At 42.0% G+C, this 57,671-nt stretch carries 55 protein-coding genes, 6 tRNA genes and 1 other RNA gene; 24 read left to right on the forward strand and 38 right to left on the reverse strand.

Features of this window, described 5'->3' with window-relative positions:
• The first annotated feature begins 136 nt into the window (after positions 1 to 136).
• Positions 137 to 508, forward strand: a complete 372-nt coding sequence (locus FTV52_RS05560) for a ComF family protein (RefSeq protein WP_179990196.1) — start codon at positions 137 to 139, stop codon at positions 506 to 508.
• Positions 505 to 1,257 carry a hypothetical protein gene (locus FTV52_RS05565; RefSeq protein ID WP_179990198.1) on the forward strand — a complete coding sequence of 251 codons (753 nt, stop codon included), beginning with the start codon at positions 505 to 507 and terminating at the stop codon, positions 1,255 to 1,257. Before FTV52_RS05560 ends, FTV52_RS05565 begins: the two co-directional genes overlap by 4 nt.
• Before the next feature lie 48 nt (positions 1,258 to 1,305).
• On the opposite strand, the gene FTV52_RS05570 is transcribed toward FTV52_RS05565, so the two are convergent.
• On the reverse strand, positions 1,306 to 4,200 hold the full coding sequence (locus FTV52_RS05570; RefSeq protein WP_154320986.1) for a valine--tRNA ligase: 2,895 nt from the start codon (positions 4,198 to 4,200) through the stop codon (positions 1,306 to 1,308).
• A gap of 251 nt (positions 4,201 to 4,451) precedes the next feature.
• Here FTV52_RS05570 and FTV52_RS05575 point away from each other — a divergent pair, with 251 nt between their 5' ends.
• From FTV52_RS05575 to FTV52_RS05585, 3 genes are all read left to right on the forward strand, one after another.
• Positions 4,452 to 5,120, forward strand: a complete 669-nt coding sequence (locus FTV52_RS05575) for a hypothetical protein (protein WP_004972289.1) — start codon at positions 4,452 to 4,454, stop codon at positions 5,118 to 5,120.
• 42 nt (positions 5,121 to 5,162) lie between these two features.
• A complete protein-coding gene (locus FTV52_RS05580) occupies positions 5,163 to 5,969 on the forward strand; it encodes an SDR family NAD(P)-dependent oxidoreductase (protein WP_004972288.1) in 807 nt (268 codons plus the stop codon).
• Between the two features lie 115 nt (positions 5,970 to 6,084).
• Positions 6,085 to 6,819: a hypothetical protein gene (locus tag FTV52_RS05585; RefSeq protein WP_179990199.1), complete on the forward strand. Its 735-nt coding sequence runs from the start codon at positions 6,085 to 6,087 to the stop codon at positions 6,817 to 6,819.
• A 27-nt stretch (positions 6,820 to 6,846) separates the two neighbouring features.
• On the opposite strand, the gene FTV52_RS05590 is transcribed toward FTV52_RS05585, so the two are convergent.
• The 8 genes from FTV52_RS05590 to sdsA form a co-directional block, all read right to left on the reverse strand.
• On the reverse strand, positions 6,847 to 7,308 hold the full coding sequence (locus FTV52_RS05590; protein ID WP_131260693.1) for a YbjQ family protein: 462 nt from the start codon (positions 7,306 to 7,308) through the stop codon (positions 6,847 to 6,849).
• 31 nt (positions 7,309 to 7,339) lie between these two features.
• The gene (locus FTV52_RS05595) at positions 7,340 to 7,696 is read right to left on the reverse strand and encodes a YbjQ family protein (protein WP_004972285.1); all 357 of its coding nucleotides are present in this window, start codon (positions 7,694 to 7,696) and stop codon (positions 7,340 to 7,342) included.
• A gap of 141 nt (positions 7,697 to 7,837) precedes the next feature.
• Positions 7,838 to 9,283 (reverse strand): multidrug efflux RND transporter AdeIJK outer membrane channel subunit AdeK, encoded by a 1,446-nt coding sequence (gene adeK / locus FTV52_RS05600; protein WP_179990251.1) that lies wholly within the window; start codon positions 9,281 to 9,283, stop codon positions 7,838 to 7,840.
• On the reverse strand, positions 9,283 to 12,462 hold the full coding sequence (locus FTV52_RS05605; RefSeq protein WP_004972283.1) for an efflux RND transporter permease subunit: 3,180 nt from the start codon (positions 12,460 to 12,462) through the stop codon (positions 9,283 to 9,285). Before FTV52_RS05605 ends, adeK begins: the two co-directional genes overlap by 1 nt.
• Positions 12,463 to 12,475: 13 nt before the next feature.
• Positions 12,476 to 13,744, reverse strand: coding sequence for an efflux RND transporter periplasmic adaptor subunit (locus FTV52_RS05610; protein ID WP_179990201.1), 1,269 nt, complete (start codon positions 13,742 to 13,744; stop codon positions 12,476 to 12,478).
• 21 nt (positions 13,745 to 13,765) lie between these two features.
• Positions 13,766 to 14,383 (reverse strand): phosphatase PAP2 family protein, encoded by a 618-nt coding sequence (locus FTV52_RS05615; protein ID WP_004972280.1) that lies wholly within the window; start codon positions 14,381 to 14,383, stop codon positions 13,766 to 13,768.
• 142 nt (positions 14,384 to 14,525) lie between these two features.
• The gene (locus FTV52_RS05620; protein WP_179990203.1) at positions 14,526 to 16,586 is read right to left on the reverse strand and encodes a site-specific recombinase; all 2,061 of its coding nucleotides are present in this window, start codon (positions 16,584 to 16,586) and stop codon (positions 14,526 to 14,528) included.
• A 12-nt stretch (positions 16,587 to 16,598) separates the two neighbouring features.
• Complete coding sequence (sdsA, locus tag FTV52_RS05625) at positions 16,599 to 17,576, reverse strand: All-trans-nonaprenyl-diphosphate synthase (RefSeq protein ID WP_104853134.1); 978 nt, start codon at positions 17,574 to 17,576, stop codon at positions 16,599 to 16,601.
• Positions 17,577 to 18,047: 471 nt separating this feature from the next.
• Between sdsA and rplU the strand changes: the two genes are divergently transcribed.
• The 7 genes from rplU to FTV52_RS05660 all read left to right on the forward strand — a co-directional run bounded on the left by rplU (position 18,048) and on the right by FTV52_RS05660 (position 24,213).
• On the forward strand, positions 18,048 to 18,359 hold the full coding sequence (rplU, locus tag FTV52_RS05630) for a 50S ribosomal protein L21 (protein WP_004972275.1): 312 nt from the start codon (positions 18,048 to 18,050) through the stop codon (positions 18,357 to 18,359).
• 19 nt (positions 18,360 to 18,378) lie between these two features.
• Entirely contained in the window at positions 18,379 to 18,633 is a 255-nt protein-coding gene (gene rpmA / locus FTV52_RS05635; RefSeq protein WP_004760935.1) for a 50S ribosomal protein L27, read from the forward strand.
• 230 nt (positions 18,634 to 18,863) lie between these two features.
• The gene (gene lolA, locus FTV52_RS05640) at positions 18,864 to 19,562 is read left to right on the forward strand and encodes an outer membrane lipoprotein chaperone LolA (protein ID WP_179990204.1); all 699 of its coding nucleotides are present in this window, start codon (positions 18,864 to 18,866) and stop codon (positions 19,560 to 19,562) included.
• A gap of 455 nt (positions 19,563 to 20,017) precedes the next feature.
• Positions 20,018 to 20,815: an RsiV family protein gene (locus tag FTV52_RS05645; protein WP_154320981.1), complete on the forward strand. Its 798-nt coding sequence runs from the start codon at positions 20,018 to 20,020 to the stop codon at positions 20,813 to 20,815.
• A 120-nt stretch (positions 20,816 to 20,935) separates the two neighbouring features.
• On the forward strand, positions 20,936 to 22,207 hold the full coding sequence (gene serS / locus FTV52_RS05650) for a serine--tRNA ligase (RefSeq protein ID WP_004972265.1): 1,272 nt from the start codon (positions 20,936 to 20,938) through the stop codon (positions 22,205 to 22,207).
• 63 nt (positions 22,208 to 22,270) lie between these two features.
• A complete protein-coding gene (gene cysG / locus FTV52_RS05655; protein WP_004972262.1) occupies positions 22,271 to 23,641 on the forward strand; it encodes a siroheme synthase CysG in 1,371 nt (456 codons plus the stop codon).
• 92 nt (positions 23,642 to 23,733) lie between these two features.
• Positions 23,734 to 24,213: a tRNA (cytidine(34)-2'-O)-methyltransferase gene (locus FTV52_RS05660; RefSeq protein WP_136144597.1), complete on the forward strand. Its 480-nt coding sequence runs from the start codon at positions 23,734 to 23,736 to the stop codon at positions 24,211 to 24,213.
• A 194-nt stretch (positions 24,214 to 24,407) separates the two neighbouring features.
• Here FTV52_RS05660 and FTV52_RS05665 read toward each other — a convergent pair whose 3' ends face one another.
• From FTV52_RS05665 to rpoD, 6 genes are all read right to left on the reverse strand, one after another.
• A complete protein-coding gene (locus tag FTV52_RS05665) occupies positions 24,408 to 25,802 on the reverse strand; it encodes an APC family permease (protein ID WP_178866175.1) in 1,395 nt (464 codons plus the stop codon).
• A gap of 267 nt (positions 25,803 to 26,069) precedes the next feature.
• Positions 26,070 to 27,254: an iron-containing alcohol dehydrogenase gene (locus FTV52_RS05670; RefSeq protein WP_179990206.1), complete on the reverse strand. Its 1,185-nt coding sequence runs from the start codon at positions 27,252 to 27,254 to the stop codon at positions 26,070 to 26,072.
• Position 27,255: 1 nt separating this feature from the next.
• Positions 27,256 to 27,789: a hypothetical protein gene (locus FTV52_RS05675; protein ID WP_026438100.1), complete on the reverse strand. Its 534-nt coding sequence runs from the start codon at positions 27,787 to 27,789 to the stop codon at positions 27,256 to 27,258.
• Positions 27,790 to 27,864: 75 nt separating this feature from the next.
• The gene (lipB, locus tag FTV52_RS05680) at positions 27,865 to 28,521 is read right to left on the reverse strand and encodes a lipoyl(octanoyl) transferase LipB (RefSeq protein ID WP_004972253.1); all 657 of its coding nucleotides are present in this window, start codon (positions 28,519 to 28,521) and stop codon (positions 27,865 to 27,867) included.
• 152 nt (positions 28,522 to 28,673) lie between these two features.
• Complete coding sequence (locus FTV52_RS05685; protein ID WP_019837061.1) at positions 28,674 to 28,967, reverse strand: YbeD family protein; 294 nt, start codon at positions 28,965 to 28,967, stop codon at positions 28,674 to 28,676.
• Between the two features lie 113 nt (positions 28,968 to 29,080).
• Positions 29,081 to 30,967: an RNA polymerase sigma factor RpoD gene (rpoD, locus tag FTV52_RS05690; protein WP_004972247.1), complete on the reverse strand. Its 1,887-nt coding sequence runs from the start codon at positions 30,965 to 30,967 to the stop codon at positions 29,081 to 29,083.
• A 373-nt stretch (positions 30,968 to 31,340) separates the two neighbouring features.
• Here rpoD and FTV52_RS05695 point away from each other — a divergent pair, with 373 nt between their 5' ends.
• Together FTV52_RS05695 and FTV52_RS05700 are read left to right on the forward strand one after the other, a co-directional pair.
• Positions 31,341 to 31,550, forward strand: a complete 210-nt coding sequence (locus tag FTV52_RS05695) for a PA3496 family putative envelope integrity protein (protein ID WP_004972246.1) — start codon at positions 31,341 to 31,343, stop codon at positions 31,548 to 31,550.
• Between the two features lie 68 nt (positions 31,551 to 31,618).
• Entirely contained in the window at positions 31,619 to 32,143 is a 525-nt protein-coding gene (locus FTV52_RS05700) for a YecA family protein (RefSeq protein ID WP_004972244.1), read from the forward strand.
• A 105-nt stretch (positions 32,144 to 32,248) separates the two neighbouring features.
• On the opposite strand, the gene FTV52_RS05705 is transcribed toward FTV52_RS05700, so the two are convergent.
• The 5 genes from FTV52_RS05705 to FTV52_RS05725 all read right to left on the reverse strand — a co-directional run bounded on the left by FTV52_RS05705 (position 32,249) and on the right by FTV52_RS05725 (position 35,734).
• On the reverse strand, positions 32,249 to 32,791 hold the full coding sequence (locus tag FTV52_RS05705) for a hypothetical protein (protein WP_096901027.1): 543 nt from the start codon (positions 32,789 to 32,791) through the stop codon (positions 32,249 to 32,251).
• 225 nt (positions 32,792 to 33,016) lie between these two features.
• Positions 33,017 to 33,433 carry an ABZJ_00895 family protein gene (locus FTV52_RS05710; RefSeq protein ID WP_004972241.1) on the reverse strand — a complete coding sequence of 139 codons (417 nt, stop codon included), beginning with the start codon at positions 33,431 to 33,433 and terminating at the stop codon, positions 33,017 to 33,019.
• A 48-nt stretch (positions 33,434 to 33,481) separates the two neighbouring features.
• Positions 33,482 to 34,096, reverse strand: coding sequence for a DedA family protein (locus FTV52_RS05715; RefSeq protein ID WP_179990208.1), 615 nt, complete (start codon positions 34,094 to 34,096; stop codon positions 33,482 to 33,484).
• 75 nt (positions 34,097 to 34,171) lie between these two features.
• Entirely contained in the window at positions 34,172 to 34,459 is a 288-nt protein-coding gene (locus FTV52_RS05720; protein WP_096901025.1) for a hypothetical protein, read from the reverse strand.
• 342 nt (positions 34,460 to 34,801) lie between these two features.
• The gene (locus FTV52_RS05725) at positions 34,802 to 35,734 is read right to left on the reverse strand and encodes a rhodanese-related sulfurtransferase (RefSeq protein ID WP_104853141.1); all 933 of its coding nucleotides are present in this window, start codon (positions 35,732 to 35,734) and stop codon (positions 34,802 to 34,804) included.
• Positions 35,735 to 35,951: 217 nt separating this feature from the next.
• Between FTV52_RS05725 and FTV52_RS05730 the strand changes: the two genes are divergently transcribed.
• A complete protein-coding gene (locus FTV52_RS05730) occupies positions 35,952 to 36,437 on the forward strand; it encodes a DUF1289 domain-containing protein (RefSeq protein WP_179989235.1) in 486 nt (161 codons plus the stop codon).
• Positions 36,438 to 36,534: 97 nt separating this feature from the next.
• Here FTV52_RS05730 and panD read toward each other — a convergent pair whose 3' ends face one another.
• From panD to FTV52_RS05785, 11 genes are all read right to left on the reverse strand, one after another.
• On the reverse strand, positions 36,535 to 36,915 hold the full coding sequence (panD, locus tag FTV52_RS05735; RefSeq protein ID WP_004972232.1) for an aspartate 1-decarboxylase: 381 nt from the start codon (positions 36,913 to 36,915) through the stop codon (positions 36,535 to 36,537).
• 146 nt (positions 36,916 to 37,061) lie between these two features.
• Complete coding sequence (gene pth, locus FTV52_RS05740; RefSeq protein WP_179990210.1) at positions 37,062 to 37,643, reverse strand: aminoacyl-tRNA hydrolase; 582 nt, start codon at positions 37,641 to 37,643, stop codon at positions 37,062 to 37,064.
• Between the two features lie 18 nt (positions 37,644 to 37,661).
• On the reverse strand, positions 37,662 to 37,958 hold the full coding sequence (rplY, locus tag FTV52_RS05745; protein WP_004972228.1) for a 50S ribosomal protein L25: 297 nt from the start codon (positions 37,956 to 37,958) through the stop codon (positions 37,662 to 37,664).
• 101 nt (positions 37,959 to 38,059) lie between these two features.
• Positions 38,060 to 39,013, reverse strand: coding sequence for a ribose-phosphate pyrophosphokinase (locus FTV52_RS05750; protein ID WP_004972226.1), 954 nt, complete (start codon positions 39,011 to 39,013; stop codon positions 38,060 to 38,062).
• A gap of 36 nt (positions 39,014 to 39,049) precedes the next feature.
• Positions 39,050 to 39,124 (reverse strand) — tRNA-Gln (locus FTV52_RS05755).
• A 93-nt stretch (positions 39,125 to 39,217) separates the two neighbouring features.
• Positions 39,218 to 39,292 (reverse strand) — tRNA-Gln (locus FTV52_RS05760).
• A 19-nt stretch (positions 39,293 to 39,311) separates the two neighbouring features.
• Positions 39,312 to 39,386: transfer RNA gene (locus tag FTV52_RS05765), tRNA-Gln, on the reverse strand.
• Positions 39,387 to 39,413: 27 nt separating this feature from the next.
• Positions 39,414 to 39,488: transfer RNA gene (locus FTV52_RS05770), tRNA-Gln, on the reverse strand.
• A complete protein-coding gene (gene ispE / locus FTV52_RS05775) occupies positions 39,487 to 40,317 on the reverse strand; it encodes a 4-(cytidine 5'-diphospho)-2-C-methyl-D-erythritol kinase (protein WP_131260682.1) in 831 nt (276 codons plus the stop codon). Before ispE ends, FTV52_RS05770 begins: the two co-directional genes overlap by 2 nt.
• Positions 40,318 to 40,336: 19 nt before the next feature.
• Positions 40,337 to 40,915, reverse strand: coding sequence for a lipoprotein insertase outer membrane protein LolB (gene lolB / locus FTV52_RS05780; RefSeq protein ID WP_154320977.1), 579 nt, complete (start codon positions 40,913 to 40,915; stop codon positions 40,337 to 40,339).
• Between the two features lie 8 nt (positions 40,916 to 40,923).
• A complete protein-coding gene (locus FTV52_RS05785) occupies positions 40,924 to 42,636 on the reverse strand; it encodes a tetratricopeptide repeat protein (RefSeq protein WP_179989237.1) in 1,713 nt (570 codons plus the stop codon).
• A gap of 78 nt (positions 42,637 to 42,714) precedes the next feature.
• On the opposite strand from FTV52_RS05785, the gene hemA reads away from it, so the two are divergent.
• On the forward strand, positions 42,715 to 43,989 hold the full coding sequence (gene hemA, locus FTV52_RS05790) for a glutamyl-tRNA reductase (protein ID WP_131260679.1): 1,275 nt from the start codon (positions 42,715 to 42,717) through the stop codon (positions 43,987 to 43,989).
• Positions 43,990 to 44,052: 63 nt separating this feature from the next.
• On the opposite strand, the gene FTV52_RS05795 is transcribed toward hemA, so the two are convergent.
• Both FTV52_RS05795 and FTV52_RS05800 read right to left on the reverse strand, forming a co-directional pair.
• Complete coding sequence (locus FTV52_RS05795) at positions 44,053 to 46,008, reverse strand: DNA primase (RefSeq protein ID WP_179990213.1); 1,956 nt, start codon at positions 46,006 to 46,008, stop codon at positions 44,053 to 44,055.
• A gap of 198 nt (positions 46,009 to 46,206) precedes the next feature.
• Entirely contained in the window at positions 46,207 to 47,187 is a 981-nt protein-coding gene (locus FTV52_RS05800; protein WP_154320974.1) for an outer membrane protein assembly factor BamD, read from the reverse strand.
• A 71-nt stretch (positions 47,188 to 47,258) separates the two neighbouring features.
• Between FTV52_RS05800 and rluD the strand changes: the two genes are divergently transcribed.
• The 3 genes from rluD (at position 47,259) to FTV52_RS05815 (ending at position 49,735) form a co-directional block, all read left to right on the forward strand.
• Positions 47,259 to 48,311, forward strand: a complete 1,053-nt coding sequence (gene rluD / locus FTV52_RS05805; RefSeq protein ID WP_004972212.1) for a 23S rRNA pseudouridine(1911/1915/1917) synthase RluD — start codon at positions 47,259 to 47,261, stop codon at positions 48,309 to 48,311.
• Positions 48,312 to 48,382: 71 nt separating this feature from the next.
• Complete coding sequence (gene pgeF / locus FTV52_RS05810) at positions 48,383 to 49,126, forward strand: peptidoglycan editing factor PgeF (RefSeq protein ID WP_167845845.1); 744 nt, start codon at positions 48,383 to 48,385, stop codon at positions 49,124 to 49,126.
• A gap of 39 nt (positions 49,127 to 49,165) precedes the next feature.
• Complete coding sequence (locus FTV52_RS05815; protein WP_004972210.1) at positions 49,166 to 49,735, forward strand: flavodoxin family protein; 570 nt, start codon at positions 49,166 to 49,168, stop codon at positions 49,733 to 49,735.
• Positions 49,736 to 49,813: 78 nt separating this feature from the next.
• Here the strand turns inward: FTV52_RS05815 and smpB are convergent, their stop codons facing one another.
• A complete protein-coding gene (smpB, locus tag FTV52_RS05820; RefSeq protein ID WP_004972209.1) occupies positions 49,814 to 50,290 on the reverse strand; it encodes an SsrA-binding protein SmpB in 477 nt (158 codons plus the stop codon).
• Positions 50,291 to 50,469: 179 nt separating this feature from the next.
• On the opposite strand from smpB, the gene coaD reads away from it, so the two are divergent.
• The 4 genes from coaD to FTV52_RS05840 all read left to right on the forward strand — a co-directional run bounded on the left by coaD (position 50,470) and on the right by FTV52_RS05840 (position 51,781).
• Entirely contained in the window at positions 50,470 to 50,961 is a 492-nt protein-coding gene (gene coaD / locus FTV52_RS05825; RefSeq protein WP_004972207.1) for a pantetheine-phosphate adenylyltransferase, read from the forward strand.
• 1 nt (position 50,962) lies between these two features.
• A complete protein-coding gene (locus FTV52_RS05830) occupies positions 50,963 to 51,226 on the forward strand; it encodes a YfhL family 4Fe-4S dicluster ferredoxin (protein WP_004972206.1) in 264 nt (87 codons plus the stop codon).
• Between the two features lie 27 nt (positions 51,227 to 51,253).
• Positions 51,254 to 51,631: RNase P RNA component class A (gene rnpB, locus FTV52_RS05835), an RNA gene on the forward strand.
• Between the two features lie 73 nt (positions 51,632 to 51,704).
• Positions 51,705 to 51,781, forward strand: a tRNA-Met gene (locus FTV52_RS05840).
• A 38-nt stretch (positions 51,782 to 51,819) separates the two neighbouring features.
• On the opposite strand, the gene FTV52_RS05845 is transcribed toward FTV52_RS05840, so the two are convergent.
• Positions 51,820 to 52,233, reverse strand: a complete 414-nt coding sequence (locus FTV52_RS05845) for a hypothetical protein (protein WP_179990215.1) — start codon at positions 52,231 to 52,233, stop codon at positions 51,820 to 51,822.
• Between the two features lie 193 nt (positions 52,234 to 52,426).
• On the opposite strand from FTV52_RS05845, the gene FTV52_RS05850 reads away from it, so the two are divergent.
• Positions 52,427 to 52,503, forward strand: a tRNA-Met gene (locus tag FTV52_RS05850).
• 143 nt (positions 52,504 to 52,646) lie between these two features.
• Here FTV52_RS05850 and FTV52_RS05855 read toward each other — a convergent pair.
• The 3 genes from FTV52_RS05855 to gltA all read right to left on the reverse strand — a co-directional run bounded on the left by FTV52_RS05855 (position 52,647) and on the right by gltA (position 56,614).
• Positions 52,647 to 54,272: an NAD+ synthase gene (locus FTV52_RS05855; RefSeq protein WP_004972204.1), complete on the reverse strand. Its 1,626-nt coding sequence runs from the start codon at positions 54,270 to 54,272 to the stop codon at positions 52,647 to 52,649.
• A 355-nt stretch (positions 54,273 to 54,627) separates the two neighbouring features.
• Complete coding sequence (locus tag FTV52_RS05860; RefSeq protein ID WP_373683412.1) at positions 54,628 to 55,143, reverse strand: hypothetical protein; 516 nt, start codon at positions 55,141 to 55,143, stop codon at positions 54,628 to 54,630.
• 196 nt (positions 55,144 to 55,339) lie between these two features.
• Complete coding sequence (gltA, locus tag FTV52_RS05865; protein WP_004972202.1) at positions 55,340 to 56,614, reverse strand: citrate synthase; 1,275 nt, start codon at positions 56,612 to 56,614, stop codon at positions 55,340 to 55,342.
• Positions 56,615 to 57,671: the final 1,057 nt, after the last annotated feature.

Below are 57,671 nucleotides of genomic sequence, written 5' to 3' on the forward strand. Positions count from 1 at the left end.
CTAGACAAAATGACACCAAATGAGTTTTACTATGATCAGCTACCCCAACAAAACAAGGTGGCTTAACTAGAGCGGAATATCACTTATAAATACGCTTTTAGTTGTTCAAACAAGTGGGACCACCTCTAAAACACGTATGGTAACACCATATTTAGATGTCATTATACCTGTGCCACCATCTAATCAAAGAGATATTCAACCTGTTTATGAAATAGCATCTCTATTAGCTCAAGGCATTAATAAGAAAATAGATTTTAATTTTTTATTAAAGAATCGGAGTACACCACAACTAAAAGCCATGCATGATCCACAAGAAAGACAAAGGGCCTTATCAGGGGTATTTTCATTGAGAAATCCTGCCTTATATAAAGGTAAAAAAGTTTTATTAGTAGATGATCTTTATCGTTCTGGTAGTACACTTAAGGAAATTACTCATGTTTTGTATGAACAGGGGCAGGTTTCTAATGTGTATGTTGTTACTTTAACTAAGACTAGAGTTAATCGATGAAAAAAGTATTTATATCAGGGTCTATTGCAATCAAGACATTACCTGACTGTGTCTTGCAGAGTCTAGATAAGATGATGCAGAATAATTTGGAAATCTTAGTTGGTGATGCTAGCGGTATAGATGAACAAATCCAAAAATATTTTTCTAAGCATAAATATCAATATGTAACTGTTTATAGTATCTATAATCAGCCTAGAAATTTGAACTCTTCTGATTTTAAAGTGAAAATTATTGATGTCGAAGTTGAAAGCAGTCGTGAAAGAGAGAAACAAAAAGAAAAAGATAAAGCAATGACCAATGATAGCGAATATAGCTTAGTTATTTGGGATGGAAAAAGTAAAGGAAGTTATTCTAATATTTTACGTTCATTAGAACAAAATAAACCTGTTAAAGTTTATCTAGATGAAATTAACAATTTTATTGAAAAAAATAAAATAACAGTTCCTGAAATAGAGTACATATATCGAAAAAATAATGGTTATGCTGCTCAAGAAGTTGTTGAGTATTTGTTGGAATCTAATATTAATCAATTTAAAAATACGCGGGAATTAAATAAGTATTTAATTGAAAATAAAATTATTGCTAAAGAAGAATCTATTTATGTTCCTTTGATGGATGAAAAGTTTTTTATTGTTGAAAAATATCAAGGTAAAGTGAGTGGATTAAAATTTACAAATGAATTTATGCAATGGTTTGAATTAGAACTAAAAAAATTACCTAATTTTGAGCAAGATGATATGTTTGGATAAAAAAATCCCCTCATTCGAGGGGATTTTTTGAATCAAACTAACAACACATTAAAGCGCTGCAATCTGCTCCATATTCGCTTTAATTTTCGCTAACTGATCCGCAAACTCAGCAAGTTTTACTTTCTCACCTTCAACCACAGCAGCAGGGGCTTTAGCCACAAAACCTTCATTCGCAAGTTTAGTTGCAATTTGGTCATGCTGCTTTTGAACCTTGTCTAAGTCTTTTTGCAAACGACCCAATTCTGCTTTCGGGTCAATTAAGCCCTTCATTGGAACGTAAACAGATACGTGACCCACGACAGAAGATGAAGACAATGGCGGTTGTTCACCATCTGCCAAGAAGGTAATACTCTCAACTTTCGCCAATGCTTTAAACAACGGCTCAATACGAGAAATTTGTGCTTTTTCTGCTTCAGTCGTGTTCTGTAAAAGCACAGGTAATAAGCGTGCATTACCTAGACCCATCTCACCACGAATGTTACGCACCGCACCAATCAAACCTTGTAGCCATTGCATATCTGCTTCGGCTTGTTCGTTAATTTTGGCCTCATCTGCAACAGGGTAGTTTGCCAACATAATGGTTTCGCCACCCAAGCCAATCATTGGCGCAAGTGTTTGCCAAATTTCTTCAGTCAAGTAAGGCATGATTGGATGAGCAAGACGTAAAGAAGCTTCCATCACTGCAAGTAATACACGACGTACTTCGGCTTTGCGTTCTTCAGAAACAGACTCATCATTCAGAACAGGTTTGGTCAGCTCTACATACCAGTCGCAGTATTCATTCCAAATAAAGTCATAAATCGCTTGCGCAGCCAAGTCTAAACGGTAAGTTGCAAACGCTTGATGAACAGCTTGCTCTGCCTTTTGTAAACGGCTCACAATCCACTGTTCAGGCAATTCCCAAAGGTCTTGACGTGCCTCTTGACCAACCGTTTGACCTTCAACATTCATCAATACAAAACGGGTAGCATTCCAAATTTTGTTGGCAAAGTTACGGTAACCTTCCACACGTTTCATATCAAACTTGATGTCACGACCTGTGTTTGCCAATGCACAGAAGGTAAAACGAACCGCATCTGTACCATACGCCTGAATCCCTTCTGGGAATTCTTTGCGGGTCGATTTTTCAATTTTCGCTGCTTGTTTCGGGTTCATCAAACCAGTCGTACGTTTTTGCACCAAAGTTTCAAGATCAACACCATCAATCAAGTCTAATGGGTCAAGCACGTTGCCCTTAGACTTCGACATTTTCTGACCTTCACTGTCACGTACCAAACCGTGAACGTAAACTGTTTTGAACGGTACTTGTGGCGTGCCATCTTCATTCTTCATGAAGTGCATGGTCATCATGATCATACGCGCCACCCAGAAGAAGATGATGTCAAAACCTGTCACCAATACATCAGTGGAGTGGAAGGTATTTAAGAAGTAGTTTTCTGCATCTTTCTTGGCATCACCCGTCCAACCTAAGGTCGAGAATGTCCAAAGTGCAGAGGAGAACCATGTATCCAGTACGTCTTCGTCTTGGTTTAATTGAACATCGGCAGGGATATTATTTTTCGTACGAACTTCTTCTTCGTTACGACCTACATAAACATTGCCTTCAGCATCGTACCAAGCAGGAATACGGTGACCCCACCACAATTGACGCGAGATACACCAGTCTTGAATGTTGTTCATCCACGCCATATACATATTGCTGTATTGCTCAGGCACGAACTTGATGCGACCATCTTGCACCGCTTCAATTGCAGGTTGCGCTAACGGTGCAATTTTCACATACCATTGGTCAGTCAATAATGGCTCAACAATTACGCCCGAACGGTCACCGCGAGGTGGTTTCAAGGTGTACGGTTGGATTTGATCTAACCAACCTTCGCTTTCCGCTTGTTCAACTAATTTTTTACGTGCTTCAAAACGCTCTAAACCAATGTAGTCTGCAGGTGCAGGAATGGTTTTAGAAATTTGTTCGCCTGCTTTCGCAATATATTCAAACTCAGCCAATACTTCAGCATTTTTGTTGAAGATATTGATGATTGGCAATTCGCAGCGTTTACCCACTTCATAGTCATTGAAGTCGTGTGCAGGGGTAATTTTTACACAACCTGTACCGAATTCTTTATCGACATACTCATCTTTTACGATTGGAACGGCACGACCTGTAATTGGGAGGATGATGTTTTGACCAACAAGGTGCGAGTAACGCTCATCATCAAGGGCAACCGCAACCGCAGTATCACCCAGCAATGTTTCAGGACGAGTGGTTGCCACTACAATGTGATCTTTACCATCGTGAGTGCGTAGTGATTTATCTTCAAAGAAATATTTGAAGTGCCACAATGAACCTTGTTCTTCTTTATCCGACTCAACTTCTAAGTCAGAAAGGGCAGTTTGTAATTTTGGATCCCAGTTTACAAGGCGTTTGCCGCGGTAAATTAAACCTTCTTCGTGTAGTTTCACGAAAACTTCTTTCACCGCATTCGATAAGCCTTCGTCCATAGTGAAGCGTTCACGTGACCAATCTACCGAAGAACCTAAACGGCGGATTTGACGGGTAATGTTACCGCCAGATTGTTCTTTCCATTCCCAGACTTTTTCGATGAATTTTTCACGACCTAAGTCATGGCGGCTGATATTTTGCGCGCCCAATTGACGCTCTACTACCATTTGTGTGGCAATACCCGCGTGGTCTGTACCCGGTTGCCATAAGGTATTTTTACCCGACATACGGTTAAAGCGCGTGAGGGCATCCATAATGGCGTTGTTAAAACCATGACCCATGTGCAAGCTACCTGTGACGTTTGGCGGCGGAATCATGATACAGAATGATTCGCCTTTTTCAGACGGCTTAAAGTAGCCGTTTTCTTCCCAAGTCTTGTACCATTTTTTCTCGATCTCGGTAGGATCGTAGGTTGTAGCAATATTTTGCGCTGAATCAGTCATAGTAAGAACAGGTTAAAAGTGAATAAAAAATTGCAACTATTGTAGCAAAAAAATTGCCCGCTAAGCGAGATTCAACTCAGCCAAACTTATCGCAATTGGCAGTTGGGCAAACTCATCGTATGATGGGCGACAAGTATGATAAAAACTTCAAGTTCTCCGTTGCCTGTAACACTGTTTTAAACTGGGTTTAAGCAATGGATTTTAAAATAGATGAAAACACATCAATGCGGTCAAAATAGGCAAGTTCAGTTATGACTTATGCTGTATCTTTAAAATTAAAACCAGAAACATATCAAAGATTTCAACACATTCATCAACAACTCAATGCAGGTGAATCGGAAAGTTTATCTAAAGCTTTGGGGGCGGTACTGACCGATATTTCTTGTGAAATTATTGAGCAACTTTTTGGTGAATTGTCACGTTCTAGTCATTCACTGGATGGTGAATCTGAAAAAATTATTCAGCAAGTCATACAAACCATGCAAAAATATATGCCATGGTCGGTGTCGTTTTTTGGCAATGAACGCTTAACGCCTATGGTGAATTATCTGGCAAGCATGATGTATCAGCAGGAAGGGCAAGGTTTTGTGACTTATCCTGTCGATAGTATTGTTATGAAAGAAACGTTGGGTTGTATTGAGCAAATTCGGCAGGGCAACAGTGCATGTATTGCGCCTGCATTTAAAGGGTTTACTCAAATTATTGATCAGGGCGTGGGTTATTTAATTCGTGATCCGAAAAAAATGCTGAAATTTAATTTGGTGGTCGATAAAACTTTAAACGGCGTGATTCATTTGACTACGCAACTGGGGTATAAACGCCTAGAAAAAATGGGTGCGCAATTCGATTTGGAAAGTGCAGAGATATATTTAAACCATTTTCTTGGGTTTTTGCAGCATCCTGCAAAACCTAAGACTTAAATTTTGATGACTTAAATTTTTAAATAACGCGGACAAACGGTTATGGCAAAACGGGAAAACTTGGAACATAAAGTGGTGTGGATTACAGGTGCATCTTCTGGCATTGGTAAGGCATTGGCAAAAGAGTGTGCTTTACAAGGTGCACAAGTGATTTTAACCGCACGTCGTTATGAAGAACTTGAAAAAGTACGCGTGAGTTTGCTGAATCCTGAACGTCATCTTTCTGTATGTGCAGATATTACCAATGAAAGTCAGGTGTTACATGCGTATGAACAAGTTTTGGCACGTAAAGGACGCATTGACTGGCTAATTAATAATGCAGGTTTAAGTCAGCGCGCTTTAATTGCTGATACGACCATGCAGACTGAACGCACCATTATGGAAGTGGATTATTTTTCTCAGGTCTTTCTGACCAAAACTGTCTTGCCGACCTTTTTACAGCAAAAACATGGTCGCATTATTTTTGTATCTAGTGTTGCAGCATTATTGGGTACGCAATATCGCGCGTCATATTCTGCAGCGAAAAGTGCCATTCACATGTGGGCGAATAGTTTGCGTGCCGAAGTAGCGGAGCAGGGCGTACAGGTTTCAGTTGTTTTCCCAGGATTTGTGAATACCAATGTGTCTTTTAATGCGTTGAATGGTGAAGGCAAACCACAAGGACATCAAGATGAAGCCATTGAAAATGGTTTAGATGCCGATGTTTTTGCTAAAAATACAGTTAAAGCACTCATGGCAGGCGATGAATATATCGTGGTCGGGGGTGCTAAAGAAAAACTGGGCGTGTTGGTGTCGCGTTTATCGCCAAGTACTTTATATAAAATGATTCGTAAAACCAAAGTGAAGTAATTTTTAATCAAAGTGACTTCAAAATAAAATAATAAAAACAAAAAGAAGGATGAGCCATGCGTTTAATAATGAAAGGTTTTTTTTTATCAGCGCGTGGCTTTTCGCTTTCTTAGGGATGACTCAAACGACATTTGCCAAATTACAAACAAACGATGATTCGTTGTGTAAACAACCTGAATATATTGAAAAGATTTTACGACAGCACACAAATACAACCACAGTGAATGAGGACTTTTTGGCTTGTGCAGATTTCCCCAATGTTCCTGAACAAACTTTAATTGCTTATGCTGAAACTCAGACAAAAGATGATCAACCTGTAGATGACTATCAGCTGACTTTTTTAACCGTAAATAGTAAAACGCAAAAGCTTCATTCAATCTATCACGTGAAAGAGCTTTTGCCTTCAGATGCAATTGAACTGCGTTCTATCCATTTAGATTTGGCGCCGTATCAAGTTTCTGAAAGCTTAAGGGCAATTGGTTTAAGAAGGAATTATGCAGGACGTTCAAGTGCCAATCCTTTTTCGGCGCAAGTACTCGATTTATATGATTTACAACATAACAAGAAAATTTTAAACGGCTTAATCGTAGCGCGCTATCAGGCAGAAACCGATACACGTTGTAATGCCAAAGTAATAGAAAGCAAAGCTATTTTAATGATCTTGCGAAATACAACTCGACAATATTTTGATATGCAATTACGTGATCGTATTCAACATTATGAAATGTCGGGCGATTTAGAAAATTGCAAAGAAACTAAACGAGTGTCTACTCAACAGCGTTTCACTTTAAAATTTGATGGTCGGCAATATCAAATTCCTCAGCCTTATCGAGATCAGTATTTATACTAAATTCTTTACAAACGCTGAAAGATGTACTCAGCGTTTTGCAGAGAATTGACTAACGCTATTTTGAACCGCCGTTCCATAAGCAAAGACTTCGACCATGCCGCCTTGCATCCCCAATTCTGTGGTGCTTAAACGCAGCCCCATAATATGATTTGCGCCCATTTTTTCAGCTTCTAATTTTAAACGGACGATGGCTTCACGACGCGCCCGCTCGACAATACTTTCATAACTGGTCAAGCGCCCGCCAAAGAAGTTCTGAATATTGGCAATCACAAACTTAAAATAATCATGAGAAATGACCACATTGCTGTGTATCAATTGCCCAAAATTGGGACTGGTCTGGAAGCGGTTATTATCAAGCTGAATATAACTTAAACGCAGTTCTTGCTCGGCTAAATATTTGAAATGTTTGCGTTCGTTGTGTCGCCCAAAACCAAAGCCTACGGCAAATAAAATCGCAAAGACAACAATTTGCAGAATTAAATTATCCATGTGATGTTATTCCTGTTCAATAATCTTTGCTTTAGTGTGATGCTGGAAATGGGTCTGGAAGTTTAGGAATATCTGCCTCGACCACCACTGCTGTACCATAAACAAACAATTCCGAAGCACCTTGAGCGATATTTGAAGTAGAAAAGCGAATCCCAACAATAGCATTGGCACCTAAACCACGTGCTTTAGCAATCATACGATCCATCGCTTCTTGGCGTGATTCTTCTAGTAATTCGGTATAAGCCGTTAATTCACCACCGACAATATTTTTGAGTCCTGCCAAGAAGTCACGCCCCACATGCTTACTGCGTACGGTGCTGCCATAGACCACATCAATTTGCCGTGAAATACGATGACCTGGTACAGATTCAAGATTACTAAGCAACATAAGATTCTAATATTTAAAAACAAGACGTATTGAAGATATGAAATGTGCTTGCAAAAAGCAATAAAAAAGCCCACCGAAGTGAGCTGATTTAGTCTTTATATCTGAGCTGTTAAGCAGCAAATTTAGGGTAGACGCAAAGACTTATTGCGCTTTACGTTCTGCCGATGATGCAGGTTGTGATGTGGCATCTGAAGTATTGGCTTTCACACCGCCACCCAAAGATTTATACAACTCCACCTGATTGTTCAAATTGGCTTGTTCCAACAACAATAAACCTTGTTCTGCTGCATAAGACGTACGCTGTGCATCCAACACGGTTAAATAGTTGTCAATGCCTGCGCGGAAGCGTGCATTAGATAATTTATAAGTGGTATTGGTCGCATCAACCAAGCGTTTTTGTGCCGCTAAACGATCACCAATATTTTGACGAACTGCCAAAGCATCACTCACTTCACGGAATGCAGACTGAATTGATTTTTCATAGTCAGCCAAAGCAATTTGTTGATCCGTTTCTGAAATTTTGATGTTGGCTTGGCGTGTGCCCCAATCAAAAATTGGCAAGTCGATGCTCGGGCCCACTGCCCAAACAAAACTGCCTGATTTAAACAAATCACTCAAGTCAGTTGATGCATAGCCTGCATTGCCCGTGAGGCTAATGCTTGGGAATAAACGTGCTTTTGCTGCACCAATATTGGCACCCGCAGCCGATAGTCGATACTCTGCAGTACGAATATCAGGACGGTTATTCAGCAAGTCACTTGGTAAGCCAGCGCCAATTGCGGTAGTTTTGGTAATGTGCGTCACACGCTGCGTTGGCAATAACGCACTTGGAACTTGTTCGCCCACCAACAAGTTCAGCAAGTTTTGTGCTTGCGCGACTTGGGTTTTGTAGTTGGCGACATCATTACGTGCAGTTTCAACTGAAATTTGTGCCTGACGGACAGGTAATTCACTATCAATGCCGACATCAAAACGCTTTTTGTTGAGGTTATAAGACTCAAGCTGTGTTTTTAAGGTTTGGTCTGCCAGTTTTAAATTGGCATTGGCAAAAGAATAGTTGAGCCATGCTTGCGCCACCTGACCAATCAAGGCAATTTGTGTGGCATCACGCGAGCTTTGAGTTGCCAAGAAGTTATCTAATGCATTGTCTTTTAAGCTGCGTACACGACCCCAAAAATCTAGTTCGTAGGCAGTTACACCTAAACCAACGTTATAGCGTGTGTGTGTGCCTAAAGCAGTACCTTGGTCTTGACGCAGTACGCCACCGCTAGCACCAATGGTAGGTAACTGGTTGTTTTCGGTAATTTGATAGGCTTGTTGGGCACGTTGGATATTCAGCGTCGCTGTGCGTAAATCACGGTTATTGTTCAATGCCATATCCAAAACTTGTAATAAGCGTTGATCGGCAAAGAAATCTTTATAACCTTGTTCAGCCACTGAAGTACCCGATGCAGCAGCAGTATAGCTGCTTGGAATACTTGCCTGAGCGACGGGCTCTGGCCCACGCATACTTTGACAAGCTGTCAAAGCAAGCGCGAGGGCAGAAACCGCAATACCACGGCCTGTATGCGACCATAAGTTTTGCATCACGATACATGCTCCTGATTATTTTGTTGTTTTGGTTTGTATTTAAAGATACTTCTAATCCAGACATAGAATACAGGAATAAAGAAGATCCCTAACAAGGTTGAGCTAATCACACCACCTAACACACCATAACCGACCGAGTGTTGGCTACCTGCACCCGCACCTGATGAAAGTGCAAGCGGCAATACACCAAAACCAAAGGCCAAAGTGGTCATAATGATTGGACGTAAACGCATTTTTGCAGCATGCAAGGTCGCTTCAAACAGGTCTTCACCTTTTTCTTGTAGCTCTTTGGCAAACTCCACAATCAAAATCGCGTTTTTGGCAGATAAACCAATCACGGCAATAATCGCCACTTGGAAGTAAATGTTGTTGGATAGGTTCGGGTTTTTGAACAAGATCATGCCCCCGAAGGTAAGCAATAATGCTCCGACAATACCCAACGGTACCACCAACAGCACCGAGAATGGAATAGACCAGCTTTCATACAAGGCTGCCAAACACAAGAATACAATCAGTAATGACAGTGCATAGAGGAATGGTGCCTGATCGCCAGATTCACGCTCTTCAAGTGATAAACCTGTCCATTCATAGTCAAAGCCGTTTAAGCCCATAGATGGTAGTTTTGCGACAATTTCTTCCATCGCTTGCATGGCTTCACCAGAGCTGACACCTGGCGCAGGCGCACCCTGAATGTTCTTGGCAGATACGCCGTTATAGCGTTCCAAACGAGGTGAACCATAAGTCCATTCGCCTGTTGCAAAGGCTGAGAATGGCACCATTTCACCACGGTTGTTGCGGACATACCACTTGTTCAGGTCTTCAGGCATCATGCGTGAATCAGATTCGGCTTGCACATAGACTTTTTTCACGCGACCACGGTCAATAAAGTCATTGATGTACGAACCACCCCAAGCCATGCCCATGGTGCTGTTGATTTCAGCAATGCTGACACCTGCCGCACCTGCTTGCGCTTGGTCAATAATAATACGGTACTGTGGTGTATCTTCTTGACCATTTGGACGTACGCCCATTAAGCGAGGGTCTTTAGACGCTTCACCCAACACAATATTACGTGCCATGGTGAGTTTTTCATGACCATTGCCCGCAGCATCTTTCAGTTGCAAGTTAAAGCCTGAGCTGACACCTAATTCTGGCATCGCAGGAAGCTGTAATGGCATGATGTAAGTGGCATCTTTCACAATCATGTTCAGTGCCATACCACGCTGGATAATTGCACCAACTTGAGATTCAGGGCTTGTACGCTCACTCCAGTCTTTTAACTTAATGAACGCCATACCTGCGTTTTGACCAACGCCTGAGAAAGAGAAGCCTGAAACACTAAATACCGACTGCACATGCTCTTTTTCATTTTCTCTGAAAAAGTTGGTCATGCTGGTCATGGTGGCGTCAGTACGTTCCAAAGTTGCATTTGGTGGGAGTTGTACCAATGTCATCACCACGCCCTGATCTTCATCAGGCAAGAATGATGATGGTAGTTTTTGGAACACTAGCACAATAATGCCCAGTACCACTGCATATAAAACCCCCGAGAAGATTTTATGATGCGTCATGCGGTTAACACCACCTTGATATTTAACCGAGAGCTTATCGAAACTGCGGTTAAACCAGCGGAAGAAACGCGCAAAAATACCGTTGCTTTCAGGCTTGTTTGGATCGTGTTGTTTAAGAATCGTGGCACATAGGGCAGGGGTAAAGGTCAACGCTACGACCAGTGACAACACCATTGCAGTCACAAGCGTAATTGAGAATTGACGATAAATAACGCCTGTAGTCCCACCAAAGAATGCCATAGGTACGAATACCGCAGACAATACCGAGGTAATCCCGATCAGTGCGCCTGAAATCTGTTTCATCGACTTTTCAGTCGCCGCCACAGGGTCAAGATGTTCTTCGACCATGACACGTTCTACGTTTTCCACCACGACAATTGCGTCATCGACCAATAGACCAATCGCCAGTACCATGGCAAACATGGTCAGGGTGTTAATCGAGAAGCCAAACATGTTGATCACGGCAAAGGTACCCAGTACCACTACAGGCACGGCCATGGTTGGAATAATTGTGGCACGCCAGTTCTGCAAGAACAGGAACATCACAATAAAGACCAAAATGATCGCTTCAATTAAGGTTTTAACAACACTCTTAATTGAAAGTTCAATAAATGGCGTGGTATCAAAAGCCAACTCATCCTTTAAACCCGCAGGGTAGTTAGGACGTAATTGCTTAAGGCGTTCTTCTACAGCAGCAGCGGTATCTAGGGCGTTAGCACCTGTAGATAATTTAATTGCGACACCGCCCGCAGGCTTGCCGTTGTATTTAGAAATAAACTGATAGTTGTCTGCACCAAGTTCAATTCGTGCCACATCACCCAAGCGCACTTGAGCGCCCGAAGCGGTATTTTTTAGAAAAATATTGCTGAATTGTTCAGGTGTTTGCAGCAAGCTTTGTGCAGTTACCGTAGCATTCAAAGCCTGACCTTGAATTGCAGGCGCACCGCCCAATTGACCTACCGCAACCTGTGCGTTTTGGGTACGAATCGCTTGAGCAATATCACTTGGTGTGACTTGCAAGCTTGCCATTTTGGCAGGATCCATCCAAATACGCATTGCGTATGAGCCACCAAAGACTTGTACTTCACCCACACCTGCAACACGGCTCAGCGGTTCAGAAATGTTAGAGTTAACATAGTCTTTAATATCATCGGCAGACAGGCTTTCATCAGGTGAATAAAAAGCGAGAACCTGTAAGAAGCTCGCTCCTGATTTGGTGACTTTCACCCCTTGACGTTGTACGTCATCTGGCAATAAAGCTGTTGCAGATTGTAGCTTGTTCTGTACTTGAACCTGTGCAATATCAGGGTCAATCCCTTGTTCAAAGTTCAAGGTAATTGATGCAGAACCATTCCCCGCACTGTTCGATGAAATGTAGCGTAAACCATCCAAACCATTCATTTGCTGCTCAATAATTTGAGTCACTGTATTTTCAACAGTTTCAGCAGATGCACCCGGATAAGTCGCAGCAATGGTGACCGTTGGCGGTGCAATGGTCGGATATTGGGCAATTGGCATGTTGGTGAGGGTAATAATCCCCGCCAGCATGATCACCAATGAAATCACCCACGCAAAAATGGGGCGATGAATAAAAAAGTGTGCCATTGAAGTCTACCCCTTATGCATTTGAAGTAGCTTTTTGTTCAGTCGCTTTAGCTTCTGATGCTGGTGCTTGTTTTGCATCATCTGATTTTGCTGGTGCAGCAGGTGCACCTTGCGGGGCAGTGCCTTGAGGTTGATACGGTTTAGCCACAACTTGCTGTTCAGGTTTTACTTTGGCAATCCCTTCAACAATGACTTTATCGCCAGTTTGCAAACCTTCAGTCACAATCCAGTTGTTGCCTTGTGAGCCTACAGTGGTCACAGGACGAGGCTCAACCACTCCTTTTGCATTCACGAGCATCACCATCGCCTGACCTGTTGGGGTGCGGCTAAGTGCGGCTTGTGGAATTAAAATCGCATTAGGAATAACACCTTGCACAATTTGTGCAGTGGCGAACATACCCGGCAACAATAAGTGGTTGGCATTTGGGAAAACCGCACGTAAGGTCACAGTGCCTGTTTCAGGATTCACACTGGCATCAGAGAAAGCTAAACGGCCTTCAATCGGGTAATAGCTACCATCTTCAAGTTTTAATTTAACTTTAGTGTTGTTGCTGCTGTTAAGGCTACCCTGACTGAGTTGCTGACGTAAACGTAACAGTTCAGCACTAGACTGATTGATGTCTACATAAATTGGGTCTAAACGCTGAATGGTAACCAATGGCTCAGCTTGACTGGCAGTGACTAAAGCACCAGCCGTCACAGTAGAACGGTTCGTTTGCCCAGAAATAGGTGCACGTACAGTTGAATAGCCTAAGTTAATTTCGGCATTGCGTACTTCTGCTTGAGTTGCAGCAACATCGGCTTCGGCAAGTTTTACTTGTGCCACAATGTCATCATATTCTTGTTTAGAGATTGCATTGCTGCCCACCAACTGACGGTAACGACCTTCTTTAATGCGTAACACATTCAATTGTGCTTGCTGGCGGGTAAGTGCTGCACGGCTACTGTCTAGACTGGCACGGTTGGTACGTGAGTCAATTTCATAAAGCGCCTGACCTTCACGCACGTAGCTGCCTTCGGTAAATAAACGTTTCAGAACCACACCACTGGTTTGTGGGCGAACTTCTGAAATTTCAAAGGCTGTGGTACGTCCAGACAGTTCTACAGACTGTTCCACGCTTTGTGGCTGTGCCACCAGTACGCCAACCTCAGTCGGTGGCATTTGCTGAGCTGCACCTGCTTGCTGTGCATCTTTTGGATCTTTGCTACAACCCACAAGTGCTAAACTTGTGGCTAATGCGCAAGCAGTCAGGGCAGGAGCCCAAAGCTTTGCAGACATCATTCTTTCACCTCTATTAGATTTTTATCTAAACTTATGTATTGGTTTGTCTTGCAGATATTGAGCGCAAAACAGATACCACAATGTGATCCAAATAAAACTTATGCTCCAACCAGAGAGGACATCTGAAGGATAGTGCACTCCCAGATACACACGGGAAATGCCCATCAGCAACATCCATAACCACGCGCACACAGACAAAATTTTATGCGCTGGATGTTGCAAACTCAGGTAAATCACCAAACAACCTAAAGTTGCAGCATAAAAACTATGAGCGCTTGGAAATGATGCGCCAAAAGTTTCCACCAAATGCAATGCTTCAGGCGGGCGAGGTCGCGCGAATAGGTATTTGAGCAGCCATGAAAGCGCAATACTTACGACCAGTCCTACACTGATAAAAACAATTTTTGTGTATTTTTTATACCATGCCAAATAGAAACACCATAGGCAGGTTAAAAATAATACAAATGGCATGCCACCTAATACAGAAAGTGTGATTGCCAATTGATTCAAATGTGCGGTGCGCTGGGTACTTAAAAACTCCACACTGGCAACATCAAATTGTTGCCAACTTGGAATGTTTAGCACTAACACACTGATTATAAATAGTAAACTACCGAGATAAAGCAGTATTTTAGGCATGCTAAAAATCCCTGTAAGTTTAACCGATTTGAGCACGGTTGATGAATGGAATAAAGTGTACTAGTCAGTACACTTTATTTCAAGCCAATGTAAATGAGAAGAATTTCTTTTTTTGTTACTTTGTGCGCAATGTAAATGTGCACTAAATTTTAGCATTTCGTTCAGTATTTGAGGATGAATCGTCATCCACTGTAATTGGTTGTTTCGGTGGCCAAAAGAAATCACTTGGACGGGTTAAGAAGTGAGTAAGCACCAATTTTGCCAAAGGTTTCCACTGTTCAAAACGTACCCGACGCGCACGCAATGCCACAATAATGGTTAAAGTAAAGCTGACAAATAAGTTGGTTAAACCAATTAGCAGCACGCCTAAAAAGGACACAATAATCAGGCCAATTTCAGGTGAGCCATTAATATTCATTAAACCCTGAATAAAGTTGGCAGAAGCGAAGGCAATGTGGCGAATATCAATCGGTAAACCCAAAATATAACCCAGCGTAGCGGTACTGCCGAGCATAATCCCGAACAGGAAATTACCTGCCAAAGCCCCTAAGTTTCGTTCTATATAATTGGCAAATATATTGAGACGTTCTTGTCCGAGTAACTTCTTTAAATGCAGATGAGCTTTTAAGCGCGGCCCAACTTTACGATACACCGCCATGTTATCGAAATAACCTGCAATCAAACCAGACAGAAATAAAAATACCCCGGCAATAGCGGCATGCGGAATGGCAAGTGACGTAAACGGATTCAAGTCGTGTAGCAAATGGGATGCTTTGGTGTGTGACATCAACGGTTCATGCAATATGGCATCCCAACTAAACGCAATTAAGGCTGCAACTGGAATCGCAATCGAAATATTGCCCAAAATAGCGACGAATTGCGTACGGATAATATTAATAATTAAGGCTGCAAGTTCGGCGATTTGCGCCATCTTAGAGCCTTTGCGGTGTTGAACCGTCGAGGCGAGTGCTGCTGCTGTCATTGCGGGTTGTTTAGTGGCAACGGTAAAGTGCAAGACATGAATTAGCATAAAACCAAATGAATAAATCATGCTGTTGATGATAGCCTGCATCATCGGGGCAAGGACTAAACGCGAGGCGAGGGTTTTTAAAGTCGCCATCATGGCAATTAAAACACCTGCACCTGCTGCAGCTTTATACATGCTCCAAAAACCGTCTTTATCGGTACTTACATAATGCTCACCCGTTTTACTGGCATTTTCAGTAACTTGTAAGGCAATTAACTCACTATTTTCTGCAAGCAAGGAACGTACACTGCGTTCGCTATATAGTGCCGCAGTGACATCTACAAGTAACTGTCCTGCGGAAACATAAGCGACATTGTCTTGCGCCACGATTAAATTTAGCAACAGCTCAATCCGCTCTAAACATTGTTCAAGTAAAGACAATAAGTAGGTCAGACTGATGCTGACGCCAGTTCGTTTGGTGGCACGACGAATTTTACTGCTGACATCATGACATTGGTCAATCATCACCAAAGCTTGAGAGGCATCGGGTGGTTGAATGGCACTGATTTGATCGTGTTGTTGATCGGCAACTTTATAAAGCTGAATAAACTCGTTGATTTCGCGGTTTTGTGCCAAAAAAGGTGAATCATATTCACTTAGTTCAGGATAGGCACTAATAAATTCAGGATATAAACCAATGCCGCTGACCCGATATGACAGCACTGTTAGAGCTTTAATAATTTCACTGCGAATCAGGCGTTTTTGTGTTTGTCCGCCATGTCCGCGATTCAGTAAAGTAAATAATTGCTGCCATTCGGTATCTTCAATATTGTCGAGCCAGTATTTATCACTACGTAGTGGAAAAACTCGACGGACTAAATCTTGCAGTTGGCTTTCATCATTAATCAGCGGTAAAAAGTGCGCGCCCAAACGCTGAAACAGCTGATTCCAAAAACCATCGAGTGATAAAATTCCCGTGTCGGCATATAAACTGGTTTGTTTGTATTGATTGATTAGACGTAAAACAAAATGTTGCAAGGTTGAGCTGGCATCGGGTGTCAGCAGCAAGGCTTGTAAGAAAGCTTGAAACTTTTGATGAGTTTCTTCTAAATCTTGAGTGTCACTTGGACGGATACGATTGACCAGTTCAATCAGCAGATTTTCATCCAGAACAGCTTTTGGTGTATCCAGCTGTTCTTGCATTTTTCTAAATAAATCGTTGAGTTTTATATGCATAAGCTGCTTAAATTATTGAATGCGATGTAAAGCCAATAAGGCTAAATTCTTTAAGGCCTGACGATACTCCGAGTCTGGCAGTGCTTCTAAAGCGGCAATAGCGGCTTCTGTTTCTTCTGTGGCACGTTGGCGGCAATAATCGAGAGCGCCAGAGGACTGCACAATGGCAATAACCTGATCGAGGTCAGAAGTACCACCTGTCGCAATACTGCGACGAATAATTTGATGTTGTTCGCCAGTGGTATTTCTTAATGCAGAGATTAAAGGCAAAGTTGGTTTGCCTTCCATTAAATCATCGCCAATATTTTTACCTAATGTTTCAGCGTCTGATGTGTAATCTAAAATATCATCAATAATTTGGAAGGCATTGCCAAAGTGTCCTGCAAATAAACGCAACGGCTCACGGTACTGTGGCGTGCCTGTTAAAATTGCTGCACCTTCAGTGGCAAGTTCAAATAAACGTGAAGTTTTGCCGTGAATAATGTCTAAATAAATTTGTTCTGTAGTGTCAGGTTGATGCTGTGCCTGTAATTGTAAAACTTCACCTTCGGCAATTTCACAAGTCCCTGTAGAAAAGTCTTTTAGCAACACCAAATCGTTTAAATCGACCAATAAGTCAAAGGCGCGGGAGATTAAAAAGTCACCGACTAAAACCGCTGTTTGGTTATTCCAAGTGGCGTTAGCAGTAGGTCGACCACGACGTAAACCAGACTCATCCACCACATCATCATGCACCAAAGTTGCGGTATGCAGCATTTCAATAATTGCAGCCAGTTTACGTTGACGCTCTAAATCTTCTGCACCACAAGCTTTGGCAGCAAGTAAGCACATAATTGGACGCATGCGCTTACCGCCAGCTTCGACCACATGCTTACTAACCGCCATCACTAACGCGACTTTAGAGGTAATCCCTTCATTAATAAATGTATCCATCGCGGCAAAATCAGAAGCAACAGGGGCGAGAATGTCTTGCTTAAAGTCGATGGTCATGTGAAGAGAAACCTCAATAATATTGAATGACAACTTAGTTGAATCAGTTGTAACTTATGTTACAGCCAAGAAAACTGCTTAAGTCTGCGAAAATAACGCAATGAATGCAATAGTTAGGCAACTGCCAAATGCTGTAATTGTTAATTCTACTAGAAAATGAAGTCAATAACTTTGTGGGTAAATTCAGTTATTTGCTCAAGTTGGGCCTGATTTTAACAAGCACAGCAGTTTACGCCAACACAATCTGTCTATATTGATTGATCCATTGAAGATGGATAAGGCTACAAAAGTCATTTGCGCGGCTGGGTATTAAACAATCAACCTTGTTGTGCAATAATTGCCGTAAATGGCTTGTTGTTTGTGCGAATATCGCTTAAAATCCTTGCCCTTGAATAACCCCCAGTGGCGTTCGTTTTAAGATCGATATATCCCTTTATCGGCACGACGACACGGGCATGTTTGGAGTACATTATGTACGCAGTAATCCAAAGCGGTGGTAAACAGCACCGTGTTGTTGAGGGTGAAACCCTTAAAGTTGAATTATTGAAAGCTGAAACTGGCGCAACTATTACGTTTGATGACGTATTAATGGTTGTAAACGGTGACAACGTTCAAATCGGTGCTCCAGTTGTTGCTGGCGCTAAAGTAACTGCAGAAGTGGTTGGTCATGGTCGTCACGACAAAATCCGTATTGTTAAAATGCGTCGTCGTAAACACTACCGTAAGCAACAAGGTCACCGTCAATGGTTTACCGAGTTGAAAATTACTGGTATTGCAGGCTAATCACTAGGAGTAAATAGACATGGCAACTAAAAAAGCCGGTGGATCGACTAAGAACGGTCGTGATTCGAATCCTAAGATGTTAGGTGTTAAAGTTTACGGTGGTCAAACTGTAACTGCTGGTAACATCATCGTTCGTCAACGTGGTACAGAATTCCACGCTGGTGCAAACGTAGGTATGGGCCGTGACCATACTTTATTTGCTACTGCTGACGGCGTAGTAAAATTCGAAGTGAAAGGTCAATTTGGCCGTCGCTACGTATCTGTTGAAGCGTAAGCTGAAATAGTGAAAAAACCCACAAGTGATTGTGGGTTTTTTTATGCTTGTATGATGGAAAATTAGGGTCAAAGGATAACTTTTAGTTCTTCATCATGATGGATAAATTTCTACATTTTATATTAATAAGCATACAAAACTTCTTATTTTCTATCATATTAGCGCCAGAAATTGGTTTAAGATGGGACATCCAAAACATTGCGATTGAGCAAATATAAAAAGGTGAATCTATGAATATGCTTCGTAAAACGATGTGTGCTGTGGCATTGGGTGCAACCACTTTAGCGCCAATCATGAGTACTACAGTGTTTGCTGCGCCAGTGGCAGCATCGGAGCAACAAGCGACAGCAAACCTTGTTAAACAATTGAATGGTATTAAAAGTTTTACCGCCAATTTTGAGCAAACCACAAAAGTTAGCAACAATGGCAAGGCTTTGCCAAACCGTGGTTTATCGGCACAGCACATGAACCAGAATTTTAAAGGGGTTATGAAAGTTGAGCGTCCGGGTAAATTCTTTTGGGAAACCACCAGTCCAGCCAAACAAACAATTGTGACTACGGGTAAAACCGTATGGATTTATGACCCAGACTTACAACAAGCTGTACGCCAAAGCCTAGATGATCAAGTGGCAAATACGCCTGCGTTGTTGCTTTCGGGCAATACCAATCAAATCATGCAGTCGTATCGTGTGACCCAGCCGAATAAGTCAAAGACTTATTACACCTTATACCCAAAAAGTGATGATGGCGTATTTCAGAGTTTAACCATTAGTTTTGGTGCGCGTAACGCGCCAACCTTAATGATTTTACAGGACTCATTGGGACAAACCACGCATGTGCGCTTTAATAATGTAAAAGTCAATGCCAAAATTCCTGCATCGACTTTTAATTTCACGCCGCCAAAAGGCACGGACATTATTGATCAATAATTGAATGTTTTATACGTTCTTTTAAAAGCATAATTTGCTATCCCTTTCTAGCCTTCTCCCACAGGGAGAAGGTTTTCAGCTTCAGCATAGCGGAAATTTATTTGAATATTCTTCCTGAGAAATCCACAATTTCTGTGGATAAATCTCGGGATAATTCATATTTTGCAGTATGCGGGATATAGATTGAGTCATCACAGATCATTATTTTATATTAAGGATTTGTTATCAAAATTTTGATTTATAATGAAAAAATAAAAATAATCACGCAAAAATTTGAGTAGTAATTTTAAACAGTTTTATCCACCGATTATTCCGTTACACAACTGCTCTAGGATTGAACAGCAAGAGTTATCTATAGTCTTGACTAATTCAATTGAACCAATTTTATCGCAAGATTTGTGCAGGCTTGCATTTCAAATCATTAGACTTTGTGAATCGTGGCTGAGGGGAATTTAATGCAATATTTAAAATCACAGGTGTTTTTGGGTGCTGTCGCTTTAAGTTCAGTATTGCTATTGACTGCATGTCAGCCAAAGAGTGAGGCAACTTCTAAAACCGAAGCAGAGCAAGCTGCGCCTGCATCTATCGCAGCTGATATTCCTGTGATTCAAGCTAAAGTGGTGGCGCTTAAATTGCCACAACAGCAAATTTGTGATGAAGGTGGTTGTACTGCTTACGATATTCAGACGGTAAAAACCAATGTGGCGTGGATTGATGAATATTTTATGCAGCGCTTGCAAAAGGCAGACCCAATTGCATTTTCAAAAGCTGCGGCATCAACTGCAACGCCAAAGGTAGAAGAAACTGATCCTATGCGGCTGAGTCAGAGTTCAAGCTATGTGCGATATATCGGGCAACATGCCAATTTAGCGACGTTTAGTTTGCAAAGCTACAGTTACCCTGCGGGTGCGGCGCATGGTATCCATCACCAAGAATTTGTGACTTTTGATTTAAAACAGAAAAAGCGTTTGGCGTTGCAAGATATTATGCTGCCCAATACGGAAGCCAAAATGACCGAAGAATTGTTTAACCATAATTATAATTGGTTAAATGAACATGATATTTCCCGTGAAAAGTTTAAATTGAGCGATAATTTTTATTATGGCGCTAATGGTTTGGTCTTTGTCTATCCGTTGTATGAATTAGCATCTTATGCAGAAGGTATGCCTGAGTTGATTCTGCCTTACTATGCGACGGAAAAATTAATTAAGCCTGAATATTTGCCAAGTTTGCCGCAGTATCCTCGCCAATAAAATTGCACAAAAATACGCAGAGATTGCTGTAATAAGGTGCAGCCGTGAATCGGGTTACTGTATTTTTTAACCCGAAGCGCTTACACTATAGCCAGTTTTTTTCTTATTCCAAGATTGGCTATGATTGACCCGAAATTACTCAGAAATAATATTGAGGCTGTAAATTTAGCCTTGGCAAAACGTGGTGTGCAATTAGATGTGGCAGAGTGGGCAGCACTTGAAGCACGTCGTAAAGAATTGCAATCTAAAACCGAAGCATTACAGGCAGAGCGTAATTCGGGCGCAAAACAAGTCGGTCAGATTAAAAAAGCAGGTGGTGATGCTTCTGAAATTATGGCGCGTATGGCTGCTATTGGCGATGAAATCAAAGCCGCTGAAGTGGCTTTGGCAGAGTTGCAAGATGAGTTAGAAGCTAAATCATTGTCTATTCCAAACTTGCCAGATGAGTCTGTGCCTGAAGGTAAAGACGAAGCTGATAATGTAGAAGTATTGAAATGGGGCACACCACGCCAGTTTGATTTTGAAATTAAAGATCATACCGACCTTGGCGAAATAATGGGTGGTTTGGAATTTGAAACTGCAACCAAATTAACAGGTTCTCGTTTTAGTGTTTTAAAAGGGCCATTGGCACGTTTACAACGTGCAATTACACAGTTCATGTTAGATACACATACTGTTCAAAATGGTTATACCGAAGCGTATGTGCCGTATTTGGTCAATGCAGATTCATTGCGTGGTACAGGTCAGCTGCCTAAATTTGAAGAAGATTTGTTCAAATTACAAGGTGAAAAAGAATACTATCTAATTCCAACTGCCGAAGTTCCAGTAACCAACTTTGTGCGTGATGAAATCATTGATCCTGAACGCTTGCCATTAAAATATGCCGCTCATACCCCTTGTTTCCGCAGCGAAGCAGGTTCTTATGGTCGCGATACTCGTGGTTTAATCCGCCAACACCAATTTGATAAAGTCGAAATGGTGCAGATTGTAAAACCAGAAACCTCAATGCAGGCTTTAGAAGAATTGACTGGACATGCAGAAGGTATTTTGCAGGCACTTGGTTTACCGTACCGTAAAATTATTCTATGTGGTGGCGATATGGGCTTTGGCGCAACCAAAACCTATGACTTAGAAGTTTGGGTGCCAAGTCAAAACACTTACCGTGAAATTTCATCATGCTCAAACATGGGGGATTTCCAAGCGCGTCGTATGAAAGCACGCTACCGTGCCGACCAAAAGAAAACTGAATTTGTGCATACATTAAACGGTTCAGGTTTGGCGGTAGGACGTACTTTATTGGCTGTTATGGAAAACTATCAACGTGCCGATGGTTCGATTGAAATTCCTGCAGTATTACGTCCGTACATGGGCGGTTTAGAGTTTATTGACTAAGTTGAGTGCAGGTCGACTTAGGATGAAATTGCTTACAATCAGATTTAAATATTGAGGTTTAGTGTGGATATTTTTCCAATCTCGTTAAAGTTGCAGCAGCAACCATGTCTGATTGTGGGCGGTGGGCATATTGCTTATCGCAAAGCGGTGTTACTGGCTAAAGCGGGCGCAAAAGTTGATGTGCTTGCCCCTGAAATTGATGTCAATTTATTGCAACTGGTGCAACAAAGTCAGGGGCAGTATGTACAGGATGTTTTTAGTCCATCTACTGCGTTACGTCACTATCGTTTGGTGATTGCTGCAACGGATAACAATTTGGTCAATCAGCAAGTTTTTGCAGCTTGCGAAGCCGAAAATGTGCTGGTCAATAGTGTTGATGATCCACCACATTGCCGTTTTATGGTGCCTGCCATCATTGACCGTTCGCCTTTGGTGATTTCAGTCGCGAGTAATGGCACATCGCCTGTATTGTCACGTCAAATTCGTACACAACTGGAAAGTACCATTCCGCATGGTATGGGCAAACTGGCAGAGTTTTCAGGTCAGTGGCGTGCCGCAGTAAAACAGAAAATTGTAAATCCAGATGAGCGCCGTATTTTTTGGGAGGAGCTATATGCCAGTCCTCTTAAAGAACAGGTGTTCAACGACAATCTTGACGCTGCAAACCAAAGTATCCAACAGGCTTTAGCGGAATGGCAAACACCGAAAGGCGAGGTGTATTTGGTTGGTGCAGGGCCAGGTGATCCTGAGTTACTGACCTTAAAAGCCTTGCGTTTAATGCAGCAAGCCGATGTGGTGATTTATGATCGTTTGGTGTCTGCACCTATTTTAGAATTGTGTCGCCGTGATGCCGAAAAAGTCTATGTCGGAAAAGCACGTTCTAACCATGCTGTACCGCAAGAAGGCATCAATGCATTATTGGTGAAATATGCACAAGCAGGTAAGCGAGTTTGCCGTTTAAAAGGTGGCGATCCGTTTATTTTTGGGCGTGGCGGTGAAGAAATTCAAGAATTGTATGAAGCAGGTGTGTCATTTCAGGTCGTACCGGGCATCACCGCAGCCTCGGGCTGTTCGGCTTATGCAGGTATTCCACTGACTCATCGAGATTATGCGCAAAGTGTGCGTTTTCTTACTGGACATTTAAAAGAAGGTTCGCCTGAATTGCCGTGGTCAGAATTGGTGTATGAACAGCAAACTTTGGTGCTGTATATGGGCTTGGTTGGCTTAGAAAGCATTTGTGAAAAACTGATTGCACATGGACAACGGGCGGATATGCCTGTCGCCTTAATTTCTAAAGGCACGACACCTGAACAAAAAGTGGTGGTGGGGACGTTGGCGGATATTGCCAGTAAAGTCGCACAGCATCACATTCAGGCACCTACCTTGACCATTATTGGTGAAGTGGTCAATTTACGTGAACAGTTGAAATGGTAATGAATCTCCCCCAACCCCTCTTTTAAAAAGAGGGGAGTTCCCACATTTTCTAAAGGGAGCTGAGGAGGGATTGTGAAAAGTAGAGAAAATTTGTGATCCACGTTGTTTTATATGAGCCTGAAATTCCAGCCAATACAGGCAATATCATTCGTTTGTGTGCCAATACAGGTGCGCAATTGCATTTGATTAAGCCATTGGGTTTTGAGCTGGATGATAAAAAGCTGAAACGTGCAGGTTTGGATTATCACGAATGGGCACGTATGCAAATTTGGGACAATCTTGAGCAATGCTTGGCTAATTTAGACAGCAAAGGCGTGGGGTTGGATGCGATTTATCCATTAACCACCAAAGGCACAGAAACACCACATACTTCGGATTTAAACCGACCTGTTGCCTTGTTGATGGGGCCTGAAACACGTGGTTTGCCAGAAGCAGTACGCATGTTGTTTCCGCAGCAGCACTGGATTCGTTTACCCATGGCAGAAAACTCACGCAGTTTAAACTTGTCTAATGCAACGGCTGTGATTGTGTATGAGGCATGGCGTCAGCAAGGTTTTAAAGCATTGCTCTAATTTGAGCATCAATTCATTTCAAATTTAATGCGATCTTTAGCATCAATGCGTACAATTGATAGATAAAAAGCTGAGACAAAACTGTACTCAGCTTTTTTGTTTTCGCTATTTTGCTGATTTAACGCTGCAATCCATTTGAGGCATAAGAAAAGGCGCATAAAGCGCCTGATCTTAAAGTTGTGATGCTATTTGTCTTAGCGATCATCAAACTCATTGTGCTGCGGAGCAGGGTGTTTAAAGCCTTTGGTTTTATAACCGAGGTATAAAACCCCAAACATTGCCCACCATAAGCCATACTTCAATGAAGTTTCATCGACTTCGAGCCATAAAGCAAAGACTGCAATAAAGCCGCACAACGGTACGATCACAAAATTGAGAAGGTCTTTAAAGCCTTTGGTACGACCATCACGTAGCGCGTAACGTGAAATCACCGATAAATTCACAAAGCTAAATGCGGTGAGGGCACCAAAACTGATTAATGAAATGACAAAATCCAAGTCCATAAAACCAGCAGTTAACGCTACAGCACCTACAATTAAAATATTGTATGAAGGTGTATAGCTGCGTGGGCTGATATGACCAAAGATTTTTTTGTTGATCACGCCATCACGACCCATCACGTACATTAAACGCGATACGCCCGCATGAGCCGAAATACCAGATGCCATTACCGTTACAATAGCAAAGGCAAGCACATAAGACTGGAACAGCGAGCCGCCGACCAAGAGCAGAATTTCTGGCTGCGTTTCTGCAATATTTTTAAAGTAGCTGCCCGGTTCATTTGGGAAGAAAATCTGCATGAAATAGGTGCTGACAATAAAAATTACACCCGCAATTAGCGCAGTTAAGAACATTGCCTTCGGTAAGGTTTTTTCAGTGTCTTTGGTTTCTTCTGCAAGTGAGCTGAGTGAGTCAAAACCTGTAAATGAGAAGCAGAGTAGGGTTGCACCTGTAATCAATGCGCCTACCGAAGTAAGTTCATTCCAGAAAGGTTCTAAGCTCCATAACTGATAACGTTGCTCGGCAGTAATTGGACCATCGGCATTGAAGCCTGCCTGAAGTTTGGTGTACATCATCCATGTAAATACGCCAATGACCACCAACTGTACCAAAACGATCATACTGTTAAAGTTGGCGACAAAACGCGCGCCACGCAAGTTGACACCCGTCATAAATGCCGTGAGTACCACCACCCAAATCCAGTGATTCACATCAGGGAATAAGGCTTCCAGATAAATCACCGCCAAGATGATGTTGACCATTGGCGAGAGTAAATAATCTAGCCAAGATGACCAACCCACCATAAAACCAACGTTGGGGTGAATCGATTTTTGTGCATAGGTATACGCCGACCCAGAAGAAGGATAACGACGAATCATGTGACCATAACTTAAAGAAGTTAAAAGAATGGCAACCAGTGCAAAAATATAAGATGTGGGTACGTGAAAATGACTTTCTTCCGATACTAAGCCGAAAGTGTCGAATAACGTCATCGGTTGAATGTAGGCTAAACCAATAATAATAATGTGCCAGAGTCCTAGCGTTTTTTGCAGTTTAGCTGCCGATTGAGTCCCAGAGATATTTGTCAACGGCGTTATCCTCTTAATCGTTGATCAAGGATCAGTCATGTTTGTTCAGGATTGTTTGAGACGAACAATCCCCCCTACATAAAAAGTAAAAACGCGCCAATCTACTCCATAATGACGCGCTTTGTCAGTATCTTTGCTTTCTTTTTTAGCAGAAAAAACGCCATATTGATGAAAAAACATCAGACGCAGCAGTCTACCAATGAAAAGCCCGATGTTTAGAAAAACATCAGGCTAGATTTTCGGCTATGTTCGCCTATTTTGTAGGAATTACCAAGCCTTTTTTAAGATGGCTTTGAGTTCTTCTAAATTGGCTTCTTTCGGGTTGTAAATAATCGAACCATCGTTCAGGGCTTTTTCAGCGACTTCATCTAATTGTGCTTCGCTGACTTTACCAGTTTCTTGTAAAGTGCGTGGCAATTTAGTCAGTGCATATAAGCGGTCACGAATGGCTAAGAGTGTCGCAATGGTTTTATCGGCACGTAAATGTGCAGGGGTTTGTGCATAGACGTCTGCGCCAGCCAAAGGTAATAGTAGCTCGGCAATTTTATCGGCATTGACGTCTTTGTTGTATTCCAACACGTATGGCAAGAATAAATTCATGCACAGTCCATGTGGCAAATGTGCCACAGCACCCAAGGCATGACCTAAGGAATGCACCAACCCGACCATAGAGTTTGAAAAAGCAATCCCCGCCATAGTAGATGCTTGTGCCAATTCCAAACGGCCTTGTTCATCGCTTGGGTTGTCTAATACATTGAACAGGTTATTGCTGATTTTTTTAATTGCTGCAGCAGCATAAGCATCAGAAATTGGGTTGGCTGCCATGCAACTATAAGCTTCAATGGCGTGCGTCATGGCATCCATAGCCGTCATTGCCGTTAAATGTGGTGGCAAAGTTTGCGTCATACGTGAGTCTAAAATGGCTGCATGTGGCATTAAGTAATACGATGCAAATGGCATTTTGACGTTCTTTTCTGTGTCGGATACCACCGCAACCATAGTCACTTCTGAACCTGTGCCTGATGTGGTTGGAATCACAAAAAAAGGTTTCAGTGGACGTGGTAAGTTATGCGCACCTGAATATTGCAATAAGTCATCACCACCTTCACTGACTAAAATATTGGTGGCTTTAGAGGTGTCAATGACTGAACCGCCACCCACCGCGATAATGGCATCACAGTTGTTTTCGCGGTACAACTGTGCAGCACGGCGAACTGTCGCCACACTTGAATCTTGCGGGACATCATCAAAAACATAGCCAATCACGGCATCGGTAGATTCAAAAGCCGCTTCAATCGGTGCAAGCAAATTGTTGGAACGCACGCCTTTGTCGGTAATGATCATTGGGCGCTGCGAACCGAGTGTCGCCAATTCAAACGGAATATGTTCAAGCGCTGCATGACCTGCAATGACTTTGACTGGGCAAAAAAATTCGTAATAAGGCTTCGCCATGTTATGCACTCCGTTTGAAATAAGATTGGGCAACTTTTAGATAGATATTGGCTGCACCTGATAGTTTTTCTTTTAAGCTGAGTTCAGTCGGATATTGTTTTACCGCCAGTTCTGCCAGTAATTTAGGCAAGATCAGTGCTTCCATTTTGTTCAGGCAACGTACCAAGCGAATTGCATAAGACACATCACCATCGGCAATCATGCGGTCATGCGCAAAGGCCTGTGCGGTACTTTCCTGAAATGAAAACACTAAAAATGCATGATTTAAGTGTTTAAAGGTAATGGTTAAATCGGGTTTTTGTGCCGTATTCTGTAACAGTTCTAATTGATGATCTGCAGTGACTTTGGCAACAAAGGCTGGACCATTCGGAAAAACTTTCATAGACAACACAAAGTTGCTGGGAAATTTGGCAACTTCTTGTTTAATTTCTTCATCGACCTGACTTGCCATGACTAAACCTCTGCCAATCACATCCATCATGAGTTTGACATAGGCCAGTTGCAAAGCGGGTTTCACAGATTTAGTTGAAATCACGCGCTGAATCCCTGTGTTATAAATCATTATTTAGAGTAAATACTCTATTTTATTTCTTATTGAAAAGAAAGCCATTTATACGTGAATGACTTGAACGTCATTAAAGTAACCGCTGTTTTGTAAAGTTTCAATGATATCTGCGCAGAAGTTTTCAAAATGTGGATAGTCATTGACTAAATCCATCACACGTACCATTTCCAAACCTGCATAGCCGCAAGGGTTGATACTTTGAAAACCAGTCAAGTCACAATCAATATTGAGGGCTAAACCGTGATAACTACGGCCTTTACGAATTTTAAAACCGAGTGAGCCAATTTTTCGTTCATTGACATATACCCCTGGTGCATCTGCTTTGGCATAGGCTTCAATGCCGTATTTTTTAAGCAGCTCAATCATCAAGTTTTCAGCATAAGATACCAAAGTACGGACATTCCAGCCTAAACGGTTCAGGTCAAACATGAAGTAGGCGACCAATTGGCCTGGGCCATGCCATGTGACTTGACCACCACGATCAGTCTGTACCACAGGAATATCTGTCGCCATTAAAATATGTTCGGCTTTGCCTGCTTGCCCTTGGGTCAGTACATTCGGATGTTGCAAAATCCAGAGTTGGTCAGGGCTGTCTGCATCACGTTGTTCAGTCCAGTCTTTCATTTCCTGAAAGCGAGCTTGATAGTCAGTCAGGTCATGATATTGACGAATAATCAGGTTTGGCCGTTGTGCAGTATCCACAGTGATGCAGTCCTATCCATAAAAGCAAGAAATTGATTTTATTATACGAAAATGTGGCGGCTGTAGGGGATTTGTGGATTGAATAAGATTTTGGCAGCGCAGAAACAAAAAACACGCCCGAAAGCGTGTTATTTGAAAATCAATCTACAAAATTACAATGCAGTTTTAATCAGTGGGCAAGCTGCCAAATCTGCATAAATGGCATGCACTTGTTCCAATTCTTCAAAACGCAATTGTGCTGTAATTGAATGATACTTGCCTGTGCGTGATGGGGTAATGCTGATGCTTTGTGCATCAAACTCAGGGAAGTGCTTCACTAAAATTTCAACCACAGCAATACGCAGTTCATCACCCGCGTCACCAATGAGTTTAATTGGGTAATCCATTGGAAACACCCAAAGATGCTCTTGTAGTTCACGAGATGGGGTACGGTTGAATAACGTCATAAGCGTGTGTCTCTATCTCTATATCAAACGCCTGCATAGGGCAGGCGTTTTTTGTCTTGTTGAATAAATGAGGCTGAATTTAAAAATTTCAATAGCTCATTTATGCAGCAATCTTAGTCATTTTCCAAGAACGAGCGTAAGTGTTCAGAACGAGAAGGGTGACGAAGTTTACGTAAGGCTTTGGCTTCAATCTGACGGATACGTTCACGGGTCACATCAAACTGCTTCCCAACTTCTTCCAAAGTATGATCGGTTGGCATATCAATACCAAAACGCATTTTCAGAACTTTGGCTTCACGTTCAGTCAAGTTTTCAAGCACTTCACGGGTCGCTTCTTTTAAGCCTTCAGAGGTTGCCGCATCAACAGGTGAGGTGATGTTGCTGTCCTCAATGAAGTCACCCAAATGTGAATCTTCATCATCACCAATTGGCGTTTCCATAGAAATCGGCTCTTTGGCAATTTTCAGAACTTTACGAACTTTAACTTCATCCATTTCCAAGCGTTCGCCTAATTCTTCTGGAGTCGGTTCACGACCCATTTCCTGAAGCAATTGACGCGATACACGGTTGATCTTGTTAATGGTTTCGATCATGTGTACTGGAATACGAATGGTACGCGCTTGGTCGGCAATAGAACGGGTAATCGCCTGACGAATCCACCATGTTGCATAAGTCGAGAACTTATAACCACGACGGTATTCGAACTTGTCTACCGCTTTCATCAAGCCGATGTTACCTTCCTGAATCAAGTCTAGGAATTGTAAACCACGGTTGGTGTATTTTTTTGCAATCGAAATAACCAGACGCAAGTTGGCTTCAACCATTTCTTTCTTCGCACGACGGGCTTTGGCTTCGCCTACTGCCATACGCTTAGAAATTTCTTTGATGCCTTTAACATCTAAGCCTAACTCTTTTTCAATGTCGGCAATTTTTTGTTGGAACGCCAAAATATCTGGACGTACTTTTTCCAAATAGCCTTTTTGGTCGGCAGGTGCTTTGGCAATGTGCTCGTCTAACCAAGCAAAGTTAGATTCCTGACCTGGGAATGAGGTACGGAATTGAGTACGATCCATACGACCACGACGCACCGCATAACGCATCACTTCACGTTCAGCAGTACGAATTTGTTCATGTGTACCACGAATCATTTCCGAAATAATATCGAATAAACGTGGCGTAAATTTAAACATCATGAATACAGTCGCTAAAGCTTCTAAAGCCTCTTGAGCTTCGGCACTTTCACGACCATGTTTTTCAATGGCAGCAATTTTTGCAAGATAAGCCTGTTCCAATTCACCAAAACGCATTCTTGCAATTTCTGGGTCTGGACCTGAATCTGCTTCAGATTCTTCTTCGGCTTCAGCTTCTTCTTCCTCATCGTCATCATCAAGTTTGACGTCTTTGGTTGGTTTGTTGCTGGTGTCTTCTTCTTTGTCTAAATCGGCTTCGTCTTCTAAAACTTCTGGAATTTCTTCATCGGTTTCAGGGTCTAAATAACCTGATAAAATATCGGCAAGGCGACGTTCGCCTGCTTCATAATCTTTATATTCTTGCAGTACCACTTGCACTGCGTTTGGCCAGTAGGCAATCGAGTGAAGTACATCGCGAATCCCTTCTTCAATACGTTTCGCAATGCTAATTTCACCTTCACGCGTTAACAGCTCAACCGTACCCATTTCACGCATATACATACGCACAGGGTCTGTGGTGCGACCAGGCTCATTTTCTACAGAGGCAAGTACCGCTGCAGCTTCTTCTTCAGCAACTTCGTCGGCAGCTTCCGCATTATCCTCGAACATTGCATCATCAGATTCAGGCGCACGTTCATGCACAGGAATACCGACGTCTTGAAGCATTTGAATAATGTCTTCAATCTGCTCGCTTTCTGTGATTGAGTCCGGGAGATGATCGTTAACCTCAGCGTAAGTTAGGTAACCTTGCTCTTTGCCTCGGCTAATCAGAGCCGCTACTTGCGAAGTAGGGGAATTCATATCGCTCATCTTTGCTTACTCTTCGTTGAATCTGTGGCAGTGAAAAACCGTGCATGATAGCACAATTCGCTTTAAATAGGGGGTGAATTGATCAATCAAGCATGATTTTAAAATGATGTTTGAATGAAGAATGTGATAGGAATATGGGGCTTCATTACTGTTTTTCAAGTCAATTTCCTTTTTGCCCGCAAAATATTTTTATGATTGGGGCGAATCTCAAATAATGATACTAACTTGTTCATAAATACACAAATTTGCCGCAATGTTGCAAGCTGTCTATGTTGCAGTTTTTTGAAAAAAATAAATAAAACTTGACAATATTTATAAAGGCAGATAAATAGCGGCTAGACCCTTCACATTTTTTCATTCTGAGGTAGTTTTAGTGTCTTCTACAGATTTTGAACTAGATGATAACTACGGTGATGATGATGTTAATTTCGATGAGGCATCAAACAAAATAAGCGCGAAAGAATCTTTAGAAAAGCGCCGTTTGATTGATGATTTACTCGCACAACGTCGTTTGGAACGTGAGCTCAAAGATTTTGATTATGATTTTGACGATGACGACGATTTTGACGATGAAGATGACTAAAATCAGGTACTGTATCTGGCATTGAAAATGCTATGCTACACCCCTAAATTGACACCGATGGATTTGAAATGACTGCTTTAGATTTAGACCTGTTAAGTGAATATCTAGATGGTGACCAAAACGAGTATGGTCTAGACTTCGCTGCAACGCATGGTTTCTTGTGTGCCATTGCAGTTGGACCTCAATTTGACCCATGGTTAAATGAATTGTTTGAAGGCAACCAAAAGAAAGTGCCTGCTGAAATTATTGCGCAAATTCAGGCTTGGTTAGAAAGCATTCGCCAAAGTTTAGCCAATGAAGAAGGCATTGAGTTTCCATTTGAAATTGAAGAAGCAGAAGTTGATTCAAGTTTGGGTGATTGGAGCGTTGGCTTTGTCGATGCGATGTTCTTAAACGAAGAAGCATGGTTTACGCCTGAATTTGAAGAGCAATTGGTTGATTTAACTTTGCCAATGATGGTGTTTAGCGGCATTGATGAAGAAGATCCACAAATGGAATCTTTCCGTCGCAATGGTCAGTTAATGGACGAAATTGCAGAAGAAATTCCTGAAAACCTGAATGAATTATATTTGATGTACCACACGCCTGATTAATGGCTTGGTTTACATATTGTGTAATATGTAATCCTCATAAAAAAAACGCACTGCGCAAATCGCAGTGCGTTTTTTATTATGGCGCTTCAATGATCATGTTACCAATTAGCGTGTCGCACGATCCCAAGCATCTTTGACAGCAAATTTAGCTTGTTCCCACGTTAAGCGTGAACTGCCTTTAATTTGCTCCCATTTGCTTCTTAGATCGGGCTCAACATCTTCGAAACGTGTGTGCGTATCATAATGTGGGCGGTTTTCATAACCAATGCGATAGGCATTTTGATAGTCACGATCATAATCTAAATCATGATAATGGTTGCGTGTTTCTGTAAAGTAGGTTGTATTTAAGCTATTGGTACGCCAGTAAGCTTCTTCTTCGGTAGGGTTCACAACTTCTGCTGCACCTTTACCTGCCAAACCACCCACTACAGCGCCTACAGCACCACCGACCACAGCACCTACTGGACCACCCAGCGCACCTACTGTTGCACCAGTAGCCGCACCGCCAACAGCACCTAAACCAGTACCGACAGGGTGTGCACCAGGTTCTCCTGTAATTGGATCGGCATTTAAGCGATCACGTTCTTCTTTTGGTAAGTTCTTAACCACATCACGGTCAATTTTTTCATTGCGTTCAAAATCTGACATTCGAATCACCTTTTTATCTTTGTATGCGTTATAGCGTTCCTATATTCATAAATCGCTATGAATAGGCTTAATCTACGCTGCTACAATGTAGGCTTATAGCCTATTCAGAATGCATTTCAGTTACAGCGCATGTCAGACGTAAATTTATGTGTGATATATCAGCCTGATGTTGATTTTAAGTGTTTGATGTTGCGGTTCAGTGTGAAATACGTACTTTAGGTAAGCTTATAAGTACTTTTTTTGATAATAACGGTTCGCATACCAACCATAGGCAACATGAAAAACTGCACCATGAATCGCAATCAAACACAGCATCACCACCGCAGCCAGTGCTAGTCCTGCTTTATCTGCAGCTTTTAAAATGGCTTCTGCATTCGGATTCATCAGCACCAAGAAAAACACAAAGAAGCTACCAATAATAATTGCCACCGCACTTGAGCCCCAAACCAGTTGAATTTTTTCATCACTGCTCGGTAAGCGTTGTTCTTTTTTGACAAAATGTCCTGCGCTAATGAATGCTGCGGCAATTAATGCAGGGAGCAAGGTCAAGCCACCTAAGTTCAGACCAAAAATCAATACGGTAATGAGTAAGACCAGCGTAATACTGTAAACCGCAGCAAAAAATAATAAATATGGTTTCATGTCTGATTTTCCCCAAAAAATTGATTCAATTGCGCAGCAACACAAGCATTAGTCACGCATTTTACGGCGATGCCTATGGTATAAAATAATTGCGATGACTAAGAGCACCAAGCCTATAATGACATGGCTGACCTGACTGAAAATTTGCTGCATCAATTGTTGGTTTTCACCAAAATAATAACCCACGCAAGCTAAAAAAGTGGTCCAAATAATTGTGCCTAAACCACTATAAAACATAAATTTCCAAAATGGCATGTGGCTCATGCCTGCAGGAATACTGATGAGAGAACGAATAGCGGGAATCATGCGCCCAAAAAATACAATCCGATGTCCATATTGTTCAAACCAATGCAGGGAGTTTCGGACGTCTTGTTCTTTAATCCATAGATATTTACCGTAGCGATTGACCCAGTGGTAAATACTTTCATGTTTGCAGCGATAACCTACCCAATATAACACTGCCGCTGCGAACAACGAGCCGATACAGCCTGCAATGATGACACCCAATAGCAGTAATTGCCCTTGCGATGCAGAATAGCCTGCAGAGGGCATAATAATTTCAGAAGGAACGGGTGGAAAAACATTATCCAGAAACATTAACAGGGCAATACCAAGGTAGCCCAGTTGTTCCATAATGGAAATAATCCATTCAGTTAAGTTCATGCAGGTTGTGCTTTAGAAAAGTGCTTCTATCCTAAGCAGTATTGGACGAACAGTAAAGTCTTGCGCAATTTAGACTTAATCAAGCTCTGCATGGGTCAGGGTATAGATATATACACGTCTTAAGCTATATGCCACAAGTATAGGAATGGCACAGAGCAGGGCGTAATTCAAGAAATGCGCTTGTAGATGATAGCCAACAAATGCCGCAATAATACCGCCTAAAATTGCACCTAAAGCCACAATAAAAGTATGAGATTCATGTTCCAAACCATCTTGCATTGTTGCGCTATGCGTAGCAGTCACAGATTTTACAGGCGTAAAACGTAGTGTGTGCATTGAATTTGAAATTGTTGTTTTAGGCATAGCGTCACTCCTGATTGCGGCATATAAATTTAGGAATACATAACGATCCTTGAATTTTGGGTTATGGGAGATGTTGAGTTTGTGCTGAACATCTGCACCAATATAGCCACAGATTTTGTGGCTTATTTTGATTGAATGCTATCACCCAATCTGGGGATATTGCGCAATGCTTGGTAAACAAGCGTTGTATTTTTATGTTCTATGTAATCTTGCGTGAAGCATATATGTAGACATAAAAAATCCCCATACTGGATGAGGACTTTTTCAATATGATTAGAGTGGTCGATACAACATCAACATGGCTTTTGTTAGACCTTGTTGATGTGTATGAGCCTGTACGGATTACAGACGTTTACGTTTAGCTGCGGCAATTTGTGATTGGCGCATACGGAAACCTTCTTTTTGTTTCTCACTGGTTTTATCAATACAGTACACACAAGATACACCGTGTTCATAGCTTGGTAATTCAACTTCTTCAGGCAGTAATGGCCAACCGCAAGCATGACATTTGGTGTTTTGACCTTCTTGCATACCATGTGTCACCGCAGTACGGCCATCAAATACGAAACATTCACCTTCCCATAAGCTTTCATCTGCTGGTGTTTCTTCTAAGTATTTAAGTACGCCACCTTTTAAGTGATAAACCTCGGTAAAACCTTCTTGCAACAATAACGAGGTCGATTTCTCACAACGAATCCCGCCTGTGCAGAACATCGCAATTTTTTTATCTTTATGCTGTTCTAGGTTTTGTTTCACATATTCTGGAAATTCACGGAACGTTTCAGTTTTCGGGTCAATTGCGCCCTTAAACGTTCCTGCTTTGTATTCATAGTCATTACGGGTATCAATCAGAATGACATCGTCACGGGCAATCAGTTCATTCCATTCTTTCGGGTCTAGGTAGTGACCGACTAAATCACGTGGTTTTACTTCTACACCCAAAGTCACAATTTCTTTTTTCAGCTTGATTTTCATTTTACGGAATGGCTTTTCAGAGCTGTGCGACTCTTTGTATTCCATTGTAGTAAAGCCTTCATTCAACAGAAATTGGTGAACTTGATCAATCGCGGCACGATCACCCGCTACAGTTCCATTAATGCCTTCACCTGCCACAATAAGAGTACCGCAAAGGTTGATTGAATTTACCAAATCTAATAAGCGTTGTTGAAGATCGGCAGGATCTGCAACTTCTTTGAATTGATAAAGTGCGGCAACAACCCAAGTCGTGGTCGCTGGCTGTTCTACAGGTGCAAGCTGTTCTACAGTAGCGTTCATGGAGTACTCCAATAGATGAAAGACAAAAATTTAAGGCGCATATTCTAACCTGCTTTGTGTGAATATGCGAGAAAACCGAGTGCGGTACATGGTTTTAAAGCACGACACAACATTTTAAAAATGTAGCAGAACGGGGTATGATGCCACTCGTTTCAAAGAAGAATGTTGTGTTCATGTTGATGCGCCAACAGGTGTTGTTAAATATTGGAGTGTTGTGTTGAGTAAGGATCGTCAAATTGCCACTTTAACCCCGTGTGCAGGTCGTTGTTCTACGGTGTTTGGTGATGCTGTCTGTCGAGGTTGCCGTCGCTTTAACCATGAAGTGATTCAATGGAACAGTTATACGTCTGAACAACACACTGCCGTTTGGCGTCGTTTAGATGCACAGCTCGATCAGATTTTAGTGCCTATGTTGCCTTTTGCTGACCTGCGTCATGTCGAAGGGTTTATCCGCTCTAAGCGGGTGCGTTTACGTGATGATGCTTCAAAAGGGCGTAAGCTGTACCATGCACTGAAAATTTGTGAAAAAAATCGACATTTTACCGATGAAAGCGGCTTGGGCATTCACTACAAAGAAGTGCGACCTTTGTGGCAGGAGTTTGAACGTCGCGTGTTGGCGCTTGCAACCGCAAGTTATGATTTTGCATTTTTAAGGGCTGATGGTATTAGCCATAGCTTATTGCATAGCTTGCAAGATGATTAATTTGTAATTCTTGCGATTAAAGGTTAGAAAGACTTTTATTGAGCCATAAAAAAACTCGCAAAATTTGCGAGTTTTTTTTATTTTGTACAGGAATGGCTTAAGCCACTTGTACAGGAATACAGTTTGCAGTGTGACTCACGGTATTGTCTGGGTTTGCATAGACCAAACGTGGTTCGTGTGCATTGGCTTCTGCTTCAGTGAAGTCACCAAAGGTTGCAATAATAATAATATCGCCTACATCGGCTTGGTGTGCAGCACCACCATTGACTGAAATGATGCCTGAGTTGTCTTCACCACGAATTGCATAAGTTGTGAAGCGCTTACCATTGGTCACGTTCCATACGTGGATTTCTTCATATTCACGAATGCCAGCCAAATCCATGAGTGTTCCGTCAATTGCACATGAACCTTCGTAGTGAAGTTCTGCATGAGTTACAAAAGCACGGTGGATTTTGCATTTTAATAAACGAGATAGCATGGTGAGCGTCTCCTTAGTGGACCTAAGATTTTATCTTATGGTTGAATTCAAACACTGCTTGCTGGATGTCAGTTCCGAGCAGAAAGCGCATTTTGCTCTGAAAATTGCGACATGGCAAGTGTGATTGTTCAACAATTGTGGATTCATCAGTTCGGTTTATAGGCATTGATTTGATTCATGGCTTGTTGTACTTCGCCATTGACCAGTAACTTGATACGACCTAATGCATGTGCAAGTGCATCATCCATTAAAGTTTGCTCGCTACTTGGTGCTTTGCTCAGTACATGACCAGACACGCGTTCTTTTGAACCCGGATGCCCAATACCAATGCGTAAACGATGGAAGTTTGGACCTGTGTGCGGCACGATGTCACGTAAACCATTATGTCCACCATGACCACCACCCGTTTTTAGGCGAATGATCCCTGGGTTCATATCCAGTTCATCATGAGCAATCAGCATTGCTTCAGGTGCAATTTGATAGAATTTGGCGAAGGGAACAACACTTTGACCAGAACGATTCATAAAGGTTGTGGGTAATAACAGACGAATGTCTTGACCTTCGATATTACCACGTCCGCTGATCCCGTGAAATTTAGGATCGGCTTTTAATGTAATGCCATATTGATCTGCAAGGCGTTCTACAAACCAGAAGCCTGCATTATGGCGGGTTTGGGCATACTCTTTACCAGGGTTGCCCAAACCAACAATCAGTGAAATATTAGCCACTAATTATACCATGAACACTTATGCGCGTTTGAAGTCAGCGTGCATAGGTGTGTTTTTAGCAGGGTGACGTTGTAACGCTTGGATTTTCACGTTTTCAACTTTGTCGCCTACTTTGATTTCTACAACTTCTTCAAAGAAAGCATTGCTTTCTAAAGCTTTTACAAGCTCACGAAGTTCTAAAGTGATTGTTACAGGCTCAGCGTCGCCACCATAAATGATAGCTGGAACTAATGCAGCGTGACGAAGGCGGCGGCTCGCACCTTTCCCTTGGTTAGCTGCTTCACGCGCTTGAGCGTTTAATACGAAGTTTGCCATGATAGACATCCTTATTTTGAGTTTAAATAAACTAGATCTGCGACCAATCTAGTGATAGAAAACCCTGCCAAGTGGCAGGGCTTTGAAAATTTAGCGCTCTATTATAGATAAGAATCGAACATTGCGCTAATAGATTCTTCGTTGTTAATACGGCGAATTGTTTCTGCAACCATACTTGCTACAGATACTTGGCGAATTTTACCAAGTGCTTGAGCTTCTTCTGAAAGAGGAATGGTGTCTGTAACAACCAGTTCATCAATCACAGAATTTTTCAGGTTTTCAATCGCTTTGCCTGAAAGTACAGGGTGGGTAGCATAAGCAACAACGCGGCGAGCACCAAAAGTTTTAAGTGCATCGGCAGCTTTGCATAATGTACCTGCAGTATCCACCATGTCATCTACAATGACACAGTCACGATCTTTTACATCACCAATCAAATGCATCACTTGTGATTCATTCGCTTTTTGACGACGTTTATCGATAATTGCAAGATCGATATCACCCATTTGTTTTGCAACAGCGCGCGCACGAACCACACCACCAACGTCTGGTGAAACTACCATGAGATTGTCGTGTGACTGTTGACGCAGGTCAGCCAATAGCGCAGGCGTACCATAAATGTTGTCTACAGGGATGTCGAAGAAACCTTGAATTTGGTCTGCGTGCAAGTCAATCATCACTACACGGTCAATCCCTACAGTGGTGAGCATATCTGCAACCACTTTAGCGGTAATTGGAACACGTGTAGAACGAGGACGACGGTCTTGGCGGGCATAACCGAAGTAAGGAATAACGGCAGTAATACGACCTGCACTTGCACGACGCAACGCGTCAGCCATCACCAAGATTTCCATGAGGTTGTCATTGGTTGGCGCACAAGTAGGTTGTACGATAAATACGTCTTTACCACGGACATTCTCGGTAATCTCTACAGCAATCTCACCATCAGAGAAGGTAGAAACTGATGCAGCACCTAAAGGAATGTGCAAGTGGCTTACGACTTTTTGAGCGAATTGTGGATGCGCGGTTCCACTAAAAACGACAAGATTGGGCATGAAGCACCCTTGGCGGTTGGTGTATGTAAGAATAGATGGCAGGGGTAGCTGGATTCGAACCAACGGATGCCGATATCAAAAACCGGTGCCTTACCACTTGGCGATACCCCTAATGCGGCAGAACTTTAATATTTTTACTGCGTTCTGTCAAGGTAAATTAACAGGATAGCGGTAATATTGGGGGTTCTGTCTAATGCGAGAAAATGGCAGGGGTAGCTGGATTCGAACCAACGGATGCCGATATCAAAAACCGGTGCCTTACCACTTGGCGATACCCCTAGATTTGATCACTGTAAGATGGCAGGGGTAGCTGGATTCGAACCAACGGATGCCGATATCAAAAACCGGTGCCTTACCACTTGGCGATACCCCTAATACAGTAATCTACAGGTGAAAGAGATGGCAGGGGTAGCTGGATTCGAACCAACGGATGCCGATATCAAAAACCGGTGCCTTACCACTTGGCGATACCCCTATTGTACTGTGAAATGTCGTAATGGAGATTCATCTAAGCTGTTCACAACGTACGCAGTACATGGTGAGTGTGCCAAAATGTCGTCTACATTCATTTCTGCAGTCACTTCAGTAAAGACACAAGCACCTGTACCTGTAAGCTTTGCTTGACCAAATTGGTCTAAATAACGCATTGCTTCATCAACTTCGGGGTATAAATTTCGTGCCACAGGCTCAAAATTATTTCCAAAGTCAGATGGCTTTATCTGATAGCCGCAGAATTTAGTGGGCTTCGTGTTTCTTGTCAATGTTTTTTGTGAAAAAAGTAGTTGAGTGCTGATAAAACAGTCAGGTTTTAACACAATATATTGTTTTGGGGCTAAGTCTATGAATGTTAACTGTTCACCAATGCCTTCTGCCCATGCATTACGACCATGCACAAAGATCGGTACATCTGCTCCGAGCTGTAAACCAAGTTCAGCTAGTTTTTGAGTATCCAAGCCACATTGCCAAAGTTGATTGACTACAATTAAGGTGGTTGCGGCATTGGATGAACCTCCGCCAAGCCCTGCACCCATAGGGATGTGCTTCTCAATTTTAATATTTAAACCTGTGGCTTGTTTCGCGTAGGGTTTTAAAATTTGCGTGGCTTTGTAAATCAGGTTTTGCTCTAAATTGACACTGTTTAAACCCTGAATTTGAATGCTTTGAGTATCATTGACTTCAAATTCTAGCCAGTCGTATAAATCAATCAGTTGAAAAATAGTCTGCAATTCATGGTAGCCGTTGTCACGACGCCCAGTAATGTGCAAAAACAGATTTAATTTGGCAGGTGAGGGTACACGAATCATGGCGAAACTTGGCAAGTGATTAACGATTTTGGATGAGCATTGTAATACGGTTTTCTTGCCCTGATTCAAGTGCTTGTTTCAAAATCAGACGGTTTGGCAAACTGGCACTGTCGTTATAGCTCAAATCGACCGTCCAACCATCTTCAATAAATTGAGTCGGGCGCTGTTGGGGGTCTTTTTGAATTTGGGCATTGACCGTTGCAGGTCGGGCTTGTACCCAATCGACCAAGTGGGTGATGGGCGCTTGCCAACCTGTGGCTTGTTCTAACAGTTCTTCAGGACTTTCGGCATAAATTATCCCTGTTTTGGCACTGTTGAGGGTGACTTGTCCTGGTTGTCCGCTAATTTGCGTTTTACCAACGCCCAAAATGCCGCTCAGTTCAATATCAAACTGCTGTTGCTGCTGTACCCAAGTAAAAAAGGCACTGCCAGATTGCTGCGGAGTGCGCACACCAATTTTGCCTTGTAGGTTAAACTGATTTTCGGCTTCAACTTGCTGTGAAACATGGGCAGGAGATTGCACAAAAGGCTGACAACCTGTGATGAACAGACTGGTACTGACAAACAGGGTAAGACCTAATTTTGAGAATAAACGCATAAAATCACTTAACTCTTTTTAACGGGCTGCGCTAACAATAGCGAATTTAATTGTTGCAATTGCGGATCATTCGGATGATTTTGTTGTAATTGTTGTAACACTTGGCTGAATTTTTGAATATCTCCTTGCATATACAACGATTTTGCATAACGTGAGCCAATCGCGGCACTATGACTCAGCGCGTAGGCTTTTTCCAAAGCCTGTGCCGAAGCAGTGTAGTCATTTTGCAAATAGCTGACATAACCTAAAGTATCTAAAATAGAGGCTTGTTCAGGTGCAAACTCAAGTGCTTGCTCTACATAGCGACGCGCTTCATCCAAACGACGATTTTGCAGTGCAAGAGTATAGGCGTAGGCATTTAAATAGGTTGGGCTGTTCGGCTCAATTTCCAGTAACTTGGTGAGCAGTTGATCCAGTTTGTCTTTTTCCTGATGTGCATCCAATAGTAAGACTTCTGAATAGATCAGGTCAGGATCATCGGGCAGGTTTTTGATGGCTTCATCTAACAAACGCAGTGCTGCTTTTTTATTGTCCATGCGTTTTAAAATATCGGCCTGTGCCTGATATAAAAAACTGGCGTGCTGCGGATAGTTGACCCGTTCCTGCGTTAAAAAGCGCAGGGCATCGTTCAGTTTATCTTGCTGGGCAAAAATACTGATCATGTTGCGACGTGAAACCGTATAAAGGCTACCATCGACCAAACGATAATAGGCTTTGGCTGTTTCAAAGTGCTGTTTACGCTCGGCATTGACTGCCAAATAGAAATAGGCTTCGTTTTGATATTGGGCTGAATAGCGCAACTCTACTAAATATTTTTCGGCTTTTTCGTATTGTTTCAAGTCAATACTGGTCAAACCTGCAATAAATAAGGCTTCATCTTCCGTAGGCCATTTTTTTAAAATAGCTTCTAGCTTTGTTAGCGCCAAAGTTGCTTCATTTTTTTTGACCAAATATTTGGCTTCGGCTAAACGGACTTCAAAATTATTTTTGTGTTTACGGCTGGATTTTGCATACCAAGCTGCCGTTTCTTCTTCATTGCCAAGTACGCTCAACAAATTGGCTTTCATTAAAATATAGCCAGTGACTTTCGGGCGTTTGCGCAACGCTCTGTTAATGGTGTCGAGCGCGGCTTGATATTGTCCATTTTGCGCTTTTAAACCTGCAATCAATACCAAAATAGATGGATTGTCTTTGGCTTTGCTGGTGCGCAGGGCTTGAATCAGAAATTCACGGTCTTCTACAGATTCAGGGGAAATTCCCGCCAAAATTTGTTCTAAGTCAGCCGTGGCATCAATATTTAGAATTTTATCTAAGGTTTCTGCAGCCAAGTCATATTCATGCGCTTTGAGTGCAATGTGCGCCAAATAAAACAGTGCAGGGACATCGGATGGTTCTTGTACCACCCAATGTGTTGCAATATCTAATGCGGCACGTAGGTCATTTTGTTCAATGGCAATATTCAGGGCGCGTTGTTTAATGGAAGTCGAATTGTTCTTAATTGCCAAGACCGTGTAGTTGTGTAATGCAGTTGGAATATCGCCATAAGCCAAGGCAAATTCTGCCACCATGGTTTGTTTTACCGCATTATAATTTGAATTTGCATGATAAATTTCTTCAGATGCTCTAAGATGAGCAACTGAAGCCATGCTACCGACCAGTAAGAATGTGGTAGAATATTGCTTAATTGTCGCGCCGTATGGTCGGCTATTTGTTTGACGCAATTTTTCTTGATCCAAGTAATGCTTTTTATGACACCGTTATTGCACAATAGCATAAATTTAGCGAAATGATGATCTGATATGTCTTTCTTTGCATTGGGTGTCAACCATCAAACCGCCTCTGTAGAGTTGCGCGAGCAAATTGCATTTAACCCAGAAAAGTTAAGTGCCTTACTTGCTGAGCAAAGCCAACATCCCGAACTGAATGATTTGGTGGTGGTGTCTACCTGCAACCGTACCGAAGTCTACGCCATGTCTGAACATCCAGAACAGGTGTTGGATTGGCTTGCACACGTCAATGGTATTGATGCGAAGCAATTGAGTCGTCATGTTTATCGTTATGAAAATGCACAGGCGGTGTCGCATTTAATGCGCGTAGCCAGTGGGCTAGATTCACTCATGTTGGGTGAGCCGCAAATTTTAGGTCAGGTCAAAACTGCGCTGTCTTTAGCCAAAGACTCACATACGGTTTCGCAACAACTCAACCGAATTTTTGAATATGCGTTTTATGCTGCCAAACGGGTACGTTCAGAAACTGCCGTAGGCAGCCATGCCGTGTCTATGGGTTATGCGGTAGCGCAACTGGCGTTACAAGTATTTAGCCATCCTGAAAAACTAACAGTGATGGTGGTGGCTGCAGGCGAAATGAATAGCCTTGTGGCGAAGCATTTGGCCGAGATGGGCGTCGCTAAAATTTTAATTTGTAACCGTACCCGCGCTCGTGCCGAAGCTTTGGCACAAGAAATTGCGCATCGGGTTGAAGTTGAAATTATTGAATTTGATCAGTTAGCGGCCAATTTACACCGCGCTGATGTAATTTCAAGCTGTACGGGTAGTTTGCATCAGGTGATTGCTTATCCTGAAGTAAAAGCAGCGTTAAAGAAACGTCGCTATCAGCAAATGTTGTTGGTCGATTTGGCCGTACCACGTGATATTGATCCTAAAATTGAAAACTTGGATGGCGTGTATTTGTACGGGGTCGATGACCTGCAAAGCGTGATTGATGAAAACTTGGCGCAGCGTCGTCAGGCGGCTGTGGAAGCAGAGCTAATGGTCAATCAGCTTGTGACTGAGTTGGTGACCCATCAAAAAGTTCAGCAAGCAGGTGCGACCATTCATGCTTACCGTGAACATGGCGAAAGCTTGCGTCAGGAAGAATTAAATTTGGCGATGGCGCGTATTGCCAAAGGTGAAGATGCTGCACAGGTTCTGCAGGAATTTTCCTATCGTTTAACCCAAAAACTGCTGCATCCAACTTCTATTTTATTGCGTGAAGCAGCCAAAGGTGATGAGCCTGAATGTTTTGAGTTTATGCAGGAAAATTTAGCAGCGACTGCCAAACATCGTCGCAAATAAGCAAGATTAACGTGATTCACAAAAAAGATTTTTGATGATACAAACTTAATCTAATCAGATCGCTTATTCCTCTAACAAGGTCAGCGATCTTTTTTTATCAATTTCATAAATTTGATGTTTCAATCGCTTCATTTCTTCAATACTGCTGAATTTTTTGGAGCGAATTTTTTGCTGTAAACAGTCGTATTGCAATTTGGTCGAAAAATCCTGCGCCAATTTATCGACGTGTTCAGGAGAAGTCGTGTAATCACTGACATTGGCTTGTTGTAAAATGCGCTGTAATTCATAGTGATACGCTGAGCATGCACCCAAAATATAATATTTGGCTTGTTCAGGATCATCGGGTAGATCATCAAAAATAGTATTTAAAATATTTAAGATTTGGTGTAGCAGATGATCATTTGGAATCAGCGCACGTAACGGTTCAAAGTGAATATACAAATACGGGTGATTGATTAGAATCGCAATCACATATTCTTCGGCATCGACTTTGGTGCTAAAACTCAAAGATGCATCGTTATTGGTCTGTGCCTGCCATTTACGGTTAAAGCCTAACTTTTCACGGAAAAACTGTTGCAGCAAATAGCGATAAGAACCCGTTTTGGGCAAAAGTTCGGTCAACTGCCGCAGTTCACCCATGACCTGACTTTTGCCTTCAGGGGTACTGATATTATGGTTTTGGGTGAGATGCGCAAAGACAAAATCTGATAGCAAAGGTGCTTGATCTAATAAACGTCGGAAATTTTCGATGCCTTCACGACGAATAAGTGAGTCAGGGTCGTGCTCATTGGGTAAAACAAAGAACTTCAGTTCACGTCCATCATTGAGCAAAGGCAGTGCAATTTCCAGTGTACGACGTGCGGCTTTTTGACCTGCGGCATCGCCATCAAACGCGATGGTAATGCGGTTGTTTTGGCGGAATAGAATGTTTAAATGATCGGTATTACTGGCTGTACCGAGTGTCGCTACAGCACCATGAATGCCGTATTGCTGCAAGGCAATCACATCCATATAGCCTTCGACCATTAAATAATCTTGGGCTTTTTGTTTGCGTCCTTCATATAAACCATAGAGCAATTGGTTTTTATGAAACACTTCCGAATCGGGCGAGTTGATGTATTTGGGTTTGATTTCATCATTAAGTGCGCGACCACCAAAGCCGACCACACGTCCTTTGCTGTCACGGATTGGAAAAATCACCCGATCACGTAATAAATCGAAGTCACGTCCCTTGTCACTGGTACGAATTAAGCCTAGCAGTTTTAAACCTGCAATGTCTTGCGGAAAGGCTTTTTCTAAATGCTGCCAATCTTCGGGTGCGTAACCCAAGCGCCAAAACTGCAAGGTTTGTGCGGTTAAACCACGTTTTTGAAAATACTGTTGCGCGGCAGGGCTGTGCGGCAATTGCTGCTCATAATATTGCGCTATATTTTCTAGCAAGTCGTATAAGTTGCCTTCTTGTGCAGGTGTGTCCTGCATGGTGTCCCATTGCTCAAAACCTGCAAACGGGTCGGCATTGTTTTGAAATTCCGAGTTTGCGTATTCAGTACTTTGAAACTCGGTAAAAGGATCAAAGTCGATGCCTGTAGCATCAAAAGCATGTTCGCTTGATGTGGTTTGAACTGCAGAAGTTTCATTCTGGTCTTTTGCTGTTGGCTTGGGTTGAGCTATCGATGTTGGCTTTTTGGCTTCACGTTTATAAGAGAGTTTTTTATTGTCGTGCTGATCTTTTGGGAGTTCGATGCCTGTTTGACTGGCCAAGTCTTTCATGACATCTACAAAATTGCGGTTATCAATATCCATTAAAAAACGGATGGCGTTACCATTTGCCTGACAGCCAAAGCAATGATAATACTGCTTGTCACGGTAAACGTGAAAAGACGGGGTTTTTTCCTGATGGAACGGGCAGCAGCCCGAATAGGTACGACCAGTTTTTTTTAATTTCACGCGCTGACTAATCAGATCGACAATATCAGTGCGATCTAAAATTTGATCAATCGTGTGCTGTGGAATGGCCATACGGTTTTGTCTGTTATCTCTTGGTAGTGAAAGGTTCGCCGAACAGGTTGAATACATCAGACTGTGCTGATTGACTCAATGAGTATTCTCTTTTGTATCTTTTTCTAGGACAGGAAACAAGCCCATAAAAGAACAAAGGGCAAGTATCATAACTTGCCCTTTGCATTTTTCAAAACTGAAAAATCAGTCGGAATGGTTTTATTCAGTGCTGTCGTTTTGAGATTTTGGACGATCGAGCAAGCCAAAACTCAAACGGTTGGTGAGGCTGCGTGATGGCTCTGCTTGTGCTTTAGTATCTGACTGTTGTGTTTCAGTGCTGCTTTGCGCTTCACGTCCGAAAATACCCAAAGTTGCACGGTTAATCCAGCTTGCGTCATGACGGGCAGCACGTAAATTCACGCTACCATCTGCTTTAACCAAATTTGGATAGTTCAGTTTCAACACATCAATATATTGCTGAGCTGTGGCTTGATCGCCCAGTTTGCCATAACCATAAGCCACCGTTGCCAACGCTTCTGGAATTTGCGGAGTTTGCGGATAATGCTCAACTACCCACAATGAACGCTCTACTGCAGCCACCCATGCTTTACGTTTAATGTTATAACGTGCCGCATTCATTTCGGCTTCCGCCAGTTCCTGACCAATAAACTGCATGCGCTGTGCAGCATCTACCGCATAAGTGCTTGATGGATAGCGACGGATAAAATCGACAAAGTTTTGATAGGCCAGTTTTAAATAGCTAACATCACGGTGTGATTGCTTGAGCGAGGTATAACGCAACAAACCATCATAGTTTTGTTCCATATTCGCCACACCACGTACATAGTAGGCATAATCGGCTTTAGGATGCTGCGGGTTCATGCGGATAAAACGATCTGCAACAGCAATTGCGCCTTCATAATCTTTTTGCTGGAATTTTGCATACAACAATTCAAGCTGCGCTTGCTGCGCATAATCACCCGTTGGATAATAGGTTTCTAAAGCTTCAAGATGCTTAACGGCATCGGTGTATTGACCACGATCCAGTGCTTTTTCTGCTTTTTCAATATAAACCTGTTCGCTAGATTGCGGACCAGTATCGACCACTTCTTTTTTTGGATTGCTGCTACAGCCCACAATTGCAGACGCAACGCCGAGTGAAAGAGCAAGCATTGTTATTTTATAACGTGGTAGCGACATAAAAATTCCTCTGTTAATACGGGCAATGAGCTACAATTGCGCTATTAAACCACTTTTGTCTGAATGAGCAAATGAGTCAAGCACAATCTACCCATTCCAATTTACCTGAAACTGAGTTCAATTTACTTGAAGATGCTGAGGATGCAGATAACCATACTTCAGACTCAACTGCAACACGTTTATCGTTGCAATTTCAATTGGATGACAGCCACTTAGGACTACGCATCGACCAAGTTGCAGCCATCATTTGGAGTGAATTTTCACGTGAAAAGCTAAAACAGTGGCTCAAAGACGGTCATTTGTTGGTAAATGGTAACACGGTCAAACCTAAATATAAGTGTGAAGGTGATGAGCTTCTTACCCTAGAAGTCGAGCTTGAAGCGCAAACCCGCAGCCTGCCTGAAGATATTCCACTGGATATTATTTATGAAGATGATGACATCATGGTGATTAATAAACCTGTGGGCATGGTGGTGCATCCGGGGGCGGGAAATAGCTCTGGAACTCTGGTAAATGCCTTGCTGCATCATTATCCAAAATCGGCAGAGTTAACTCGTGCAGGTTTGGTGCATCGTATTGATAAAGATACTTCGGGTTTGCTGGTGGTTGCCAAAAATCTGGAAGCACAGTTTGCCTTGACCAAGCAACTGGCGAAAAAGTCAGTTTATCGTTTATACGACTTGGTGGTGTACGGCAACATGATTGCGGGAGGCACTGTCGATGAGCCGATTAAACGCCATCCTGTAGATCGAGTGAAAATGGCTGTTTTGCCGGGCGGCAAAGACGCCGTCACACATTACAATGTTAAAGAACGCTTTCAGCATTTCACTCGTGTTCAGGCGCGTTTGGAAACTGGACGTACTCATCAAATTCGTGTGCATCTAAGTTATATTGGTTATGGTTTGGTTGGCGATCCTGTTTATACGCCACGTGTACGTGTGCCAGCAGGCGCATCGGCATTATTAAACGATACCTTGCGTAACTTTAAACGTCAGGCCTTACATGCCGTCAAACTCGGTTTGGTGCATCCACGTACTCAAGAAGAAATGATGTTTGAAGCGCCGTGGCCTGAAGACTTTAAACAATTGGTAGACGTGTTACGCAGTGAAAATGCTGCCTATTAATTGTTGCATAGACAGCATTAACAAGATCAACTCAGATACGGCAATGCCAGAAAACGACTAAGGATAGATTTATGCAATTTGTTCAAGGATTACCTGCAGGTGTGTATGTTGGGCAAACCCGCATACAACATGTGCAAGCTTTAGCGACAGACTGTGCCGATGTATCTGGTTTTAATCTGGCGCTGCATGTGCAGGATGATGCATGGCGTGTGCAGCAGCATCGTATGAGTTTACTGGCAGAGTTTGCTGAATATGGGGTCGATAAAATGACGTGGATGACGCAAACACATAGCGTGTTGTGTCAGACCATTAATGAGCAAATCACTTGTGAAGCTTTAGAAGGCGATGGTTTGGTCACTCAGCGTAAAGCGCATGCTTTAATGATGATGACCGCAGACTGTTTACCTGTGGTTTTGGGCAATGCCGAAGGCACTGAGGTTGCGAATCTGCATGCAGGCTGGCGTGGTCTTGCCAACGGTATTATCGAAAACACCATCGTCGAAATGCAAAGTGCTCCAACATGGGCGTGGTTGGGTGCGGCTATTAGTCAGCCGTGTTTTGAAGTTGGGGCTGAGGTGAAACAGGCATTTTGCGATAAATATCCTGAATTAGACACGGCTTTTATTGCAGGGCAGCAGCAAGGTAAATATCTTGCTGACTTGTATGCGATCGCGCGTTTTATTTTGCAGCAGCATGGTGTTACAACGGTCTTGGGCGGTGATCAGTGCTCGTATCAACAAGCCGATGATTACTATTCTTACCGCCGTCAAGCACGTACAGGACGTATGGCAACATTCGTGTTTATGCAGGCTTAGTGTTAAACTTGACTTAATTATTTGGTTTTAAACATTCTCATGTCAGTGACTCATTCAACATCTTCTTGCGCTGCTATTCGTGTGGCGGTGGTTTATCACAGTCCTTATGGTCATACTGCTAAGGTGGCACAGCATATTGCACAAGGTGCTGCGCAAATGGATGCTCAGGTGACTTTGATGGATGTGGCTGAAATTGAATGGGATAGCCTAGATCAAGCCGATATTATCATTATGGGCTGTCCAACTTATATGGGCAGCATTACTTCGGCTTTAAAACAGTTTATGGAGCAATCGTCTAAGCGTTGGTTGGCCAGAACTTGGCAGGGCAAACTGGCGGCAGGTTTTACCAATGGCGGTGGTTTAAGTGGCGATAAACTGGCGGTGCTGCAACAAATTAATTTATTTGCGATGCAGCATGGCATGTTGTGGTCAGGTTTACCGTTTATGCCGACAGGGCGTAGTCCACACGATATTAACCGCATGTCGAGCTTTTTGGGTTTAATGACGCAGTCTGATAATGCCAGTGTTGAAGTTACGCCACCCGAAGGTGATTTGGAAACTGCAGTCAAATTTGGTAAATATTTGGTGGAATTAAAACTTAAAGACTAAGCATTTTTAGTTTTAAAACTTCCATAAAAAATGCTCGAGATCAACATCGAGCATTTTTTATGGGCGGAATGTGCAAAATTATTTGTGCATCAAACGTGCTTTATCACGCTGCCAATCGCGGTCTTTTTCAGAAGCGCGTTTATCGTGCAATTGTTTACCTTTCACCAAAGCAATTTCAAGCTTCGCTAAAGGGCCTTTCCAATAACATGCTAAAGGTACGCAAGAATAACCTTTTTGATTGACTGCACCCATCAACTTTTCAATTTCACGTCGTGAAAGTAAGAGTTTGCGGGTACGGGTCGCTTCAGGCACTACATGCGTTGAAGCCGACAAGAGTGGTTGAATTTGTGCACCAAATAAAAAGGCTTCATTGTCACGAAACAGGATATAACTTTCGGTAATAGTCATACGTCCTGCGCGCAAAGATTTGACTTCCCAACCTTGCAAAGAAAGTCCTGCTTCAAATTTTTCTTCAATAAAATAATCGTGGCGTGCACGTTTATTCTGTGCAATTGTTCCGCCCGTATTTTTTTTAACTACAGTTAGCTTCGCCATATTCAATTACTTCCAAACTTATGACTATTGTGCCTCAAACCAAGGCTTGCTGACAAATCAAAATCATCACAACTGTTGGCTAAACTGCTTTGATATTTCATAATTTGGTAGACTTTAGTTCACTAAAATTTTTTGTATTTGTTAAACTAACTTTGACAAAACCAACTAGAGCATAATGGATGTCTAAAACTCGCGTAATTTATCCGGGCACCTTTGACCCGATTACTAATGGTCATATTGACTTGGTGACACGTGCTGCAAAAATGTTTGATGAAGTCGTGGTCGCAATTGCCATTGGACATCATAAAAATCCAATTTTTACTTTGGAAGAACGTGTGGAATTGGCACAGGCATCTTTAAAGCATTTGCCTAATGTTGAATTTGTCGGATTTGATGGTTTATTGGTTAATTTTTTCCGTGAGCAAAATGCGACTGCAGTTTTGCGTGGTTTGCGTGCTGTTTCAGATTTTGAATACGAATTTCAGTTGGCAAATATGAACCGTCAATTAGATGCGAAATATGAAGCGGTATTTCTGACTCCTTCAGAGCAATATTCATTTATTTCTTCTACATTAGTTCGTGAAATTGCACGCTTAAAAGGTGATGTGACTAAATTTGTTGCACCTGTTGTGGTCGAAGCCTTTGAGCGTAAATTACGACAAGGTTGGTAGCGTGTCTTTATATATTACCGATGAATGTATTAACTGTGATGTCTGTGAACCTGTATGCCCAAATGAGGCAATTTATATGGGTGAGCTGATTTATGAGATTAATCCAGCATTATGTACTGAATGTGTAGGACATCACGAGCAGCCGCAGTGTCAGTTATTTTGCCCAGTCGATTGTATTCCGCTCGATCCAGAGCATGTAGAAACACAGGAACAATTGCTGGAAAAATATAAAAAACTGATTGCTCAAAAAAGCGCAAGCAATTAACTTATAATTTTGCTAAAATGCGCCTTCGAAGTGAACCAGACGATCGCTGCTGTGGAGGTCTCCGTGACTGAAACAGGGGAGGAAAGTCCGGGCTTCATAGGGCAGGGTGCCAGGTAACGCCTGGGCGGCGTGAGCCGACGGAAAGTGCAGCAGAGAGTAGACCGCCTTCGTATGGTTTCTTTTTCGGAAGAAATTGAAGGTAAGGGTGAAAGGGTGCGGTAAGAGCGCACCGCATGGCTGGTAACAGTTCATGGCATGGTAAACCCCACCAGAAGCAAGACCAAATAGGAATCCTGAGGTACGGCCCGTACTGGATTCGGGTAGGTCGCTTGAGCGTATGAGTGATTGTACGCCTAGAGGAATGATCGTTCTCGACAGAACCCGGCTTATCGGTTCACTTCACCAAATTTTAAGCAATTGATGCGTGATAAGGCTTGACGTTGCCTAGATTACAGCAGATAATGCGCGCACAGTTTTTGGCTATGTAGCTCAGTTGGTTAGAGCACCGCACTCATAATGCGGGGGTCACAGGTTCAAGTCCCGTCATAGCCACCATTTTTCAGACCACGTTCACTAACGTGGTCTTTTTTTGTTTAAAATTTATTTGTGCAATCTATTTGAGCTGTATCTAGTTGAATCTGCATTTGTTGGTTTTGAATCTGTTGCCAATTGGCTTGTTGATCAGAGTGAGCAAAAATTTTGGCATCGACCTGATTTAATTTTTTTAGCGAAATGTGTTGTGATGCACAATAACGCCCTACAGCACGCTCATAAGCCAGTTGTTGCTGCGCTGCAGCATTGAGTTGATGTGCCGTTAAAATCTTTTGCTGCCCTTTGGCATAAGCAACCAAGACACGTCGGTCTGCGATGCTATAACTCATTTTAGAATTAATAAATTGCGCAACATCACGCCGTACACCGTTGTAATCTACAAAAATAGGTGAAACCAAAGCGCAGGAACTTAAGCCAACAACAAGGCTACTCAGTATTATAGACTTCAAGATCATGGTTGAATTTATTCTCTTTTTTCTGTGTGACTTGATATAGATTTTGCTGCAAATATTTAAGAATCTCCGTAAGAAAATAGTAATTTGATTAAAATTAAACAAATTGCACTGTTTTTGCTTAAACTGTGAGCGTTTGTAAATTAAAATACTTGACGATGCAGGGCTAAGTTTAGATAATGCGCACACAGTTTATGGCTATGTAGCTCAGTTGGTTAGAGCACCGCACTCATAATGCGGGGGTCACAGGTTCAAGTCCCGTCATAGCCACCATTTTTATAGACTAAGCTCTCAGCTTGGTCTTTTTTTATGTCAAAATTTTAGGCTACTTTTTGCAGCATTGGTTTAATGGCAGGTACAAAAAAACCAAGCCGTAGCTTGGTTTTTTATATCTTTGTTTAAGCAATGCTTTAGCGTTAAATCCCTGCTTTCCAACCATTGACGAGCGGATAGCGACGTTCACGACCAAAAGCGCGTGAACTAATACGTGGTCCTAATGCACCTTGGCGACGCTTGTACTCGTTGCGATCAACCAATTGAATGACTTTCTCGACCATCGCGCGTTCAAAGCCTTTGCTAATGATGTCTTCTTGGCTCTGATCTTCTTCAATATACGCATACAAAATCGCATCGAGCACTTCGTATGGTGGTAAAGAATCTTGGTCTTTTTGGTCTGGACGTAATTCTGCTGAAGGTGGGCGGGTAATCACACGTTCAGGAATCACAGGAGTATCAGCGATGCTGTTACGGTATTTTGCCAATTCAAACACAATGGTTTTGTACACATCTTTGAGTACCGCATAACCACCGACCATATCGCCATAAAGCGTGCAGTAACCAACTGCTAACTCAGATTTGTTACCTGTAGAAAGCACGAGGTTACCAAACTTATTCGATAGACCCATTAAGATTGTGCCGCGTGCACGAGCTTGTAAATTTTCTTCTGTGGTGTCGCTAGGGCTGTTACCAAAGAAAGGATACAGCGTTTGCATAAAGCTATTTACGATCGGGTGAATTTCAGCAATACCAAAAGTCACGCCTAAAGTTTTGGCTTGTTCTGCAGCATCTTCCACACTAATTTGCGCAGTATAAGTGTACGGCATCATTACCGCTTGTACCTTGTCTGCACCAATTGCATCAACCGCAATGGCAAGGGTAAGTGCTGAATCAATTCCACCCGACAAGCCTAGAATTACACCTGGAAAGCCAGAGCGTTGCACATAGTCACGGGTTGCTAATACTAAACCTTGATAGATTTCTGCAAGGGTGTCTAAAGCTGGGCTAATTTCGGCAGTTTTAAAGTGCTTCTGTGCAGCGTCATATTCTGCGTAGAATAAACCTTCTTGGTAGGTTGGGGCTTGTAATGCAACATTGCCTGCTTGGTTAATCACAAAGCTCGTACCATCGAAGATTAAATCATCTTGACCGCCAACTTGGTTTACATACACCACATTGAGATGTAATTGTTTTGCCAGTTCGGTCATGGTCTGTACACGATGCTGCGGTTTACCCACTTCATAAGGCGATGCGTTCAAGACCAATGCAGTTTCTACATTCAACTGTGCCAATTGCTGCACGGTTGGCAAAGACCATAAATCTTCGCAAATCAAAACGCCAAATTTATGACCAAGGTATTCAAAAACTAAGTGTTGATGACCTTCATCAAAATAGCGTTTTTCATCAAATACAGCATAATTTGGTAAATTTTGCTTGTTGTAAATACCTAAGATGTTGCCATCTTTCATGACGGCAGCCGAGTTAAAGCGCTGACCATCTTCAGTTTCATTGACAAAGCCGAAAACTAAAACAATATCTTTAATTTCACGTAATTGTTCAAATGCTTGTTGTGTGCGTTGATTCAAGCTTGGGCGCAGTAATAAATCTTCTGCAGGGTAGCCCAAAATTGAAAGTTCAGGAAAAATAATCAAATCTGCATGTTGTTTTTTCGCTTCATTTGCTTGTTCAAGCATTTTTTGCGCGTTTGCTTCGAGATTGCCAATGTGTGGAGAGAACTGTGCAAGGGCAATTTTAAAAGATTTCATTTAAATTAAGTCCTATTCCTATAGGTGTAGAATACACGTAAGTGGCTGATGATTATTGTTATAAAAATTTCAGCGTAGTGTATTGTGGATTAAACGACTGCCGAAAGGCACAAATAAAAACCATTTATTACCTAACAGATAAAGATCTTATTTTGCAGTGCAAAAATGGAGACTTTTGCTATTTTATCTTAATTTAGAATAGATGCTAGCATCGAATACACTTTATTGTCTTGTCTGCAAGAATATCATTGAAATGTGACAGAATTTTTATGCTATTTATTTGAAAAGCATTATATTTTTAGGTTGTATGATGCATGTGTTTTTCGTGAAATAAGCATGTACCAAGATGAGTGAGCTAAGTCGAGCGGTGCGGGCTGTTTAAAATAATATTGTCTATTTTTTTAAGAAAAATATCTTTGGCAATTTCACCTTGTTGCTCAATGTTGTAAGCAAAAAAAGGTTTCGCTTCAATTAAGCGATAATGATATGGATTGTAACGCTTAAAACTCAAAAAATACGCGGTTTGCAATACCGCACCACGCAGTAAGACATTGATGTGATGTTGATGCTGTAAAATGTGCGCCATCTCATGAATAAAGATCGCTTGATAGCCACGGTGTGCTTGGCTGTAGTCGGCTAGATAATGCCGATTACGCATATGAATATAGCGACAGGGGGCCATAAAAATGTGCTGTGGCTGCCAAGGCAAATAAGGATGGTTCATGACTTTGACTTGGCTGTAGTCAATCAGATTGCCAAACACAGATTGGCACAACTGTATTTCCATTGCAGTTAGGCTTCGACATCTAAACTGATCTAGTTTGAGCAGTCGCATCAATAAGCTGAGAATGAATAAATGCAGTTGTAGCATGGAAATGAGTCGTAAGTGGCAGACATCAAAAATATAGCCTAAATCCGCAATAATCTAAATTTTATTTTACGTTTTGGTTGTGGTTTAGGACAAACCAAACAGAAATGAGTTTGGTGAGCTAAATAAAAGCAATAAAAAAACCACCCGAAGGTGGTTTTTTTGTCGTGTCGTTTTACACGCTACAACGCAGACCGAATTAACGGTTGATGTCGCGTTGAGTGTGGCCAGTGTAAAGCTGACGAGGACGACCGATTTTGTAAGGACCGCTGTGCATTTCTAACCAGTGGCTGATCCAACCAACTGTACGTGCAAGTGCGAAAATTACAGTAAACATTTCTGTTGGGATACCAATCGCTTTAAGGATGATACCTGAGTAGAAGTCTACGTTAGGGTATAAGTTACGCTTGATGAAGTATTCATCAGATAACGCAATACGCTCAAGTTCCATTGCAAGAGCGAGTTGTGGATCGTTGATACCTAAGTCGTTAAGTACTTCGTCACAAGTTTGCTTCATTACAGTTGCACGTGGGTCATGGTTTTTATAAACGCGGTGACCAAAGCCCATAAGTTTAACTTCTTTAGTCTTCACTTTTTCCATGAACTCAGCAACGTGTTCTACAGAGCCGATTTCATCAAGCATCTTAAGAACAGCTTCGTTCGCACCACCGTGAGCAGGACCCCAAAGTGCAGAAATACCTGCAGAGATACATGCGTATGGGTTAGCGCCAGTAGAACCAGCTAAACGTACAGTTGAAGTAGACGCGTTTTGTTCGTGGTCAGCGTGAAGCGTGAAGATACGATCCATTGCGCGAGCGTGAACAGGGTTTACTTTGTAATCACGGTCTGCTGGAGTAGCAAACATCATGTACAAGAAGTTTTCTGCGTAGCTTAAGTCGTTACGTGGGTAAACAAATGGTTGACCAACAGTGTACTTGTAGCTCCAAGCCGCTAAAGTAGGAATCTTCGCGATTAAACGAATCGCTGTGATTTCACGGTGGTTAACATCTTCGATGTCTAAGTTGTTGTGATAGAACGCAGATAACGCACCAACAACACCTACCATGATTGCCATAGGGTGAGCGTCACGACGGAAACCGTTATAGAAACGTTTTACTTGGTCGTGAACCATAGTGTGGTTACGAACTTTAGCGTCAAAATCAGCTTTTTGTTCTGCAGTTGGAAGCTCGCCATTTAATAATAAGTAGCAAGTTTCTAAGTAGTCAGCTTTAGTCGCTAATTGGTCAATTGGGTAACCACGGTGTAAAAGAATACCTTTGTTACCATCAATGAACGTAATTTTAGACTCGCAAGACGCTGTTGCCATAAAACCAGGATCAAAAGTAAAGTGACCTGCCGCCAACACATCCTTAACGTCAATTACATCTGGGCCTAATGTGCCGCTGTAAATTGGTAATTCAATTTCTTTTCCATCAAGCTGTAATACGGCTTTTTTGCCAGTTGCTTCAGACATTCAATAGATCTCCTGTCCTGGTGAATGTTGATCTGACTCGAAGTATCAATCTTTTAATGCGCAAGTCAGACGGATTAAAAATTAGCTCTAAGATTAGAGAGTACTGAAATTTTGTCAATTATACTTATGGATTAAGCAGACGACTGTTTATAGAAAAAGTCGAAAAAATTCCAGTAAAAAATCAATAAAATCACAGCACAGCCGCCGTATCATAAGTCAAAATTTGTCGGATGTGCAGAAAAAAATCATCAATACGGATTAATTGTAAGCAATTTTAAATACTAGTTTTGATGTGCTATTTCTTTAGCAGGATTCAGTCCAATACTTAAATTTATCTAATTCTCATAACTTACACGTTTTTACATACATGGTAGGGTGGTCAGATTGTTTGTAATAGGCAGTAAGTCTGGTATTTAAATTCGATATTGATTGATCAAAAAATGACTGATTAAACTCCTGAAAATAGCCATGATCCATCATATTTTGAGTGGGAAATGATGAAATCTTTGTGAATAAAGCGCGGTTATTTATCCATACAGATACAAAAAATACTGGATAAGTCATTCATTCGCATGATGATTATCATTTTTAATATTTATTTAGGTGTGGTGTTTAAAGTAAATATAAGTTGTATAAATAGATTGAGGTATGTGCCGACATTAAAGTTTAATCCATGATCAGGTGTACCTTGACCAAAGCAAAGTGATGGGCTGTCTGGATCTAAGAGTCTTGTGTTGTGGTTGTAAATTGCTGCAAACAGTGGAGTACACACATATATAGTGCTGCTACTTATATATAAGTATGTGAAAACCCGAAGAACATCTGAAAAACAAAGTACAAATTTATCTTTAGTCTAAATATTCTAAAGCCACTGATTGTGTCATCAAGAGTTTTTACTTTAATAATTTATTTAAAAAACATGGATTTATGTTTGCTTGTGTGGTTATTGATGGCGAGTGGTTTGCTTTTATAATTGTTAATGATTCTTATTTAAAGGATTTTTAGCCAAAAAGCCGAGTAGAGTTGTTTGTATTTTAACAGTTGACGTTTTATAATT

This window comes from Acinetobacter sp. YH1901141 (assembly GCF_013416935.1).
Classification (GTDB): Bacteria; Pseudomonadota; Gammaproteobacteria; order Pseudomonadales; family Moraxellaceae; genus Acinetobacter; species Acinetobacter towneri.

What these genes read in the sequence shown, in the direction of transcription:
- FTV52_RS05560 (WP_179990196.1), top strand. Translation starts at nt 137, where the DNA reads ATGGTAACACCATATTTAGATGTCATTATACCTGTGCCACCATCTAAT.
- FTV52_RS05565 (WP_179990198.1), top strand. Translation starts at nt 505, where the DNA reads ATGAAAAAAGTATTTATATCAGGGTCTATTGCAATCAAGACATTACCT.
- FTV52_RS05570 (WP_154320986.1), bottom strand. Translation starts at nt 4,200, where the DNA reads ATGACTGATTCAGCGCAAAATATTGCTACAACCTACGATCCTACCGAG.
- FTV52_RS05575 (WP_004972289.1), top strand. Translation starts at nt 4,452, where the DNA reads ATGACTTATGCTGTATCTTTAAAATTAAAACCAGAAACATATCAAAGA.
- FTV52_RS05580 (WP_004972288.1), top strand. Translation starts at nt 5,163, where the DNA reads ATGGCAAAACGGGAAAACTTGGAACATAAAGTGGTGTGGATTACAGGT.
- FTV52_RS05585 (WP_179990199.1), top strand. Translation starts at nt 6,085, where the DNA reads ATGACTCAAACGACATTTGCCAAATTACAAACAAACGATGATTCGTTG.
- FTV52_RS05590 (WP_131260693.1), bottom strand. Translation starts at nt 7,308, where the DNA reads ATGGATAATTTAATTCTGCAAATTGTTGTCTTTGCGATTTTATTTGCC.
- FTV52_RS05595 (WP_004972285.1), bottom strand. Translation starts at nt 7,696, where the DNA reads ATGTTGCTTAGTAATCTTGAATCTGTACCAGGTCATCGTATTTCACGG.
- adeK (WP_179990251.1), bottom strand. Translation starts at nt 9,283, where the DNA reads ATGCAAAACTTATGGTCGCATACAGGCCGTGGTATTGCGGTTTCTGCC.
- FTV52_RS05605 (WP_004972283.1), bottom strand. Translation starts at nt 12,462, where the DNA reads ATGGCACACTTTTTTATTCATCGCCCCATTTTTGCGTGGGTGATTTCA.
- FTV52_RS05610 (WP_179990201.1), bottom strand. Translation starts at nt 13,744, where the DNA reads ATGATGTCTGCAAAGCTTTGGGCTCCTGCCCTGACTGCTTGCGCATTA.
- FTV52_RS05615 (WP_004972280.1), bottom strand. Translation starts at nt 14,383, where the DNA reads ATGCCTAAAATACTGCTTTATCTCGGTAGTTTACTATTTATAATCAGT.
- FTV52_RS05620 (WP_179990203.1), bottom strand. Translation starts at nt 16,586, where the DNA reads ATGCATATAAAACTCAACGATTTATTTAGAAAAATGCAAGAACAGCTG.
- sdsA (WP_104853134.1), bottom strand. Translation starts at nt 17,576, where the DNA reads ATGACCATCGACTTTAAGCAAGACATTCTCGCCCCTGTTGCTTCTGAT.
- rplU (WP_004972275.1), top strand. Translation starts at nt 18,048, where the DNA reads ATGTACGCAGTAATCCAAAGCGGTGGTAAACAGCACCGTGTTGTTGAG.
- rpmA (WP_004760935.1), top strand. Translation starts at nt 18,379, where the DNA reads ATGGCAACTAAAAAAGCCGGTGGATCGACTAAGAACGGTCGTGATTCG.
- lolA (WP_179990204.1), top strand. Translation starts at nt 18,864, where the DNA reads ATGAATATGCTTCGTAAAACGATGTGTGCTGTGGCATTGGGTGCAACC.
- FTV52_RS05645 (WP_154320981.1), top strand. Translation starts at nt 20,018, where the DNA reads ATGCAATATTTAAAATCACAGGTGTTTTTGGGTGCTGTCGCTTTAAGT.
- serS (WP_004972265.1), top strand. Translation starts at nt 20,936, where the DNA reads ATGATTGACCCGAAATTACTCAGAAATAATATTGAGGCTGTAAATTTA.
- FTV52_RS05670 (WP_179990206.1), bottom strand. Translation starts at nt 27,254, where the DNA reads ATGGCGAAGCCTTATTACGAATTTTTTTGCCCAGTCAAAGTCATTGCA.
- FTV52_RS05685 (WP_019837061.1), bottom strand. Translation starts at nt 28,967, where the DNA reads ATGACGTTATTCAACCGTACCCCATCTCGTGAACTACAAGAGCATCTT.
- rpoD (WP_004972247.1), bottom strand. Translation starts at nt 30,967, where the DNA reads ATGAGCGATATGAATTCCCCTACTTCGCAAGTAGCGGCTCTGATTAGC.
- FTV52_RS05700 (WP_004972244.1), top strand. Translation starts at nt 31,619, where the DNA reads ATGACTGCTTTAGATTTAGACCTGTTAAGTGAATATCTAGATGGTGAC.
- FTV52_RS05705 (WP_096901027.1), bottom strand. Translation starts at nt 32,791, where the DNA reads ATGTCAGATTTTGAACGCAATGAAAAAATTGACCGTGATGTGGTTAAG.
- FTV52_RS05710 (WP_004972241.1), bottom strand. Translation starts at nt 33,433, where the DNA reads ATGAAACCATATTTATTATTTTTTGCTGCGGTTTACAGTATTACGCTG.
- FTV52_RS05715 (WP_179990208.1), bottom strand. Translation starts at nt 34,096, where the DNA reads ATGAACTTAACTGAATGGATTATTTCCATTATGGAACAACTGGGCTAC.
- FTV52_RS05720 (WP_096901025.1), bottom strand. Translation starts at nt 34,459, where the DNA reads ATGCCTAAAACAACAATTTCAAATTCAATGCACACACTACGTTTTACG.
- FTV52_RS05725 (WP_104853141.1), bottom strand. Translation starts at nt 35,734, where the DNA reads ATGAACGCTACTGTAGAACAGCTTGCACCTGTAGAACAGCCAGCGACC.
- panD (WP_004972232.1), bottom strand. Translation starts at nt 36,915, where the DNA reads ATGCTATCTCGTTTATTAAAATGCAAAATCCACCGTGCTTTTGTAACT.
- rplY (WP_004972228.1), bottom strand. Translation starts at nt 37,958, where the DNA reads ATGGCAAACTTCGTATTAAACGCTCAAGCGCGTGAAGCAGCTAACCAA.
- FTV52_RS05750 (WP_004972226.1), bottom strand. Translation starts at nt 39,013, where the DNA reads ATGCCCAATCTTGTCGTTTTTAGTGGAACCGCGCATCCACAATTCGCT.
- ispE (WP_131260682.1), bottom strand. Translation starts at nt 40,317, where the DNA reads ATGATTCGTGTACCCTCACCTGCCAAATTAAATCTGTTTTTGCACATT.
- lolB (WP_154320977.1), bottom strand. Translation starts at nt 40,915, where the DNA reads ATGCGTTTATTCTCAAAATTAGGTCTTACCCTGTTTGTCAGTACCAGT.
- hemA (WP_131260679.1), top strand. Translation starts at nt 42,715, where the DNA reads ATGTCTTTCTTTGCATTGGGTGTCAACCATCAAACCGCCTCTGTAGAG.
- FTV52_RS05795 (WP_179990213.1), bottom strand. Translation starts at nt 46,008, where the DNA reads ATGGCCATTCCACAGCACACGATTGATCAAATTTTAGATCGCACTGAT.
- FTV52_RS05800 (WP_154320974.1), bottom strand. Translation starts at nt 47,187, where the DNA reads ATGTCGCTACCACGTTATAAAATAACAATGCTTGCTCTTTCACTCGGC.
- rluD (WP_004972212.1), top strand. Translation starts at nt 47,259, where the DNA reads ATGAGTCAAGCACAATCTACCCATTCCAATTTACCTGAAACTGAGTTC.
- pgeF (WP_167845845.1), top strand. Translation starts at nt 48,383, where the DNA reads ATGCAATTTGTTCAAGGATTACCTGCAGGTGTGTATGTTGGGCAAACC.
- FTV52_RS05815 (WP_004972210.1), top strand. Translation starts at nt 49,166, where the DNA reads ATGTCAGTGACTCATTCAACATCTTCTTGCGCTGCTATTCGTGTGGCG.
- smpB (WP_004972209.1), bottom strand. Translation starts at nt 50,290, where the DNA reads ATGGCGAAGCTAACTGTAGTTAAAAAAAATACGGGCGGAACAATTGCA.
- coaD (WP_004972207.1), top strand. Translation starts at nt 50,470, where the DNA reads ATGTCTAAAACTCGCGTAATTTATCCGGGCACCTTTGACCCGATTACT.
- FTV52_RS05845 (WP_179990215.1), bottom strand. Translation starts at nt 52,233, where the DNA reads ATGATCTTGAAGTCTATAATACTGAGTAGCCTTGTTGTTGGCTTAAGT.
- FTV52_RS05855 (WP_004972204.1), bottom strand. Translation starts at nt 54,272, where the DNA reads ATGAAATCTTTTAAAATTGCCCTTGCACAGTTCTCTCCACACATTGGC.
- FTV52_RS05860 (WP_373683412.1), bottom strand. Translation starts at nt 55,143, where the DNA reads ATGCTACAACTGCATTTATTCATTCTCAGCTTATTGATGCGACTGCTC.
- gltA (WP_004972202.1), bottom strand. Translation starts at nt 56,614, where the DNA reads ATGTCTGAAGCAACTGGCAAAAAAGCCGTATTACAGCTTGATGGAAAA.